A 55,676-nucleotide genomic window follows, 5' to 3' on the forward strand; every position below is an offset into this window, starting at 1 on the left:
AAAAACACCGCAGCAGTTAAACGATATTTGTCCTCGAATTACTTGACATATACAACTGCGAGGAGCGGGAGCGACGCGGCAGTCTGAGTTTTTTGCCTTTTCATAAATCATCCCCTGCCCTCCTTTGTCAAAGAAGAGTGTTTTGCACTCAGCTGCAACAGCTTCCCCCTTTTATAAAGGGGGACCGGAGGGGGATTTAATACGCCCTGAGTCAAGCCCCGCCGCAAGCTAAAACTTCACAACCTTCGGCGCATTTTTAGCAAACTGCGGCATTGTCATGCCGATTGTAGCGTTAATATATGTCGGGTCGGTTACTGTGTAGCGTTTGCCCTCAAAGGAAACATAGTCCCCTTTCACATTGGATTTAAATGCCACTGCCGCCGCGATATGTCCCGGATAGTCCAGAAAAACCGTATCAAGCTTAAGAAGCTGTCTCACAAGGTACGTGAACAGTATGCTCCTGTCCTCGCAGTCGGAGTACGGGTAATAGATTGTCTCCATGGCAAAAAGGAACTTCTCCCGCCCGAACTGCTGGTCGTCTGTGGCGTATTTGAAGGCTGTCTGCACAAATTTCAGGATGATGTTCACCGCCTCCTCATCGCTCTTGCCTTTGATAATCGGCGTAAGCTGAGCCAGAAGCGGCTTGCCGGCCCAGTCGGGAAGCCCGGCCTCTCCGTAAAGGCTCACATCTGTCTGCGGGTGGTATTTCAGGTAAACTATATCATTCATGTTATAAGGAACTTTAATGTTGAAAGTCTGCCCGCCGTAGGTGAAGCTCAGGCTGCGCTCTGAAACTTTCCTGCCGAGGTCGGGGTAGTCGGTCATACGGAAATCCATAGCCCTGTCTGCCTTCGGGTAGCTTTTTTCATAGGTGTATACACTGCCCAGATTATTTATAAATCCGTCTGCGGAGACAGCGTAATATCTTTTGTCGTTAAGCGTGAAGAACGAAACTCCGTAAAGTCTGGTATTTGCCGGAACAAGAAGGTAAACGTTCTCCTTGTCATAGGCGGTTCTTGTTTCATATCCGGCTTTGCTGAGTATGAACCATGTGAGCAGAACCTTGCCGTTTCTGTCGGCTGCTATTTTACCGGAGGCCTCACTGACAAGGAGAATGAAACCCCAGTCGGTCATTTTGAGATCTTTTCTGTATTTAAGCAGGTTATTCATCAGGGGTTCATAGTCAGCCAGAGCTGCCTTTTCCCAGAATTCGCCCAGTTTGCTGCCGCTGAGGGGAGCTTCCGCGCCAAGCTGGAGCTTGGTATCATAGCCGACTTTTATGGGGCTGCCGAAGAAGACAAACTCAAGAGCCCTCCCCTTGATCGCAGGGGGAGCAACAACCACAGGCGCAGGAACAGGAACCGGAACAGGCTGAGGGATTACAGCCACATCAGGCTGAGGTTTCGCAACCGGTGCAGGTTCAGGCTTTGCCACTGGAGCAGGTTCAGGCTTCGGTTCAGGTTTCACGATCGGTACAGGCACAGGTTCGGGCTTCGGTTCAGGCTTCACGATCGGTACAGGCACAGGTTCGGGCTTCGGTTCAGGCTTCGCCACAGGAGCCGGAGGGGCGGGAGGAACGGGTTTTGCAGGTTCAGGAACCTCAACAGGTCTGGGAGGTGTGGGTTTCACCACCGGAATGGGAGCTTTTTCCACATGCGGCGGCGCAACGGGTATTTTGATCGGCTTAGGTTCGTCAATCTGCTTGACGGGCTCCTCGGTCTCGACCCTGATCCACATCTCTTTCAGAAATGCAGTAAATTCCTTGTCCCTTTCATCCTTAAACTGCTGGAACTCGTCCATCTGCGATTTCATATATTCTTCAAAAGTCTCAGCTTTTATAACTGAAAAAGTGGAAAACACCGTAAGAACTATTAAGGCTGTCCTGCCGAAATGCATAGTTTCCTCCTGACTGGTTAAGAAACCTGAATATAAAATATATTATACAGCTAAAATAACCCGCGGGTGATAGAAAAGTACAGGTAAAAGGAACAAAAAACGCTCCCGGAAAACGGGAGCGCCTGATGCTGAGAATTTATTTGAAGGATATTTCTATAATTTCGTATTCGATTTCGCCGCCGGGAGCCTGAACAATAGTCTCATCGCCGACTTTTTTATTCACAAGCGCTCTGGAGAGCGGAGAGAGGATAGAAATTGTTCCGCTGCTGATGTCCGCCTCGTCCGGCCCGACTATCTTGTAGGTTTTTCTTTCTTCTGTATCAACATTTTCCACTGTTACAGTAGCGCCGAAAATAACCTTATCGGAGGAGAGCGAAGATATATCTATAACGTCGAACCTGCCGATCTTGCCTTCCAGCTCGGCTATACGCGCTTCTATCATACCCTGCCTTTCCTTGGCGGCATCATACTCGGCGTTTTCGCTTAAGTCACCGTGGCTTCTCGCCTCGGCTATAGCTTCAACAGCTTCCTTTCTTTCAGTCGTTTTGAGCCTTTCCAGCTCTTTTTTGATCTTTTGAAACCCTTCTTTTGTTATCGGGATTCTTTCCATTGCCATCCTCCGAAAGTTTCCTGCCGGTGACGAAGGTGTTAATATAGCCGTCATTGAATCTAATTTCAAGTTCATCTTCGAGATGGACGTCTTTTGCCTTCCTGACCAACCTGTTGTTTATGCTTACCAGCGCATAGCCTCTTTCCAGAGCCTTTTCGGGGCTGACCCCGCCGAGCCTCGCGCTGAGGAGCTCAAGTTTCTGTTTATTTTCCTTTAATGCGTCCAGCGAGAGAGTTTTAAGCATCCTCAAAGCGCTGTCCGTTCTGTTTTTCATTCTTTCCAGCCGTATGCCCGGATGGTGTTTTCTTATCACCCCGGCGCAGGTGTCCAGCTTTCTGGAAACGCCGAAAAGCCTTTCCTTCATCTTCGAGGCTATTTTCTGCTCACGCGCACCCAGCATATTCTTAAGAGAGGCTATCTTAGCCGCAGGGGAAGAAGCTCCCAGCCTGCGCCCCAGAAAGTCCATCCGCTGGTTTAAGCGGTTGAGCCTGTTCTCCATGAATGAGCCGAGCCTGCCCTGATAAACCGCAATCTCTTTTTCTCTGACAGCGTAGCCCTCAGAAAGTTTGACCGCAGCCGCAGTGGGTGTGGCGACCCTCAGATCCGCCGTGAAGTCGCATATGGAGAAATCTCTCTCATGCCCGACAGCGGAAATACACGGAACCTTCGTCGCCGCAACCGCTCTGGCTACGTTCTCCTCGCTGAAAACAGCCAGGTCCTCAAGCGAGCCGCCGCCGCGCATAAGCACAACTGCATCATACACCTGCGTAAGGCTTCCCGCCGTGTTCAGCGCCTTTATAATAGGCAGCGCCGCTTCCTTGCCCTGAACAGGCACAGGCCATATATCAATCACAAACCTGCCGCCGGTCTTTTTTGCGGTGGTTATAAAATCCGTAACAGCCGCACCCGTGGGTGAGGTTATAAGAGCTATGCGCTCCGGCAGTTCGGGAATATTCTTTTTGCGGGCTTCGTCAAAAAGCCCTTCGGCCTCAAGCCTGCGCTTGGTTTCCTCAAACTTCTGCCAGAAGAGCCCCACGGAGTCGTACTCAATCTTCCGGGCGATGATCTGGTATGCCCCGTCAGATTCGTAGAGCTTAAGCTCCCCGGTCACCTCAACGGAATCTCCGTTTTTGGGCGTGTATGAGCGGGCGGACACGGCGGCGTTTTTGAACATAGCCACCCTGATCTTCGCCTTGTCGTCTTTCAGTGAGAAATACAGATGCCCTCTGGGTGAAACAGAAAAACCTGTTATCTCCCCGCTGATGGTGACTGTGTCCCTGAAAGTGCCCTCAAGCAGATTTTTAATTGCTTCGGTTATCTCCGTTACTGTGAACCGCTTCATTGCCTATAATATAAATGTCCTCATCCGGTGAGCGCATATTAAGCTCTTTTCTGATGAGAAGCTCCAGATATTCCTTATCTTTTTTTATTGCTTCAAGCTCTTTCTGAAGGCTCCTGATCTTGGAATCCATCTCCATAATCTGAGCTTCATAAGTGTTTTTGAGCCCTACCAGCTCCCTGTATTTCAGCACGCCGTTGTGGCCGAAAAAAAGGTAAAGCACAAGTCCCGCTATCAGTGCAAAGTAAATTAAGCCTGCTTTCATGGTTTTTTCGCCTTCTGCTCCACAATTCTCGCCGCAGCCTGTCTCAGTGTGGCGGGCACTTCCTTTGAACGGGAAATATACTCGACATCCTGAAACATAAGCCTGCCCACCAGCCCCATTGTTATATCCAGAGGGGTTTTGGGGTTTCTGACTATGGCGCTGATGATAGTATAACTTTTCATCCATTCCTTGTTCAAGGCAACTTCGCGGAAAATATGCTCCGACGTGCTTTTGTTCTTCACAAGGAACTCAACCTCATCCTCGGTCATTCTGGGATTGCGCATAACGGCAGATGAAATCTGCTTGTTAGGACTGCGAACCAGCAGCCCGCGCGCCTGTTTGTTCCCTTTGGAGGCAAGTTTTATCTTCTGGGCAATGCTCATTTTCTGAATCTGCCCGTAGAGGTTTTCCTCAAGCTCTTTTTTGGTCTCAAAATCCGGCTGCCAGCCGGATATGCCCGTAACTCTCGCCGCTGTATGATCGCTGAGAAACGGGTTTTTCAAAAGAAGCACCGCCAGAGACGGTTCATCCACCAGAATATCAGCATCCGCCAGATTTTCCAGAATCTCTTCCTCCGCGGACTGGGCAAATGCAGTGAAAATATCCGTCCGCAGACCCTTATTCGCCGCAGCAGCCGCAAAAAACTCCGGCGAATTTTTCATCATCCGGCAAAGGAAAATGAACAGATCACCGCTGAGTGAAGGCTCCGTGCAGAGCGCTCCGTAGAGATCCGCTCTGTCCTTAAGCCATTCAAACATGGGCTTTGCAAGGGTTCGCCGCTTCTCCAGAACGCACTTCACCCACAGAGGCTCGTCCCCTGCGGGTACTCGGTTTTCCGCAAAAATTATTGATGCAGTGCCGTCATCCGTTTCTGAAGTGAGAAACGAAGAAGTGGAAATCTCCATCATGCCCTCTGCCGCAATATATCTATTCAGATGAACCAGCCGCTGCAGTCTCTGCGATCAGGTGGTTTCGCATTTTCTCAAAAAACTCCAGCGCCTGCGGAAATGTGTAGTCCTGAAAGGTCCACGGCAGAGGCTGATAGGCGTTTTTTCTTCTCTGAAGCTGAAGGTCGGCATAAATTCTGCCGCCTATGTATATTCTGTGGGTAAAATTCTTTGTGCTGGCAGCGACAACTTTTTCAAGCGCCACATAACCGGGATCTACGTTTATAAATCTTTTTCCGTCCCTCATAAGGCTGTTTTCAAGCTCCACAGCCTTAATCTTGAACTCCGCCAGTCTCTCCGGCGAATCTATAACCTCATACCCTGCGAAATATTTCGACTGTGGTCTGCCCATTTCCGGGGTGTAGTATTCCGTATGGCTGAAATCAAACTCAGGAGACTTAAATAAGGGCTTCCCGAAGATACTGACGATGGCGGCATCAGGCTCAGGGAAATATTCCCTGTTGTACAGAACCGCGTTAAAATAAATAACCCTTAAAGGTTCTCTGAAACCGCCGCCGAAAACCATCAGGCCATTTCTATTTCGTCGATTTCCTCGGAAGGCTCGATAGTTGACACTGCGTGTTTGTAGATCATTTTCTGGGAATCATCCTTCAAAATGATCACAAAGTTGTCGAACCCCTTTATAAGTCCTTCTATCTTGACTCCGTTAACCAAATAAATAGTCACAGCGATGCGTCTTTTCCTGATATGGTTAAGAAAAACATCCTGAATGTTGACTTTTTTGCTCATAATACCCCCAGGAGTAATAATAACGTTAATTCACAAGTATAAGTCAGGGTTAATTTTTTTTCAAGTCCAATAATCGCGTATGAATGCGGAAAGCTGGTCTGAGTTTTTGTCATCCCCTGCGCGGAGTTTAGTCAGTCCGTCCATATGCCCGAACCATGTAACCTGCCGCTTGGCGAAGTTGCGGGTCTTCTGCTGAACAGATGCCAGAACCGAAGGAAAATCAGCCTCCCCCTTCACAAGTGCCGCAGTTTCGCGATAGCCTATCGCCTTAAAGGACTGCATGTTCTCGTTATAACCGCAGCCCAGCAGGTTTTTCACCTCATCCGCCCAGCCCGCATCAAACATCTTCACAACACGTTCGTTTATGCGGGCATACATCCGCTCACGTTCATCCGTTATAATAAAGACGGAATATTTATGCTTCGGGTTAACATGAAAAACTCTCTGCGCCTCACGAACATTCATTTTGCACAGAGCATTTATCTCAAGCCCACGGATTATCCTTGTTTTATCGGACGGAGGGACGGATGCGGCAAATTCAGGGTCAACAGACTTAAGCCTTTCATGCAGAAGGGCAAAGCCGTGCTTTCCTCCCTCTTCCTCCAACGCGGCTCTGAAATTTTCATCCCGCTCCGGTGCACTGAAAATCCCTTTTATGAGAGTTTCCGCATAGAGCCCTGTTCCGCCTGCGATGACAGGCAGCCTGCCACGTGAGATTATATCATCAATCAGCTTTTCCGCATGCTCAAAAAAATCACCTGCGGAGTAGGTCTGGTCAGGGTCAAGAATATCTATGAGGTGATGGGGAACCGCCGCAAGCTCCTCACCGGAGGGCTTGGCAGTGCCTATGTCCATGCCTCTGTAAACCTGATAAGCATCAGCGCTTATTATCTCTGCATTATGTCGGAGCGCAAGCTCTATGGCCAGTGCGGTTTTGCCCGTGCCTGTTGCCCCTGTTATTATAGGAATAATCATCTGTTGAATTTCCTGAACAGGGTTTCCTTGTCCAGTGAGTAGGTTATAGGCCTTCCGTGCGGGCATGTATGCGGGTTGGAGGTTTTCAGCAGGTCAGCCATTATCCTGTCCATTTCGGGAAATGTGAGCTTCTCCCCCGCCTTGACCGCGCATTTGCAGGACATGGTGAGGATTCTGGAATCCTCCTGTCTGCCCTTGGCGCACTCTGCCATTTCGGAGAGCATCTCCCTTATTTCCTTCTCTATGTTGCGTTTGAGAATATCCGCCGGAACACGGACTATTTTCAGGCTGTCAGTACCGAAAACTTCAAGCCCGAAGCCGAAAGCAGCCAGATCCTCCGCATTCTCCTCAGCGGCTCTGAGCTCTTCCGCATCCGCCTCCATAACCATAGGTTCAAACAGAACTATGGAAGGTATGTTCACATTTTTTTCGTTGAGGAACTTCTCATAAAGCACACGCTCATGCGCCACATGCTGATCAACGAAGAACACGCTGCCGTTCATCTCGCATATTATCAGCGAGTCAAACGCCTGACCGATTATGCGGTAGGGGCGTTCTTCGTATACTGGCTTCTGAGCCTGAGGATGTTCCCTGTATGTATTTGAATAACTTGGCTTTTCCTGAACTGTCTCCATAACGGAGGTTATGTCGAAGGTGGGTCTGGCTTCCGCCACAAAATATTCCTTCTGCTCTGATGGTTCCGCACCGAACCAGTCGGGCATGACATTCACGGCGGTATCTTCCTGTCCGGCGGGTGCATTTTTCTTATTATCGAGAGTTTCCTTAACGCAGTCATGAACCATGCCGAAAATATCCCGCGAGTTCAGCATTTTAACAACAGCTTTGGCAGGATGCACGTTCACGTCCACATCCTCCGGACGCACCTTTATCTCCACTGCGCAGGCAGGGTATCTGTTTTCGGGAATGAGCCTGTGGTAAGCCTGAACAACCGCCTGAACAACTGCGGCATCCTTCACCACACGCCCGTTAACGGCGACTATCATCGCGTCTCTTCTGTATCTCTGCACTGTGGGGAGGCTGGCTGCCATGCGCACGAAAACGCCGCTGTACTCCTTCTCTCCGTAAATAAGTTCATCCACACCCAGAGCGGTTTTTGCCTTAAGGAGAAAGCTTTCATCCCGCCCTGCGGAAAACACTTCCTTTGAATTGCTTTTAACACGAACGGACACACCGTCGGTAAAAACAGCAAACTGTTTAACAAACCTGATTATTTCACGTTCAAGCCCCTGCGGGCTGCCGAAAAATTTCAGCCTTGCGGGAACATTGCGGAAAAGTTCCTTCACTGCCACGCATGTGCCCTGAACGGACGGAGCGGGACGCAAAGGTTCCGCAGCGCCGAACTTCACGCGGAGCTCGTTCCCCTCGCCTTCTCTGGCACTCATTATGGAAAAATCGCTTACGGATGATATGGCGGCAAGGGCTTCGCCCCTGAAACCGTAGGAATGTATGTTCCAGATGTCGTCGATGTCTCTTATTTTGCTGGTGGCGAACCTTTCAACGGCGGCGGGCAGATCCTCCTTAAGGATTCCCCGCCCGTTGTCGGTTATACGGATGAGGGACAGCCCCCCCTCCTCTATTTCAACGGAAATGCTGTCTGCGCCTGCGTCAACTGAGTTTTCCATCAGTTCCTTCACGGCATTCAGCGGCTTTTCCACCACCTCGCCCGCCGCAACCTTATTCGAAACGCTTTCGGGGAGGCGGATGATCTCTTTCATCATTACTCCGCGAAAACACCCATGTTGCGGAATTTTTCGTATCTCTGCTCAAAAACCTGTTTAGGTGAGAGAGACTTAATCTCTTTAAGATGGCGGGCTATCACACCTTTGAGGGTATGAGCCGTCTGGTGATGATTTCTGTGGGCCCCGCCGAGGGGTTCGTTTACTATTTCATCAATCACTTCAAGCTCTTTGAGATCCTGAGCGGTGAGTTTCAGAGCCTCAGCCGCACGCCCGGCGTAGGAGGCATCCTTCCAGAGGATAGACGCGCAGCCTTCGGGGCTGATGACTGAATATGTGGAATGCTCAAGCATGAGAACACGGTTGCCCATAGCTATCGCCAGCGCCCCGCCTGAGCCGCCTTCACCCGTGATTACGGTAATCATGGGTACTGTAAGCTCAGCCATAACCATAAGGCTTTTGGCTATCGCCTCAGCCTGTCCTCTTTCTTCCGCCTCTATTCCGGGATAAGCTCCGGGTGTATCAACAAATGTTATTACCGGTCTGCCGAATCTCTCAGCCATATCAAACATCCTCTGCGCCTTGCGGTAGCCTTCGGGACTTGCCATACCGAAGTTCCTGCGGATGTTCTCCTTTGTGTTGCGCCCCTTCTGGTGGCCTATTACCATCACAGGAGCATCATTAAAATTCGCCATGCCGCACACTATAGCCTGATCATCCCTGAACAGCCTGTCGCCGTGAAGCTCCAGAAAGTCGGTAAACATAAGCTTGATGAAGTCAAGGGTATAGGGGCGTTCGGGGTGGCGCGCCACCATAAGCTTCTGTGACGGCGTAAGACGCTGGTATATATTTGCTTTTACTCTCTCAAGCCTTTTCTGGAGAGAGTCCATCTCCTTCTGCATTTCAGAGTCGGAGAGGGAGGACATATTCTTTATTTCGGCTATCTTATTTTCTATCTCAATAATCGGGGCTTCAAAATCCAAGGGCGCTGCCATTACTACACCTTCCTTAAAATATTGCGGACTGTGCCTGTCCGTATTTGAATTTTTGTATATTTCTTTGCTATGCTGAACCTTTATAACTGCATAACAGTTCAGCATAAAAAAGATAACTTAAATACAAATCAGTTTTGCCTATCCGCAGTATCGACTGTTTATATAAGCGTTAAACCTGACAACTGCAAGACAAATTTATCGGGTCATAATTCGCCCCGCAACAAGGAAATCCTGCGGAAGTGCTTCTCCCGCAGGATTTTATATTCAAGGCCTTCTCTATTTGAATGTTTCGATGGCAAGGTCAAACATTGGGGGTTTAAATCCGCCTATAAGCTTGCCGTTGAAGTAAAGCGCAGGTGTTCCGCTGACGCCCATAGCCTGTGCGGCCTGCATCTGCTCAGCGATTTTTCCGACTGTTGCATTGTCATTTACAAGTGCTTTAAAAGCAGCAGCATCAGCAGTTTTAGCAGCAAAGAAATCTATAATTTCCGCATCTGTTTTCGCATCGAAATCAGGGGTTGTGCTGTAGAGATCATCATAGAAATTGGCGTTCTGAGCCATTCCCGCTTCAAACACTCTCGCGTAAAGCTCTGCTTTCGGGTGGAAAGCGAGGGGGAAGTGCATAAAGTATATTGCGACATCCTTTCCTGCGAGTTTTTCTTTCAGGTACTCATGTGTCCTTCTGCAGTAGGGGCACTGAAAGTCGCTTACTTCTACAATGTAGTTTTTAGCGTCTTTATTGCCGTATGCGAGGGTCAGCTTGCTGAGGTCAATGTTTGCGGGGGGAGTGTTCTTGAAAACAAGCTTATCTTTAATCCCTGTGCCTGTAGCAACTTCTGTAATGTCGGGAATGATGTATTTTCCATCGGTAAATACATACTGCTCCTGGCTTCTTTCAGCATCTTTGAACGTAAGCTTAACAAATTTGAGCGCCTCAACACCTTCCACAGGTTCGATAACTTCAACTTCGTAGGTAACATCGTTCATGTTTTTGGAAGTGAAAAACTTGCCGAGATTTTCCTTCATAACTGCGGAAACGTCCGCCTCAGGCTTCGCGGTTTCCTTCTGTGCGCCGCATGCTGCGAGTGAAACAAGCAGAAGAACGGCCAAAATGCACTTTTTCATAATTCAAAGCTCCTTTTAATATAGATTAGTAAAACTAATCCTAAAGACAGCAAAAGTTACCACAGGTTCCGAAAAAAGTCTAATTAATAACAAAAATCCCGCGTCCTGCGGGATTTTTGTACACGCTCGCGGTTTGCAAAGCAAACCTTCGCTACGCACGGCGCATTTCCATCCTTGGAGTTGCCAGAGTCTTTTTTTTTCAGCCACAGGTCACTCTGAGCAAAGCGAAGAGTCTCAGCATAATCAAATAAGAGATTCTCCACTGCGTTCAGAATGACAGAAGCAAAGCCATCAAAGGAGGGCGGGGGAGGATTTCCCATACACCGCACGGCGGGCTTTATCCTGCGTCACATCCCCTTTATTATTTCCTCAATCTTCCGTGCCGATTTCTCCCAGCCGAAGCGCCGGATATTTTCATACCCTTTATTTATCAATCCGGTGCGCAGTTCCGCGGAATTACGCACACTCAGAACCTTTTCCGCTATATCCGCCGGATTCAGCGGATCGCAGTAAACAACGCTCTCCGCGCAGACCTCCCTCAGGCTTGCAGCAGGGGATGAAACAACAGGACATCCGCTTGCCTGCGCCTCAAGGGGCGGAATGCCGAAACCTTCATAAAGAGAGGGAAAGACAAATACCGACGCGGCGGCATACACAGAAGGGATGTCCGCATCATCTATATAGCCGGTGAAAAACACCCGGCTTTTCAGTTTTTCAGATCCGTTCACCATAGCAGCAACTGCGGAATCACCCGTTATGAACCCGTCCTTTTTACCCGCTATGACCAGATTCACACCCTCCATCAGATCCATAGCCCTCAGCAGAGTGATCAGATTCTTGTTCGGCTTCACATTGCCGACAAAGAGAATGTAGTCATCCGGCAGGGAATACTTTTTTATGACATCAGTGTTCCTGGCTCCGCTGAAAAGTTTTTCGTCCACTGCGTTGTAAACAACCTTTATCTTTGCCGCATCCGCCGGGCAGTATTTCAGAATCTCTGTTTTGGAAAATTCCGAAACAGTGAGCACAATATCAGACAATGTGACGGCGCGGCGCATGACAAACTTCGCATATGCTCTCTGCACTGCGGAGAATATGCCGCTTTCCGCCGCCAGATGATAAGCATCATGAACCGTCACAAGCCTTTTCCCAGCCCGCAGGGGCAGAAGCGGAACATTGTAGTGCGGCGACCAGAATACATCACAGCGCGGAACCTTCCTGAAAAGCTCAGCCTGCTCCCTGACAGAATATATCCCGGATGATGTTTCTATAAGCTTCACTCTGTCTGCCCAAGTGAACGTCCTTATCTCCTCCGGATTGCCGAGAAGGGTTATATCAAATGAATCAATAAGGAAAGGCACAATATTTCTTATGTATGTCCCTATGCCGGATGCTCTGCACATACGGAAATCAACTGCGAGAACGGTTTTCATATAATTTAAAAACTCCGTGAGCTTTCTGAGGGGGCATTATCACACATTTCTTCCAATCTTTATACCCGTTTGTGTTTTATTCGCCATAATAAAACAGCCGTCTGACAGCGTCAAAACACCATCCCTCTCTTGATTAATGCTCTTTTTAGTGATATGTATTTTCTCCCCCAATAAATCATAAAGGAGTGCTGTCGCGATGGATTACAAAAGCACGCTGAATCTCCCGGAAACCGGATTTCCCATGAAAGCCAACCTCTCCGTGAGAGAGCCGGAACGCATAAAAAAATGGGACGAAGAGAACGCATATTCCAAAATAATGAAAAAAAGGGAAAACTGCGAAAAATACATTCTCCATGACGGCCCTCCATATGCAAACGGCCATATCCACATCGGACACGCACTGAACAAAATTCTTAAAGATTTCGTGGTGAAGGTAAAATCATTTGAAGGCCGTCAGGCGCCCTACATCCCCGGATGGGACTGCCACGGTCTGCCCATTGAACATCAGGTGGATAAAAAGCTCGGCAGCAAGAAGCATGAGCTCTCAAAATCTCAGATAAGAAAGCTCTGCCGTGAATACGCAACAGAGTTCATAAACATACAGAGGGAAGAGTTCAAGCGTCTCGGCGGTTTCGGCGACTGGGACAACCCGTACATAACCATGGATCATGTTTACGAAGCCAAAACCCTTGAGGAGCTTTACAGATTCTTCAACAACGGCGGAGTTTACAAAGGTTCAAAGCCCGTTTACTGGTGCACAAGCTGCGTTACCGCCCTCGCCGAGGCGGAGGTGGAGTACGATAACCACACATCACACTCCATATATGTCAAATTCCCCGTCCGTGACGCTGACAAGGCAAAGCTCGGACTTGCGGCATCAGATAAGGTGTCATCCGTAATCTGGACAACCACGCCATGGACACTCCCTGCGAACCTTGCCGTCTGCGTTCATCCCGATTTTGTTTACGCTCTCGTAAAAGTCACCGAGGCGGATAACAAAAATCTCGGCGGCGAATACATAGTCGTTGCGGAAGAGCTTCTTGAAAAGCTTCTCGGCGAGTTTAAGATAACCGCTTACGAAAAAACGGCAACCTTCAAAGGGGCGGATCTCGAAGGTATAAAAAACAAGCACCCCTTCTATGACAGGGATTCAGCAATAATCCTCGGCGATCACGTAACCCTTGAAGCGGGCACGGGACTTGTCCACACAGCCCCCGGCCACGGTCAGGAGGACTATGTTGTCGGTCTCAGATACGGCCTTGAGGTGCTTAACCCTGTGGACGATTACGGTGTGTTTAAAAAGGACACTGAAATATTCGCAGGAGAGCACATAAACAAAGCCAACCCCAAGATAGTCGAACTCCTTGATGAAAGCGGCGTTCTTCTCTCCCACGGTAAAATAGAGCACTCCTACCCCCACTGCTGGCGCTGCAAAAACCCCGTAATATTCCGCGCCACCCCACAGTGGTTTATATCCATGGAAACCAATGACCTGCGCAAAAAGGCGCTGGACGAGATAAAGAGGGTTCAGTGGGTTCCCGCATGGGGACAGAACAGAATCAACGCTATGATAGAGCACAGGCCGGACTGGTGCATCAGCCGCCAGAGGACATGGGGCGTACCCATAGCCGTTTTCACCTGCCAGGACTGCGATGAGGTATATATACCGAAGGATGTTCAGGAAAAAGTTCTCGCCTCTTTCCGTGAGCACGGCGCAGACGCATGGTTCGACATGGAAGCGGAGGAGTTTATCGGCAAGGATGCCAAATGCCCGAAATGCGGCGGCGCAAGGCTGAAAAAAGAGACGGACATCCTTGATGTATGGTTCGATTCCGGCGTTTCTCACTCCGCCGTGTGCGAGGAGAGAAAAGAGCTCGGCTGGCCTGTGAACATGTACCTTGAAGGGAGCGACCAGCACAGGGGCTGGTTCCACAGCACACTCCTTGAGTCAGTCGGCACAAGGGGCAGAGCGCCGTATGACGAGATACTCACCCACGGATTTGTTGTGGACGGCAAAGGGCGCAAAATGTCCAAGTCCTCCGGCAATGTTGTGGCTCCTGATGAAATAATAAAGAAATACGGCGCAGAGGTTCTCCGCCTCTGGGTTTCTGCGGAAGACTACTCGGAAGACATAAGAATCTCCGATGACATAATAAGCCGCCTTGTGGAATCCTACAGGAAGATCCGCAACACGGCCAGATACCTCCTCGGCGTAATATCCGACTTCAACCCCGATACAGACATGGTTGAATACGATAAGCTGCTTGATCTGGACAAATATGCCCTGATCCGCTGGCAGGCTGTGAAGGAGCGCATCTACAACGCATATGACAGATACCAGTTCCACGTGTTTTACCACACGTTCCTGAACTTCTGCATAAACGACCTCAGTTCCTTCTATCTTGATATAATAAAGGACAGGGTTTACGCATACAGAAAGGATTCGCACCAGCGCAGATCAGCGCAGACAGCGCTTTTCACCATAACAAGAGAGATGAGCATAGTAATGGCTCCCATTCTCTCCTTCACTGCGGACGAGATATGGGAGTTCATCCCCGGCTGGAGCGGCAAAAGCGAACTTGTTTTCGAGGAACTTTTCCCCAAGGTTCTCCCTCTGAAAGATGAAAAACTTGAAGCGAAATGGAACAGAATCATAGAGATAAGAAGAGAAGTCAACAAAGCCCTTGAACTTGCCAGAACAGAAAAAGTTATAGGGCATTCTCTCGGTGCGAAGGTTATCGTCGGACTCTCAGAAGCCGACAGAGAAATCATGTCAGCAGATGAGGGGATAGAGAAAATCTTCATAGTCTCAGAACTTGAGCTTACGGACATAAACACCCTTGAAGGTGCTTACACGTCTGAGGACAAAACTGTGAAGGTAATAGCAAGCGCATCCGCAAATCAGAAGTGCGAGAGATGCTGGTGTCAGGTTCCCACAGTGGGGGCTGACCCCGCTCACCCGACAATCTGCTCAAGATGCGCCGAGGCGATAAGCTGATATGAAAAAAGTCCTTATCCCTCTTTTCGCCGTCCTGCTCATTGTTGATCAGGCTACGAAGATCATAGTCAAAAACACGTTCATGCTCCATGAAACCCGTGAGGTCATACCCGGATTCTTCAACCTGACCTACATACTGAATCCGGGCGCAGCTTTCGGTTTTCTGGCTAAAATGAACGAAAGCTACCGTCAGCTTTTCTTTGTTCTGGTTACTCTTATAGCGATAGCCGCTGTGGGTTATCTGCTTTACAAAGAACACGAGATGAAGCTGAGGGCGTTCTCTTACACGCTTATTATTGCCGGAGCGGTCGGCAATTTTATAGATAGGGTTTACATCGGAAAAGTGGTGGATTTTCTGGATTTTTATGTATCAGATTACCACTGGCCTGCCTTCAACGTGGCGGACAGTGCTATATCCGTAGGGGTCTGCTTGCTTATGCTTGACCTTTTTCTTCATAAAAGGAGTGAGAAGAAATGATAGTAAAACCTGAAAGAGCGCTGATCAGCGTTTCCAAGAAAGAAGGCGTAGCCGAATTCGCAAAAGAGCTTGCCGCAAGAGGGGTTGAAATAATCTCCACAGGCGGGACAGCCAAACTTCTGAAAGAAAGCGGAATCAGAATCACAGAAATAGGTGAGTTCACCGGATTTCCCGAAATGCTGGACGGCAGGGTAAAAACCCTTCACCCCAGAGTGCACGGCGGCATCCTTAACGTCCGTGACGATGCGGAACACCAGAAAACCATGAAGGAGCACGGCCTCAAAAACATTGATATTGTTGCCGTCAACCTTTACCCCTTTGAGGAAACTGTCTGTAAAGCTGGCGTAAGTCTTGACGAAATAATCGAAAACATAGACATAGGCGGCCCGTCCATGGTGAGAAGCGCCGCTAAAAACCACAAGTTCGTAACTATCATAGTGGACGGAGCGGATTACAAACGCGTTATAACCGAAATGGACGCACAGGGCGGAACCACCCTTGAAACCAGACGCGATCTGGCAAGAAAGGCATACGGACACACTGCGCTGTATGACAGCATCATCGCAGGCTTCTTCAACAACCTTCTGGGTGTTAAGTTCCCCGATGAATACACCCTCCCCGCGCGCAAGAAACAGGGTATGCGCTACGGCGAAAACCCTCATCAGGACTCAGCTTTTTACGTTCAGCCCCTTATTAAGGAGCCGGGCGTTTCCACCGGGGTTCAGCTCCACGGAAAAGAGCTTTCCTTCAATAACATAGTAGACATCAACGCCGCTGCTGAGATCATAAAGGACTTCTGCGGAGAACCGGCGATCACAATCATAAAACACACCAACCCCTGCGGCACAGCCACAGGCTCAACCCTCCTTGAGGCTTACGAGCGCGCCCTTGAGTGCGACCCCGTGAGCGCATTCGGCGGCATAGTCGGCGCTAACAGGGAGGTGGACAAGGCCACTGCGGAAAAACTCGCCGAGCTTTTCCTTGAGGTCATAGTCGCACCCTCATTCAGCAAAGAGGCAAAAGAGATCCTTGAACAGAAAAAGAACCTCCGTCTCATAGAGATAGGTGATCTCTCCGGAGCGAGGGACAATGAGCTTGACGTTAAAAAGGTCACAGGCGGCGTTCTGCTTCAGGACAGAGACCTTCACTCCTTTGACGACATAGCCGCCCTCCCTTCACCCTCCAAACGCAAACCCACCGAAGGCGAGCTTAAGGCCATGGCTTTTGCATGGAAAGTTGCGAAACATGTTAAATCAAACGCGATAATATACGCCAACGAATATCAGTCCATAGGTGTGGGCGCAGGGCAGATGAGCCGTGTTGACTCCGCCAGAATAGCCGCTTTCAAGGCGAAAAAACCCCTTCAGGGATGCGTAATGGCAAGCGATGCGTTCTTCCCCTTCCGCGACAGCGTGGATCAGGCGGCTGAACAGGGCATAACTGCCATAATCTCCCCCGGCGGCTCAATCAGGGATGAGGAAGTCATTCAGGCTGCGGATGAGCACGGCATAGCCATGATCTTCACCGGCATCCGTCACTTTAAACATTAAAATTGGCGGCAAGCAGAAAAACAAACTTAAGTTCACCTACAAAATCCCCCTCTATCCCCCTTTAAAAAAGGGGGAAGCTGATAAGAACACCCCTCTTTCATAAAGAGGGGCAGGGGGAGATTTTAATGAATAAATCACACATTGCCTGACCACGAATGCGTGAGCAGCAGGACAGGATGTACCTGTCTGCGAACTATCATCAAAATAGCATTACAATTCCATGGATGGAATTGCGCCGTGCGAAGTGAAGCCGTGTTACCACGGCGCGAATGTGTGAGCAGCAGGACAGGATGTACCTGTCTGCGAACTATCATCAAATAAGGATTAGCAATGAAAATACTTGTTGTAGGCAGCGGGGGCAGGGAACACGCCCTCGCATGGAAACTGGCTCAGAATCCCAAGGTTGAGGAAATCTTCGTTGCTCCCGGCAACGGCGGAACCGCTCTGGAAAACAAAGTAACCAACATCCGCATAAAAGCCACCGACCTTAAGGAGCTTGCGGATTTTGCAAAAACAAACGGCGTGGCGCTCACCGTTGTCGGCCCGGAAGATCCCCTCGCCGCAGGCATAGTGGACTACTTTCAGGAACGCGGGCTGCGCGTCTTCGGTCCTTGCAGAGCGGCAGCGCAGATTGAGGCAAGCAAAGCCTTCGCAAAGGAGATGATGGTTGCTGCGGGAATACCCACGGCATTTTACAGGGAGTTCACCGATTTTGAAGCGGCGAACGCCTATGTACATGAAAAAGGCGCACCCATCGTTATCAAAGCGGACGGACTGGCGGCAGGCAAAGGTGTTACCGTTGCCTTCACTGTGAAGGAAGCGGAAGCCGCACTGAAAGAGATCTTCATAGACAATATCTTCGGCGAGGCCGGAAACAGAGTGGTGGTTGAGGAATTCCTCAACGGAGAGGAAGCCTCTTACCTTGCCTTTTCCGACGGGGAAACCGTTCTGCCGATGGTTTCGAGTCAGGATCATAAGGCTGTTTACGACGATGACAAAGGCCCCAATACAGGCGGAATGGGCGCCTACTCCCCCGCACCCGTGGTTACGGATGAAATATTCGATTTCGCAACGCAGAAAATAGCCTATCCCCTGATAAACGAGTTTAAAAAGCGCGGCATAAAATATGTCGGTATAATTTACGCAGGGCTGATGATCACAGCAGACGGCGTGAAGGTGCTTGAGTTCAACGCCCGCTTCGGCGACCCGGAGACTCAGCCGGTGCTGACAAGGCTCAATTCCGATCTGCTTGAAATTTTCGAGGCATGCATAGACGGCAGGCTTAAGGAAATCAGCGCGGACTGGAGTACAGAACCCGCTGTGTGCGTTGTCATGGCCTCAGGCGGCTACCCCAAGGACTATGAAAAAGGCTATGAGATAAACGGCATAGCAGATGCAGATAAAATAAAAGGCGTAAAGGTATTCCACGCGGGAACCGCAACTGTGGATAAAACAACCGTAAACACCGGAGGACGCGTTCTGGGAGTTACCGCAAGGGGTAAAGACCTTGAGGAAACCATAGAGCGTGCCTACGAAGCGGTGAAAAAAATATACTGGACAAACGCCCACTTCCGTAAAGACATCGGAGCTAAGGCGCTCAGGAGGCTTAAGAAATGAGTAAAGTCGGCATCATAATGGGCAGCAAGTCAGACCTCGGTATAGCCGAAGCTGCCATTAAGGTTCTTAAAGACTTCAATGTGCCCTGCGAAGTTATTGTTTCAAGCGCACACAGAACCCCCGAACGCACAGGAGAATGGGCAAGAAATGCCGAGAACAACGGCTTCTCCGTGATAATAGCTCTGGCGGGCGCAGCAGCACACCTTGCCGGTGTCGTAGCCAGCGAGACCAACCTCCCCGTTGTGGCTGTCCCTGTTTCCGCTACAACCTTAGGCGGTCTTGATGCCCTGCTCTCTATGGTGCAGATGCCCGGCGGCATACCTGTTGCCACAATGGCAATCGGCAGCGCAGGAGCAAAAAACGCAGCTCTTTTCGCATGTCAGATAATAGCCAGATCAGATGCTGCGCTTAACGCAAAACTGAAAACCTACCGAGAGAACATGAAGCAGGAAGTCTACAAGGCTAACGAAGAAGTACAGGCAATGCTGAACGGCGCACAATAAAATGCTTATAATGAAGGCGGATTCGTCCGCATTCAAAAAAATATTCTCTCAGGCGGGCTCACTAAACGAGCCCGTCATCTTTCCTACAGATACAATCTACGGCATAGGCGCGTCCGTGCGGGACATAACCGCCAATGAGAAAATTTACGAAATCAAAGGCAGGGAAGTGAACAAACCCTTTCCTGTGCTTGTCGGATCAATAAAACAGGTTGAGGAGATAGCAGAACCATCCCCTGCGGCTCTGAATCTGCTGAAAAACTGTCCGTTTCCGTGCACACTGGTTCTTAAGGCAAAGGAAAATCTGCATCCATTAATGACGCTGAACGGAAATGTTGCGGTCCGCCTGCCGAAGACCGAGCCTCTGGCGGGCTTTTTACGTGAATACGGCGCAGTTACCGCCACAAGCGCCAACCTGTCCGGCATTCCATATGAAGGCGGGATAGAGAATATGGTCAAAACTTTTTGCACAAAGGTAAATTTCTATTTATACCAAAATAATACGGACACTTCACCGTCCGCCATTGTGGATTTTACCTTTTCTTTACCGCAAATTATACGTAAATCAGACATAATCAGCCTTGACATTATAATGTCATATGCTAATTTATGCTGATAGATTTCATAAAGGAGAAGATTATGAAAAAACTCATAGTTGCAATGGTTGTCGTCTGTTTTGCAGTTGCTGCGGCAATCGCGGCTGGTCCCGCAAAAATCGACCTTAAAACATGGGTAGCAGGCGAACCTTCCAAAGCTGCTGTTCAGTTCCCCCACGATGTACACCAGGCTAAAAACGAATGTACTGACTGCCACGTTAAAGCAGACGGCGGTCCGCTTAAAAACCTTAAAGCAGGCGGAGAAGTTAACTTCAAAGGTGCTATCAAAGTTAAAGCGACTAAAAACGATGCTCACGACAACTTCTGCTGGGAATGCCATGTAGCGAAAAAAGTTCCTCAGGGCAAATCCTGCAACAAATGCCACGCGAAATAACAGCAGCATAGCTTAAAAAAACAACAGCCCCGGACAGCCGTTCGGGGCTTTCTTATTTCTATAAGGCAGTAAGAGCTACTTCACCACAGTTTCGTTGCTTACCACAAGGTTCCTGCCCATATTTTTTGCCTGATACAGCCTTTCGTCAGCCAGATTAACCAGCTTCTCGCTGCATCTGGTTTCTGAAATGCATGCAACGCCGAAGCTGCCTGTAATGCGGGCGCTGATCCCTTTGAAAACTGTTGATTCAATGGTTTTACGCAGCTTTTCAGCCAGAGTGTATGCTCCGCCGCAGTCGGTTTCCGGGAGGAGGATGATAAACTCCTCACCGCCGTAGCGGGCAACGCTGTCCGAATCTCTCGTGAGTGAGCGGGCAATAGAGGCTATCTCTCTGATCACTTCATCACCAAGTATGTGCCCGAACCTGTCGTTGATTCTTTTGAAATGGTCAATATCGAACAGTATCACTGAATACGGTTCTTTTGTGCGGCGGAATCTGCTGTCTTCCTTGCTGAGTGTTTCATAAAAGTAGCGTCTGTTGTATATACCGGTGAGTCCGTCCGTAATGGCCTGAAGCTGGAGAAGTTTGTTTGTCTTTTCCATGTCGTCCAGCAGAATTTTATTGAGAAGATGTGCCCTCAGACGCAGATAGAACTCCTCCACATCAAAAGGCTTATGAAAAAAGTCATTAACTCCCGTATAAAACAGGCTGTTGCGGACTTCCCTGTCATCAGAGACGGTCATGGCTATAATGGGGATATTCTTGAAGTTATAGTCTTTTTTAAGAAAGTTGACAAACTCGCCGCTGGTTTTACCCGAACCGAAGAAGTAATCGATCAGAACAATATCCGGCACATAACTCCCGCTTTTCAGCAGATCCATTGCGCTGTCAATATTTTCCATACATATGGGACTCACGCCGGATTTTTTCAGAAGACCGCTGATAAAGTTCCGCTGGAGCTTGCTGTCCTCAACGAGAAGAGCTTTCATTCCGCCGAAACAGCAGGTTCCCACGAAGTCTTTGACATTCTGCAGAAAGACACCTAGACCTTCCCTTACAGAGTTTTTCAGAAAATAGCCGAACGCTCCGTTCTGAAAACACTGTATGCGCACCGAATCATCAATAAGGGAGGTAATGATGATCACAGTTGTCTGTTCAAATCTCTGTTCATACTTCATTTCCCTGCACAGATCCAACCCTTTACCGTCCGGCAAAACCATGTCCAGCGTAACTACATCGTAATCATTTTCTGCCAGTTTTTTTCTTGCCTCAGCGAGATCAGCCGCTTCATCAACTTTGTAGCTGAATTTTTCCAGCTCGGTTCTGATGCTTTTGCGGATGAGCCTGCTGTCATCAACAACTAATGCTTTTTCCATACCAAACCTATATCGATTCAACCAGTGAATAATAATTATATAATAATTACCGGAACGAATAATACCACCTGATTTAAATATTTCACAGTGAAAAAATGCAGATTTATTCAGAAGAGCGGTTAGTGAGGTTTAACTGATTCGGAATGAACAGATAAAAAAATTAACTATTTTGCTTTCGGATGGGTTTGATCGTACACTCTCAGGAGATCACTGAGGTTCAGGTGAGTATATTTCTGCGTTGTGGAGAGGGATTCATGCCCCAGAAGCTCCTGAATGGTGCGGAGATCAGCCCCGCCCTCAAGAAGATGTGTGGCGAAGGAATGCCTGAACGAGTGCGGAGAGAAATCCGGCGGAAGCCCCGCCTCTTTCAGATACTTCTCCACAATGCGCCCGACAGAGCGTTCGGTCAGTCTTGTGCCGTATTTGTTGAGGAACACAGCATCATCCTTCGGGTAATGCCCCTCAGCAGGCACATCGGCACGCACACGCATATATTCCGCTATAAGTTCCCCCAGTATATCACCAAGGGGGATTATGCGCTCCTTCTTCCCCTTTCCGCGAACGCGCATGCGCATGCCGCGGAGGTCAACATCGGAAATATTCAGCCCTGTGAGCTCAGAAACACGCACACCCGTTCCGTACATAAGCTCCAGTATAAGCGCATCACGCATTCCGGCGGCTTCTGTTTTGTCAGGAAGTTCAAGGAGGTTCAGGAGGTCGTCTATATTAAAGACATTAAAGGCTTTTTTCTCTTTTTTCGGAAATTTAAGCATACGGGCGTGGTTGTCATCGGTGATCCCTTTTTTATGCAGAAATTTAAAGAATGATTTCAGGCAGGCTATCTTTCGTTCCGCTGTGGATTTTGAAATGTCCCTGTCAAAAAGTGAGGCGGCAAACCCACGCAGAATAAAGAAATCCACAGATTTCACATCGTTTATTTTTTCAGTTTCCAGATATTCAGCAAGTTCGGTCAGATCACCGGAATACGCCTTTATTGTATGCTCTGAGGCGTTTTTTTCGTTTTTCAGGTACAAAATGAAATCGGCGATCGCACGGTCTTTATTCATAATCTTAATCCAAACATCCTGTCGGATTAAGATACACGCTCGCGCCGTGAAAAACACGTCTTCTCTGCGCACGGCGCAGTCCCGTCCGTGGGACTGTATTCATAACCTTAATCCGCTTTTATACTGAGTGATCCTTCACTGATTCAGGATCACGCTATCCTGCTTCTATATTTCAGTTTTATCCAGAAAAGCCTTCAAAGCGCTGACAGCCTTTTCCGCCATCATGCTTTTTTTCAGTTTTTTGTCCTTTATCCGCTCTTCCGGAGCGGGCAGCATACCGAAGTGAAAATTGCTCGGCACGTATTTTTTCCGTGTCGCCTCGTATTTATCGGTAACAAACAGACCCAGCGAGCCGAGGGCGGTTTCCCTCGGAAATGCTCTGCTTTCGCCTCCGGTGAGCCTCAGTGCGAGGTCATGCCCGGCGATGAGTCCGGATGCTATGGATTCCAGATAGCCTTCCACGCCTGTTATCTGTCCTGCGAAGTATAATCCGTCCTCATACCTGAATCTGTCGTCCAGTTTAGAGGGGGAATTGATATATGTGTTGCGGTGAACAGAACCGTAACGGAGAAATTCTGCGTTTTCAAGCCCCGGAATCATCCGGAACACCCTTTTCTGCTCGCCGGTCTTCATCTTGGTCTGACAGCCCACAAGATTGTAAGCCGTGCCCTCCTCATTCTCCTTACGGAGCTGAAGAACGGCGTAGTACCTCTTATCTGTTTCAGGATGCTCAAGCCCGACAGGTTTCAAAGGGCCGAATGCAAGGGTTTTGCGGCCTCTGGCAGCCATTTCCTCAATGGGCATGCACCCTTCAAACATGTTCATTTTCTCGAAGTCCTCAAAGGCAACCTTTTCAGAATCCATGAGCGCATCATAAAAGGCATCGTACTCACCCTTTGTCATAGGACAGTTGAGATAATCAGGGTCACCTTTGCCGTAGCGGCTTTTGAAATAGCACTTGGTCATATCCACTGAGTCGAAATCTATAATGGGCGATATGGCATCAAAGAAATACAGTCCGCCGCCCATCAGGTTCTTTATTTTATCAGCCAGAATATCCGATGTCAGAGGACCGCTTGCGATAATCAGCGGTCTGTCAGCGGGAATCTCCCTGACCTCACCGCGCATTATGCGCACGTTCTCCATTGCGGAAAGCGTTTCGGTGACTCTGGCGGAGAACATCTCCCTGTCCACGGCAAGTGAGCCGCCCGCAGGAACCCTGCACTCTTTCGCAATGCGGATAAGGAGACTGTCCATAAGCTCCAGTTCCGCCTTGAGGAGACCCGAACCCGTATCTGTCGCCTCCGCCTTGAGGGAGTTGGAGCATACAAGCTCTGCAAAACCGCCGCCGGAGTGGGCGGGGGTCATTACGTCAGGGCGCATCTCATAAATAATCACAGGGATATTGCGTTTGGCAAGCTGATAAGCGGCCTCGCTCCCTGCGAGACCGCCGCCTATTATATGAACGGGATTCATTAAAAGACTATTCCTTAACGGTTATTGTACCGTCTTCCAGAGTCTGAATCGGTTTGGCGTTTTTGCATTTGGGATATGCTGTGCAGGCGAAGAAGCGGCCTCTGGGCCCTTTCTTGAGCGCCATCGGGCTGCCGCATTTCTCGCATTTGACATTTTCGTCAACCTTGAGAATCTCAGGGGAAATATTCCCCTTGGCATCCGTGGTAATATTAGCGGTAAAGCTGCATTCCGGGTAGCCTGAGCAGGCTATGAAGTTGCCCCTTCTGCCTTTCTTAACGGCAAGCTTGCCGCCGCATTTCGGGCAGGGGGTGCTGATCTCCGCCGTCATCTCCTCCACAAGCTTCACCTTGCCTTCCTCATCACGCACATACTGCTTGATGTTCTTGCATTCCGGATAGCCGGAGCAGGCAAGCATTTCACCGAAGCGGGACTTTTTGATAACCATCTCTTTCCCGCATTTGTCGCACTCTATGCCTGTGGATTCGTTTTTGGGCTTCTCTATAAGCTTTATACTTCCGTCCTCCTGCCTTTCGTAATCGGAGGAGAAATCACACTCAGGATATTTTGAGCAGGCTGCGAATGAGCCGTTTTTTCCGTATTTTATAACCAGTCCGCCGCCGCATTTCGGGCATTCGGAATCAAGGGTCAAATTAACGCTGAACTGCTTTTCCGCAACATCAAGAACAGGCTTGAAGCTTCTGAAAAATTCATCCAGAACCTCATCCCACTTAACTGCGCCTTCTGCAACCTTATCCAGATCGGTTTCAAGACCTGCGGTGAATTTTATTTCAAAGATGCTGGGAAAATTGCTGACAAGAAGCCTGTTCACAATGCGGCCAAGCTCTGTGGGGCGGAGTTTTTTCTCCGCTGTTTCAACATATTCCCTTTCCTGTATGGTTGAGATGATGGAAGCGTATGTACTTGGGCGGCCGATTCCTTCCTGTTCAAGGGTTTTGATTATGCTCGCCTCAGTGTACCTTGCGGGGGGCTGAGTAAAGTTCTGTTTGGGGTCAAAGCTTTCCGCTTTTGCGGGAGTGTTCTCTTTTATATCGAAGAGGATAGCCTCGGCATCCTTCTGCGCCTCTTCGTCCCCTTCTATGTAAAGCTTTCTGAAACCGGGAAATTTAAGGATTTTGCCCTGAGTTTTGAACTCATAGGCTCCGCCTGTGATTGTTATCGTGCTCTGGTCATATTCGGCATCGGCCATCTGGCTCGCCACAAAACGTTCCCAGATCAGCTTGTACAGCTTATACTGCTCTGCTGTAAGAAACTTTTCCACTGATTCAGGAGTACGCTCAACAGATGTGGGGCGTATGGCCTCGTGAGCGTCCTGAGTTTTCACTTTTGTTTCTTTTGCCTTTCTTACGCCTTTTGTGAGGAAGTCTGAGCCGAATTCCTTTTTGATGTAGTCCGCCGCTTCCTTAGCTGCCTCATCGGATATTCTCACCGAGTCGGTACGCATATAGGTGATAAGACCCGCAGGTCCCTGAGCGCCGAGATCCATACCCTCATAAAGCTTCTGTGCATTGACCATTGTCCGCTTTGCGGAGTAACCCAGCTTGCGGCTGGCCTCCTGCTGAAGCATTGAGGTGGAGAAAGGCAGGGGCGCCTTCTGCATTACGGTTTTTCTCGCGACATCAGTCACGGAGAATGAGGCTTTCCTGAGGTCGGAGAGAACCTTGTCCGCCTCTTCCTTCTTACCGACTTTTATCTTTTTGCCGTCCTTTTTTTCAAGTCTGGCTTTGAGTTTTCTGTTTTCGTCATTATCCAGAAGGAACATGCCGTCTATTGTCCAGTATTCCTCCGGCTTAAACTTCTCTATCTCCTCCTCGCGCTCACAGATGAGGCGGAGAGCCACGGACTGCACCCTTCCGGCGGATAAGCCGAACTTAAGCGGCTTCCACAGAAGCGGGCTGACCAGATAGCCCACAAGCCTGTCCAGCACGCGGCGGGACTGCTGAGCCATTGCCATGTCCATGTTTATATCAACAGGGTTCTCTATCCCCTCGTGAATACCTTTCTTGGTAATCTCGTTGAAATAGACCCTTTTCACTTTTTCCATGTTCTTTTTGCCGAGTTCGCCGGCTATATGCCATGCGATGGCCTCCCCTTCACGGTCGGGGTCGGGAGCGAGGAAGATTTTTTCCGCAGTCTGAGCCTCTTTTTTGAGGTCATCCAGCACCTTTTTCTTTCCTCTGATTGTGATGTACTCAGGCTGAAAGCCGTTTTCTATATCGACCCCCAGCTTGTTTGAGGGAAGATCTTTAACATGTCCCACACTTGCAAGAACTTTATAACTTCTGCCCAGATATTTTTCTATGGTTTTGGCTTTCGCCGGAGACTCAACAATAACAAGGTTTTTAGCCATACACCCGCACCTGCTTAGTGATCGTATTCCTCGTAATCCCCTGCGCTTTCAGCAAAAAGGGACTTTTTCTCCATGAGGTTAAAGAGAACATGGTTTTTCACCTGCTCAACCCCTATGCGGTAGTTATCCGTATCAAGGAGCGACTCTATAACAGTTTCCAGCGACACCATGTCCATAACCCCTGTGATGTTGAGCTTCTGGAGATAGTTCATCGCCTCGTCGGTGAAAATATTTTTCTCTTTTCTGGAGAAGTATCTGTAGCCCGCAAAAGGGGCAAAGCTGTTCATGTCAAGAACGGCAAGCACCTGTCTTATCTCGTTGTCCTCAAACCCTGTGGACTGGAGATAGTCGGCAAGGTCCTTTTCGCTGACCTTGTCAGAGGAGTCGATGTAATCGATTACCAGGTTAAGTGCAATCACAAACTTTTCCACCTGCGCCTCCGTTTATTCTGTATTTGCCGTCAATGTCGCAAATTATAACGCCTTCAAGCTCAAGCTCGCTGAGGATTACCATCATATCACCGACTTTCATTGCTGCCGTGATGCAAAGTTCGTCTCTGTTCAGGGGGCCTTTTGCAAGGAGGTTATAGATTTTGTGCTTTTCAGGACTGTCAAAGACTATATTACTCTCTTCTTGTTTGTCAATGAATTTTCCCCTCGGCAGAAGGCGGCTGAACTCCTCCACAACGTCGTAGTAGCTCTCTATGAGCCGTGCCCCGTTCCTGATCAGGTCGTTGGTCGCCCGGTTTCTGCTGTCCGGCGAGGCGGGTACTGCGAACACCTCCCTGCCCTGCTCATTTGCGTATCTGGCGGTGATGAGTGAGCCGCTTTTTGTGGAGGCCTCCACAACGACAACACCGTGGGAAACTCCGCTTATTATTCTGTTTCGTATGGGAAAATTGCGTGCGTGAGGCGGCTCGTCCAGGGGAAATTCGCTTAAAAAACAGCCGGATTCACAGACCTTGTCCGCGTACCTGACATTGGCTTCCGGGTAAAGGCTCATCAGCCCGTTGCCGAGAACCGCTGTTGTATACCCCTTCTTAAGTGCTCCCCTGTGGGCGTGAATGTCTATTCCGGCGGCAAAGCCGCTTACCACATTGAACCCGACCTCAGCCAGATCCTCTGACAGTTTTTCGGTGTAGGCCATTGATGTACGGGAGGCATTTCTGGAACCCACAACAGCTATGCAGGGCATGCGCAGGGGCTCAAGCCTCCCCCTGCTGAAAAGCACGGCGGGCGGGGAATGAATCTCCCTGAGCATGGGCGGATAGCCGCCCTCCTCTATTGTTGTTATGTCTATATTATGTTTCCGTGCGAGGTTTATCTGGTCTTCTACAAATTTCCTGTCCACATTGCGGCTTATCACTGCCTGCGCCTGACGCTGATTGAATCCGGCCTCGGCAAGCTCCGTCACTCCGAGGTCAAACACGCCGTCCAGTGTGCCCAGCCTCCCCAGAACTTTTGAAACTGTCTCATCGCTTATCCCTTTAACAGATTTCAGCGCGAGGTAAGTATAAGCCAGACGGAAATTCAATATACCTTTCCTTTATTCGAAATACTTGTGTATGCCGTAAGCAAGGCTGATCCACATATCAGCCGAAGCTGTGACAGTGGGCATAGGCACGTAGAAGTCCCCGCTGTGCAGCGGCGGATGGTTCCCCTTCTCATTTGCCCCGGTCCAGAGGAAAACCCCTTTCACAAGCCTCACGTACTCGGAAAAGTCCTCCCCGCCGAGGGTGAGCTTATCATAGGGTATGCGGGGAAGGTTTTCAGCGTCGGCAAGTTCGCATATAAACGCAGCAAGGGAAGGATCATTTATCACTGGGTGCGTGCCGTCCTTTATATCAAGCTCAATCTTAACTCCGTAAAGCTCTTCAATGCTCAGTGCGAGGGATTTCAGCCCCTTTTCGATAACCGCCTTCACTTCCGTATGGAAATAGCGGAAAGTGCCTTTCAGCTCGACCTTATCAGGGATAATGTTGTCTGCGCTTCCTCCGTGTATGCTCCCGAAGGATATGAGACCGGGGAGTGTCGGGTCTTTCAGACGGCTGACAATCATCTGTGCCTTTGTCACATAGTCCGCGGCGGCGGTGATTGTGTCATTGCCGAGGTGAGGCATGGCGGCGTGGGTGGCTCTGCCTGTGAAGGTGAGCGCTATATGGTGGGAACCGGCCATGCAGGGGCCTGATTTAACAGCGGATTTCCCCATGGGGATCTCGTTTTCGGCGTGGGCGGCGAAGATACAGTCCACAGCGTCAAGGCAGCCCTGCTCTATCATAAACTTAGCGCCGCTGACTATCTCTTCCGCGGGCTGAAAGATATAGCGTATGTTTACCTTCGGTTTGGTTTTGCTCCTCTGCACAGCTTCCAGAAGCAGGAGAAGGGCAGTCATATTATGGTGATGTCCGCAGAGGTGTTTATATTCGGTTTTTTCGGGATTGGCAGGCAGCGCGTCAATATCCGCCCTGAAGGCGACTGTTTTTTCAGCACCGAAATCCAGAGTGCCGTAGCAGCCTGTATCAAAAATATGGGAAGGAGTTATCCCGTTTTTCTCCAGAAATGACACTATGTATTTTGTTGTCTGATACTCTTTGAATGACGGTTCCGCAAGAACAGCCAGATCGTCCATTAGCCTTACGGCGAGCCCCTGATCGGGCTGAATTCGGTCTGCCGGCATGAGCATATCCTCCTCACCTTCTGCTAATTTACTTACTGAAAAACATTAAGGTCAAGGGAAAAAACAAAAAAAGCTGCGTACGCTGACTGATGACAAATACAAAAAGCCCTCCTTTCACAAAGGAGGGCCGGGAAGGATTTATGTTATTCAGTCAGAAATGTGCGGCTTAATTATATTCGAAGACTTCGGTTCCGGGAGGAACTGTCGGTTCAAATACCTTTTTATCTATGTCTGCGTTAAGCTGGATGTTGGTGAAGGTCACTTCGGTTTTGTTGCCTGTGGGATCCTCGCTGATCACTTTTGTTATCCTGCTGCCGTCTGTCTCAACTTTTATATATCTCACGCCTATGTCGCTCAGGGGCACAAGGTTAAGCACATTGTTCCCGCCCAGCGTCACATGGAAATTTTTGCGGATGTTGCCTATGTCAAGCATAAGCCTTGTTATAGCATTCTGGTTGCCTTCGGCATTTTTCTGGCGGACAAGCTGGCGTATCTCGCTGTCGTAGTAGTCCACCCTGTCGGATGTGAAAAGATAATACTGTCTGTAAGGGTAGCTGTAGTCCCACAGGGCACGGTATTTGTTGATAACGTAAATCCTGCCCACATATTCGTCCTTGCCGAAGTTCTCTATCTCGGTAATCTGCCTGAAATCAGCTCTGTAGCTTTGCAGGTTGCTGAACGAACCGAGTATTTCGTCTATTGTTGCGCCGAAAGCGCCGGTACTTATACAAAGCACCGTTAAAAGCATTATGATCTTCTTCTTCATTCAAACCTCCGCCTGAATCAGCCGTATCATATTCTGACATTTCTAAGTGTCAAAGGTTTTATTGAACATTAAGGAAAAAGCCGAAAAGGCATCTTTTGCAAAATAAATTTTATCAATTGACTTTATCAAGCATATACAACAACTAACAGTTATCAAATAATATACCCGTGTTTAATTATTGACTGTACCTATAAATATTCAGCCCATACCTTAAAAAATAACAAAAACACCCCCTATGTTCCATTTTTTATTATCCATGCCTATTTATACACCGTTTCAATATTAATATAGCAACCAAATACTCCGTATACCCTTATATTTTAGGGCTTGACATCAATAATACATTATTTTATTATCGAATACTTTCAAGATACAGAGGATAAGTTATGCGAATTAAGAAGCTTATGTCCGCAAACAGGGGCGAAATCGCCATCAGAACCTTCCGTGCCTGTACAGAGCTTGGAATACGCACAGTTGCTGTGTACTCCACAGAAGACCGCTACTCACTCCACAGATATAAAGCGGACGAGGCTTATCACATAGGACGCGGGCTTGACCCGGTGGCTGCTTACCTCAATATTGACGAAATTGTCGAACTCGCCGTGCGCGAAAATATAGATGCCATACACCCCGGCTACGGCTTCCTTGCCGAAAACGCAGACTTTGCCGCTGCCTGTGAGGACAAGGGAATTATTTTTGTCGGCCCATCCCCTGAAACAATAAAAATTTTCGGTGACAAGAAAAGCGCCAAGGATCTCGCCGTTTCCTGCGGTGTACCAGTCATCAGAGGCTCAAAAGGCGTGGTGCAGGATCTTGCAGAAGCGAAAAAAGCAGCGGCTGACATCGGCTTTCCTGTACTGCTCAAAGCCATTGCAGGCGGTGGAGGAAGAGGAATCCGCATCGCAAGGGACGACAGGGAGCTCGCAGACAACTTTGACTCCGCCAAAAGCGAAGCCCTCAAAGCCTTCGGCAACGGCGATATTATTATTGAGAAATATATAGAAAAACCCAAACATATAGAGGTTCAGCTTCTGGGTGACAGGGGCGGGAACGTAATCCACCTTTTCGAGCGTGACTGTTCGGTTCAGCGCAGGCATCAGAAACTCATAGAAATAGCCCCTTCCATCAACGTTCCACAGACAACCCTTGATAAAATGTACGAGGCCTCCATAGCCATAGGCAGGGCATCCGGACTGAAAAACGCCGCCACTGTCGAATTTCTTGTGGATAAAAATAACGACTTCTACTTTCTGGAGGTCAACCCCCGCATTCAGGTTGAGCACACCGTCACAGAGCTCATAACCGGGATAGACATAGTGCAGAGCCAGATATTCATCAGCGCAGGCGATCTCATGTCCGGCGAAAACATTGATATAAAATCACAGGAAGCCGTAACAAAATCAGGCTACGCCATCCAGTGCCGCGTCACAACGGAAGACCCGCGGAACAACTTCATGCCGGATACGGGCGAAATCGAAGCTTACAGGATAGCCACAGGCTTCGGTGTGCGTCTGGATGCGGGCAACGGCTTTACAAACGCAAAAATCACTCCCCACTACGACTCACTGCTGGTGAAAGTTTCCACTCACTCGCTCCAGTTTCACCGCGCAGCAAGCAAAATGCTCCGCTCCCTGAGCGAATTCAGAATAAGAGGGGTGAAAACCAATATCCCCTTCCTTGAAAAAGTCATAAACCACAAGGATTTCCTTGAGGGCAACATATGCACAACCTTCGTGGACAACACCCCGGAGCTTTTTCAGTTTCCCGCACCGAAGGACAGAGCAACCAAGGCGCTTATGTTCCTTGCCAATAACATTGTGAACAACCCGTCCGGAGTTAAGCTCACCCCTGAGCGCATACTGCCCAAGACCGATGCGCCGCTGATCCCCTACGGAGAAAAAATCCCCTCCGGCACCAGGGATATACTCATGCGCAGCGGTGTACAGGGAGTGATGGATCACATCCGCAACTCAAAAGAGGTTCTTTTTACAGATACAACATTCAGGGATGCCCACCAGTCGCTCCTTGCTACCAGAGTGCGCACAAATGACATGCTGAAAATCTCCGATGCATACGCAAGACACCTCAGCCAGCTTTTTTCACTGGAGATGTGGGGAGGCGCAACATTCGACGTGGCATACAGATTCCTCAAGGAATCGCCGTGGGACAGGCTCCGTCTGCTCCGTGAGCGCATACCGAATGTACTTTTCCAGATGCTTCTGCGCGCCTCAAACGCAGTGGGTTACACCAATTATCCCGATAACGTGGTGAAGGCTTTCATCAAACAGGCCTCCGAATCCGGCATTGACGTATTCAGAATATTCGACTGCTTCAACTGGACCGATCAGATGATTCCCGCCATTGAGGAAGTTAAGAAGAACGGCCGCATAGCAGAGGCGGCAATCTGTTATACCGGGGACATAGAAAACCCCGCAAAAAGCAAATACTCCCTCAAATACTACACCGGACTGGCGAAAGAACTGGCTGACGCCGGTACGGATATAATAGGCATTAAGGATATGGCAGGGCTGCTTAAACCTTACGCCGCGAAAACCCTTGTGAAGGCTATCAAGGAGGAGACGGGGCTTCCCGTTCACTTCCACACCCACGACACAAGCGGAAACGGCGAGGCCGCAGTGCTCATGGCAATAGAGGGCGGAGCAGACATAGTTGACGCAGCCATAAGCTCCATGAGCGGGCTTACCAGCCAGCCGAACCTGAACTCCGTACTCGCAGCCACAGCATTCACCAGAAAAGCGTCCTCGGTAGATGCGGAGTGGAGCCAGAAAGTTTCCGACTATTTTGAGCGTGTGCGCCGGTACTACTTCCCGTTTGAAAGCGGGCTCAAATCCGCAACCGCTGAGGTCTACAAGCATGAGATCCCCGGCGGACAGTACTCAAACCTCATTGTGCAGGTGGAGGCCATGGGGCTTATCGACCGCTGGGAAGAGGTGCGCAATATGTACGCCCATGTAAATGCCGAACTGGGCGATATAATCAAGGTTACCCCATCATCCAAGGTGGTCGGAGATTTTGCACTATTTCTCGTTAGAAACAATCTTTCAGTTGACGATATATACGATAAGAGTGATACACTGTCATATCCGGACTCAGTTGTGTCATTTTTCAAAGGGATGCTCGGCCAGCCTTACGGCGGCTTCCCTTACAGACTTCAAAAAGCTGTTCTGAAAGATGAAAAACCCATAACCGAACGTCCGGGGGATGCTCTGGCTCCCTATGACTTCGAGGCGGCACATGCTGAGCTCAAAAACACCTTCGGGCGTGATTTTAACAATGAAGAAGTTTTAGCATATGCTCTCTATCCGGCAGTATTTAAGGATTTCGTAAAATTCACAGCCGAATACGGAGATCCGTCAGTGTTTGATACCAAATCCTTCTTCTACCCCCTCCGTAAGGAAGAAGAGATAGAGGTGAGGATAGAACAGGGTAAGACACTGATAATCAAATACCTCGGCGAGAGCATGCCCGATGAGAAAGGCTTCCGCAAAGTTTACTTTGAGTTAAATGGAACCCCGCGTACAGTTAAAATTAAAGATAACACATTGACAGACATTATAAAGTCAAATATTAAAGGTGAACTGGGCAATCCGCAGGATATATGCGCCACAATGCCCGGAGCAATCACCAAAATAAACGTGAAAAAAGGTGATAAGGTCAGCAAGGGCGATCTTCTTGCAGTGACCGAAGCCATGAAAATCGAGACCAAGATTTCCGCCGCATCCGGCGGTGAAGTTGCAGAAGTCCTCTTAAACCAAGGGGATAAGATTGAGGCGGGCGACCTCATAATAAAACTGAGCTGACAAGGGCTTTTTACGGAAGTCCCCCTTCACTGACGAAAAGCCCGTCAGCTCACGGCGTAGTCTGAATTGGGCGATTCAGGCTAAGTTCCTTCCAGCTTGAGGGTTAAGGCGGCTCCGGTTTTCCGGGGTCGCCTCCCCTCTTTACTATTAATGCCAAATTCCCTTCCATGGGAATTTGACATACACGCTCGCGGTCTGCAAAGCAGACCTTCGCTTCGCACGACGCAGTTCCATCCATGGAACTGTGACAATTAGCCGAACTCAGGTTCCGCTGAAATCTCCGCAATAAATTGCTTCGATTCGCTCCACGGACACGTCCCTGTGTCTCGTTTTTCCCGCTCCAAAAACTACATCCTGTGTTTTTTACGCACACGCTCGCGCCGTGATAAACACGGCTTCGCTTCGCACGGCGCATGTCCTGTATTGATAATCCAAAATTCACCATCCCTGGGAATTTTGGATACACGCTCGCGCCGTGGTAAACACGGCTTCGCTTCGCACGGCGCAGTTCCATCCTTGGAACTGTCTGAGACTCTGTGCCGGCGCCCGGAGTGAAGTTCAGACAGTTCTGAGATACTCCGCCACACGCAGGCAGACATCAAGGGGAATACCCGTTTCGATGTTGATCTCCTCCGCTGTGATCCCTTTGCGGGCATATATATCAGGCATGGTTTCAAGGAGTTTTCTCAGGCGTTTTTCTCCCAGCCCTTCAATCCCCAGCATCGGCGATTTGGTGAGGTTTTTCAGCGCAAGGCTGCGGGAATAAGTGATTGCGAACCTGTGCGCCTCGTCCCTCATCCTCTGAACAGACATCAGAAGCGGATCATTTTTCTTAAGATTAACAGGATTCTTACGCCCGTAAAGGTGTATGGACTCTATGGATTCCGCACCTTCGTGCTTCATGAATTTAATACTGCGCCCTTTGGAGATGGAAATGAACAGCGAGTCAGACCCCGCCTCTTCCGCCGCCCGCACAGCGGAATTAAGCTGCCCAATGCCGCCGTCTATTATATACAAGTCCGCCGCAGTTTCAGAGCCTTCGGCTATGTTCTCCATCTTTCTGGTAAAAAGTTCGTAGATAGATGTAAAATCGTCATTTTCAGCGGATTTTATCTTATATTTCCTGTATTCGCCCTTTGCGAAGTGTCCGTCTATGCTTGTAACCGCAACGCCGACAGTATGGTTTCCGCCGAGGTGGGAAATATCTATGCACTCTATGCGGCGGATGTCCCTGTCTGTTTTCAGCAGGCTTTTCAGCCTCTCCCCGACATCCTTCCTTCTGCCGAGCTGGCGGATGTGTGTTTCCGTCTGGATTCGGGCATTCTCCAGCGCTGTTTCATGCAGTTTTTTAAACCCTCTGGTGATGACGGTTTTCTTTTTTCCCGCCATTTTGCTCAGTGCATCAGCCAGCCGTGAGTTATCATCCAGACCGAAGGGAACCACAACATCGGGAAACTGGCGCACCTGTCCGTAAAACTGCATAATGTATGATTCCAGAATGTTTTCAGCGTCTTCATCCTCAAAGAATACCGTCTCGCTCCCTATGAGCTTGCCGTTTCTGATGAACTGCATGGTGATTCCGGGAAGATTTTCAAAGGTGTGAGGAATGAACACATCCACCGCGCGATGTTTATCGGTGAAAACCACCGTCTGGCGGTAAAACAGCTTTTCCATTGAGCGCAGCCTGTCCCTGATGAAGGCGGCCTTCTCATACTCCATCCGTTCGGAATAGACCGCCATATCCGCCTTAAGGCGTTCTTTAACACCATCAGTATCACCTTTGAAGAAGGTGCGGATCTGCTCCACCATCTTCATGTACTCTTCCTCGGTTATGGTTCCTTCGCAGGGGCCGAGGCATTTTTTTATCTGAAATTTCAGGCAGTGCTTTTTCTCTGAAAATTTGCGGTCATTGCATGAGCGCAGGGGGAAAACACGCAGAATCTCCGCCAGAATGCCGCGCAGTTCGCTGGCGTTCACAAAAGGACCGAAGTATGAGGAGTTTTCATCCGATGTGTTTCTGGTTACGGCCAGCTTGGGGAAACGTTCGCCAGTGATCTTTATGTACGGATAGCTTTTGGAATCCTTAAGCCTGATATTGTATCTGGGCTGTTCCGTTTTGATAAAATTAGCTTCCAGCAGAAGGGCTTCCGCCTCATTATCAGTCACAACAAACCGCAGGGAGACCGCCGCCTGAACCATACGGAGCACTTTGACAGGCTTATCGGTATCGGCAAAATATGATGACACGCGGGAGCGAAGGTTCTTGGCCTTGCCCACATATAAAATTTCGCCTTTTTTGCCTGTAAAAAGGTAAACGCCGGGATATTCGGGTATTTCGTGAAGCGGGTATTTGTCCATCAGGGTTATTATAATAAATAAATCATTTTTGTGGAGAAGATAATTTAATCAGACCGGGAGTGTGAACTCAAATACAAAAGAGATTGTTTCACTTCGTTCGCAATGACAGTTATTTACGTCACAACGGAGAGCAATATGACGCGGCAGTAAAAGGGGGCATTGCCCCCTCCTGCTTTTCGCATATTCAAAAAGTCTTAAGTCCTGAACCTGCCCACAAGCTCCTCCAGACCTTCGGCCTGTTTGCTGAGTTCGCTGACTGTGGTGGCTATCTCATCAATCGACATGGAACTGCGCTCAATATTGCCGGAGATAACCTGTGTGTTCTGGTTTATGTTCTGGATAGCCGTTACCTGCTCCTCCACACTGGCCGCGATAATTCCGCTGGTGGTGTCTATCAGCTTGACTGATTCCACTATGCGGTCAAAGAAGCTCTGTGTTTCCTCAATAATCTCAACTCCGCCTTCGACTTTGCCCTTAGCTTTTGACATGCTTTCGGAAGCCACGTCAGCCTCATTCTGGAGCGCGGTTATTATGCTGTCGATCTCTTTGATAGCGCTCTGGGAGCGTTCCGCAAGCTTACGGACTTCATCAGCCACAACAGCGAATCCGCGCCCGTGTTCTCCCGCCCTTGCTGCCTCTATTGCGGCATTAAGCGCCAGAAGGTTGGTTTGATCAGCTATATCATTAATAACATTAAGTATATTACCGATACGGCGGGATGACTGTGAAAGGTTGTCAACCGTAGCACCCAGATTATCCACATTGCTTTTTATATCGGTTATCTCTTTAACAGCGGAAAGAAGCTTCGCTCTGCCTGCTGTTATGTTTTTATCCGCGGTTTCGGTTTTGTCCTTCATCTCATCCAGCGAGCGCAGAACCTCTTCTGAGGAAACGCTTATCTCTTCCGTGGCGGAAGCGGTTGCAACTATCTGCGAGGACTGGTCGCCGAAGCTCACCGCAAGCTGCTCAGATGTTGCGGAAAGCTGTGTGCTTCCTGCCGCCACCTGCCGCGCTGAATCCTTGACTGTATTTATAATCTCATTGAGTTTTTTAACAAACCTGTTGAAATGCCCTGCCATTTCCCCTATTTCATCATTGCCTTTCACAGGGAGGGAAACAGTAAGGTCGCCCTCACCTTCTGAGATCTGCCTGAGAACATCATTAGCACTCTTTATACCGCTGAGGAGTGCCCGTGCGATAATAACAGAAACCACAAAGCCGAAAAGCAGCCCGACAACAACGAAGGCAATGAGTTCATATCCTGCGCGCTTTTCAACCGCATTTGATCTTGTTTCAAGCTCTTCTATTAATTTGTCATTCACTTCCGTGAGCGCATCTATCTGGTCTCTCATTGCCTGAAACGCAGCAGCACCCTCATTGAGCGTGAGCATAAGAGCAGTCGCCCTGCCTTCACTGGTATCTGCTTTTCGGGCTTCCACAATTTTTAATGAAACTGTCTCCCACTCCCTTCTCTGGCGATCATACTCCGCCAGAAGAGCTTTTTCATCAGGAGTGGTTGCCGTTTCTCTGTATTTGTTCATTCTGTCGCGGGACTGCTGGGCATTGTCATTGTAATCTTTCAGCAGTTTCTGGAAATTATCGCTTTCCGCATTGGAAAAAATCATAGTTCTCTCAGCAATAAGAAGCTGGTGGAGATCCCTGTCAGCCTCAAGGAGAAGCTGTACGGCAGGCATCCGGATTCTGAGAGCCTCAGAGAGAAGATCGTCAATGCTCTGAGTGCTTTTATGCCCCACAAAACCGCTGACGGCAAGGAGAACAAGCAGGATTCCGAAGCTGATAAAAAGTTTGGTTTTTATCCTGATATTATTTAACAACGACATAGAAAGCCTCTCAAAACAAGAATTTGGTTCTTTCGCAGCTACATAAACAATTATACGATCGAGTGACTAATTATCAAGCTAAAGTGATTTGAAATAAACTTTGACTCCCCGCCGGAATGCCCGGCGGGGTTAAATTTGACTAAAGAAGAGACTTTACAAATTCTGAATATTCCGCAGAATTTTTCTGGAGCTTAACAGCCGCAGTGCCCACCACAAAGCCGTCCGCAACCTTAAGCGCCTTGTCCGCGTCAGTTTTGTCCTTTATGCCGAAGCCCATCACTATTTTTTTATCGGTAAACGCTTTTATCTGCTGTATGCGTTCAGATATTTCAGGGGAGGACAAGTCCACACTGCCCCCGGTTATACCCCTTATACCTATGAAGTATATGAAATCGCCCTGCATCACAGCGGCTTTCTTTATATCCTCCTCGCGGGATTCGGGAGTAACGAACGGAATCAGAGGAATCTCAAACCCCTGATCATAAAAATAGCTGTGGAGCATGTTCGGCACATCAGGGATAATGAGCCCTGAGAGCACATCCTTGAAATCGTCCGAGAATTTCTTTATTCCGTAGTTATATATAATATTTGCATATGTCATTACGTACAGTTTCGCTTTCCCTTTGCTGAGGGTTTTAAGCCCTGCGAGAACATCCCCTGCCTTCACACCTGAGCCCAGAGCCTCCTGCACGGCAGAGGCTATCACGGGGCCGTCCGCCACGGGTTCGCTGAACGGAACGCCGATCTCCACAAATTCGTATCCGGCGCTTATTACAGCATCAAAACATTTAACGAAGCTCTCCCTGTCAGGATAGTTGCCTACAATGTATATACCTCTCATATATCCCTCTCTGAATCCTTGTCTCCCCTGCCGGAGAGGTTGATAAGCACCTTTCTGCCTTTGAACTTATCCTTATTTTTCAGCACATAGGCTATGGCGTGGCTCGATTCCACAGCGGGAACTATCCCTTCCCTGCGGGCAAGCTCACGGAAGGCGAAAACAGCGTCCTCATCCCTGACCTTGTCATATGTCACCCTGCCTGTTCCGTGCAGGTATGAGTGTTCAGGCCCTATGCCCGGATAATCCAGCCCCGCGGCGATTGAGTGCACATCTGCAACCTGCCCGTCCGCAGTCTGCACAAGGTAGGTCACACATCCGTGGAGAATCCCCGCCCTGCCCTTTCCTATGGCCATGGCGTGATCCCCTTCGTTATCTGAGAGACCGCCAGCCTCTATGCCGTAAAGCTCGCAGGAGGTGTCAAGAAAGCCTTTGAATATGCCTATGGCGTTGCTGCCGCCGCCCACACAGGCCACCACAGCATCAGGGAGAAAGCCCATCTCCTTGAAGCTTGCCCTTGCCTCCCTGCCGATTACGCTCTGGAAGTGCGCAACCATCTCCGGAAACGGGTGAGGCCCTATGACGGAGCCGATTATGTAATGAGTGTCCTCAACATTTTTAACCCAGTCACGCATAGCTGCGTTTGTGGCATCTTTCAGGGTTTTTGAGCCGTCATGGACAAGCTCAAGCTTAGCTCCCAGAAGCTTCATTCTGTCCACATTGGGCTTCTGTCTCGCAGCATCCACCGCACCCATGTACACTGTGCAGTCCAGCCCGAAGAGTGCTGCAACCGTGGCAGTAGCCACACCATGCTGTCCGGCTCCTGTCTCGGCGATTATCCTTTTTTTACCCATGTAGCGGGTAAGGAGTGCCTGAGCTATAGTATTATTTATCTTATGGGAGCCTGTGTGGTTAAGGTCTTCCCTTTTAAGGTAAATCTCGACTCCGTATTCCTCGGACATCCTTGAGGCATAGTAAACCGGGGAGGGTCTGCCTATGTAGGTTGTACTGTATCTGGCGAGATCCTTCTTAAACTCAGGGTCGTCCTTAAGCATGTTAAACTCTCTTTCAAGCTGTTCCAGTGCCGGAACAAGGGTTTCGGGAACGAACATTCCGCCGAAATCACCGAAAAATCCTTTCATATATCCGCTCCTCTTACTGCATCTATAAATTTTTTCATAAGTTCATAATCCTTTACGCCGTCTTTCTCCACTCCGGAGGAGACATCAGCCCCGAACGGGCGCACAGCTTTCACAGCATCCGCAACGTTTCCGGGGTTCAGCCCGCCGGAGATAAGCAGCTTATCCCTGTAGGCGCTTAGCCATTCGGGAAAGCCTTTGTATATGCCTGAGCCTCTGCTTGCGTCATAAACGAAAAGGGCGCATTCAGTGTCCCGCTCGTCTCTGTCTGATGCGTAGGCGAGATTAGGCAGGTTCACCGCCTCGGACACCTGAACATAGTCCGCCAGATGCGCCGCCTCCTTCACCTCATCAAAGCTTACGCCCACAATGAACGTCTTTATCCTTCCCTGAGCGTATGTTATCAGCTTGGCCGCATCTTCGGCGTTCACGTATCTTCTGCTGGGTTTATGCATCACGAAGCCCGCGGCATCGTACCCCAGTTCAACCGCCTTATCTATCTGCTCAAATGTTTTTAAACCGCAGACTTTTACAAACATGCAGCCGCCATCATCTCAGCGAAAAGCTCCTCTATTCTGTCGGAAGCCATAAGCCCTGAGCCTATAAGGAACGCATCCGCCCCTGCTCCGCGCATCATGGCCACATCCATCGGCTTTTTCATGCCGCTTTCCGCCACCTTCATATAGTCGCCGTTCAGAATATCCAGCATGTGCGCACCGTAACCCATGTTTATCTCAAGTGTTTTGAGGTTGCGGTTGTTCACCCCCAGAAGCTTGGGTTCACAGGCCAGAACTGTCTCTATCTCCTCAAGGGCGTGTACCTCAAAAAGTACCTCCAGCCCCAGAATCCGTGCCTTTTTAGCGAGATAAAGCATCTCATCCTTATTCAGCACCGAGGCCATGAGCAGAACACAGTCCGCCCCTGCGGAGTAGGCGTTTGTTATCTGCTTTTCATCAATGATAAAATCCTTGCAGAGAACGGGAATCTTAATCTCCGCCGCAACCGCCGCCAGATCGTTTATGCTCCCCTTGAAGTATTTTTCATCACAGAGAACACTCACCGCACCTGCGCCGAGGCGTTCGTAGGTTTTTGCCTGAACAACCGGATCTGCCGCCGTGTTTATATCACCCAGAGAAGGGGAAGCCTTCTTGACCTCCGCTATTATCGGCTTTGTCCTGAGCGATTCCCTGAAATTCAGTACAGGCTTTGTCCGCCTGCCCGGAAAGGTTTTCAGGGTTTCCATCTCTCTGCGTTTATTGGCTATTATTTCATCCAGCATTTTATCCTCTGAGGCTTTCGAGTTTTTCAACCACTTTTCCGCTTTTTATCACGGATTTCGCCTTTTCAAAACCATCTTTCATATCAGCGCAGATTCCGCTCACATAAAAAGCCAGAGCCGTGTTCAGGGCTATGAGATCCGTGAGCTGTTCGTCCTCACCGGCTATGGCTCTGAGAAATTTGGACTTTGCGTCCTCTCCGTCAGTGACCACAGGCATTTCAAAGGGTGTGAAGAAATCAGCCGGGTTAACGCTGAATTTCTCGACTCCGCCGGATGTTATCCTGTAGCAGAGTGTGGGGGCGCTGCTTGAAACCTCGTCATATCCGTCTTCGGAACTGTAGAGGATTACCCCTGTTCTGCCCAGTTTTTCCATGGCTTTTGCCAGTTTTTCAAGCTTGTCTATGTTGCTGATCCCTATGAGCTGGTAATCAGGGTCGCAGGGGTTTGAGAGAGGGCCGAGAAAATTGAACACCGTGGGAACCTTGATAGCTCTTCTCACCGGGCCTGCGTACTTCATTGCGGGGTGGAACTTCGGTGCGAAGAGGAAAACATAGCCGTGCTTCTCGAAATACTCGCTGTCCTTTCCTTCGTCAAACTCTATGGGAACGCCGAGATGACGCAGAATATCTGCGGAGCCTACCTTGCCGCTCTGTGCGACATTTCCGTGTTTGACTATGTTTACGCCCGCCGCCGCCAGCACAAGGGAGACCGCAGTGGAGACATTGATTGTGGATTTGCCGTCACCGCCTGTTCCGCAGGTGTCGATGACTATCCTGTCGCCCTTATCCAGACGTATCTTCTTCTTGTTCATGGCGTTTGCCGCACCGGCTATCTCGTCCGGAGTTTCACCCCGAAGGCGCATAGCCACCAGAACGGCCGCTATCTCCGCCTCGGTGAGTTCCCCCGCCATTATCGCATCAAAAAGTTCGCTTGCCTCTTCAAAGCTCAGCTCATGCCCCATAGCGGTTTTCTGTACCAGCGTCATTTTATCCCCCTTGCGAAATTTATGAAATTAGTGACCATTTTCGCACCCTCTTCACTGCGCACCGATTCCGGGTGAAACTGAACACCGAAGAGCATTTTTTCCTTATCTTCCATAGCCATAACCTCGCCGTCGCTTTTTGCTCTGGCTGTCACGAGATGATCCGCACCTTTGACGGCAAGGGAGTGGTAGCGCACTGCGTCAAACTCATTTATCCCTTCAAAAATAACGCTTTTCTCCGCCTTCACCCTGTCTATCTTTCCGTGCATAACCGACTTTGCCCTGCCCACCTCATAACCCAGATGATAGCCTATCGCCTGCATTCCGAGGCAGACACCGAATATGGGCTTTCTGCCTGCGTATTCTTTCAGGTAGTGCAGGCTTGTGCCTGAGTTTGCAGGGTGCGAAGGGCCGGGGGATATTATAATCCCTTCGTATTTATCGGCATTAACCGTTTCGTTATTCTTTATCAGCTCAACCTCCGCGCCGTTCAGCCTGAACAGGGCATACAGGTTGTATGTGAATGAATCGTAGTTATCAACGAGCAAAAACATTGCTGTCCTCCAGATTTTTCAGTCTTTCGCAAGCGGCGAACATTGCGTTGAGCTTGTTATTTACCTCTTTGAATTCGTTTTCCGGCTTACTGTCGTAAACTATACCCGCTCCGGCGCGGAGTATCATTTTATCCGGCTTAACAAGCGCACTTCTGATAGTTATGCATGTGTCGAGGTTGCCGCTGTAGCCGAAGTAGCCTACGCACCCTGCGTAAAAGCCTCTGGTTGTGGTTTCGTATTTGCTGATAAGCTCCATAGCCCGCACCTTCGGCGCACCGCTTACTGTGCCCGCTGGGAAGGTTTTCATAAATGCGTTCAGGGGCGAAAAGCCTTCCTTCAGCTTTCCGGAGACAGATGAAACAATGTGAACCACATGGGAATAAACCTCCGCCTGAAAGCATTCGTCAACATTCACGCTCTCAGGTTCGCATCCGGCGTAAAGGTCGTTTCGGGCAAGGTCAAGGAGCATAAGGTGCTCTGAAATCTCTTTCGGGTCATTAAGGAGAGCGTTCTTTATTCCTTCTATGTCATCGCCTATGGGGTAAGTTCCCGCTATGGGCTTGAGTACCGCCTTTTTGCCAACCACTTTCAGGTGGATTTCGGGGGATGAACCGCAGAGAACATCTTTTCCGAACTTGAGATAAAACATATAAGGAGAAGGGTTTACATTTCGCAGCGCCCTGTAGAAGCTCACAGGGTTTACCTTAGCCTTAATCTCGAACCTGTTGGAGAGAACAACCTGAATAGCCTCGCCTTCGATTATCTCTCCCCTGAGCTTCTCCACAAGCTCCATATATTCAGGCTGCTCAAACTCCTTAACAGGGTCAGCCATACCGGAATCGTGGGAGTCAAAGTTAAGTCCGTGAAGCTCGCCCGCCATAGCCTCAGTGCGTTTTACCGCCTTGGCGTATGCCTCTTCCGCATCCCCTTTAAGCGGAACGGAGCATGCGGCGTAAATTCTTCCCATGCGGTTGTCAAACACATAGAACTCATCCACTTCGAAAAAGCCTATGAGGTTCTCATCTGAAGGTTCAGGGAGAAGCTCGCGGAGTGTGCCCATATAGTTTGCTGATTCGTAGCCGAAATAGCCCACAAAACCGCCCGCGAAATCGCCGAAGCGTCCGTCGTTATAGCCTTTGCTTTTGAAAAACTCCTGACCCAGATAGTCCATGGGGTTCATCATAAAGGTGTTCTTCTTGCCCCCTTTCTCTTCTGTGATGGTTCCGCCCTTAAAGGTTATCACCCTCTTGGGCTTGCGGCCGAAGAAAGAGAACCTTGAAAAAGTCTTATCAAGATTCGCACTCTCCAGAAGAAAAACATGCTTCTCATTTGAAAAATTGCGGAGAAGGGCAATGGGCGTGAGCGTGTCCCCGGCTATCTCCCTGTAAACCGTAGCCCGGTCATACTTCGCTCCGTCTGCTATCTCCTTGAAAACACTCAGTTCGGGATAGATCATGCTGTTAACTCCTATCTTAATTAATTTTTATTTATTCATTCTTCAGTTATTTCTATAAACCCTTGTAGGTTTTCATTCGTTTAAGCATTTTCAAAAAACTACATCCTGTGTTTTTTGAAAAGACGCTCGCGGCGGGGTAACCCCGCCTTCGCTTCGCACGGCGCATTCCCGTCCGTGGGAATGTGTGACTACCCTCATCACCAACTCCGAATAGTCAAAGCGTGTGTCCTGACTGCACAGGATGTCGGCAGTCGGACTATAAACGGCTCCGCGGATGGAGCCGCGCCGTGCGAAGCGAAGACGCATTCACTGCGGCGCGAGCGTGTGTCCTGACTGCACAGGATGTGGCAGTCAGGACTATAAAAACAGAAAGGGGGTCGCTGTTTTCACAACGACCCCCTCTTAAATTCGGTTAAACCAAAAAGAGCCGCGCGGCATGTACCACGCGGCTCTGTATTATCACAGTATCAGCGGACAGCCTCCTATTCCGAAAGCGTCCACCACCAAAAATTAGCTGTAAAGTTGAAACCTTTAAATGCCATTTCCATAATCAGCGATTATAAGTATCTGTATAAAGAAGTCAAGCGGAAATTTTCCGCCTTTCCTGCATGAACCACGCAGCGGCGATGGAAACAGAAACCACAGAACCGATCAGAAGCAGAAAAGCATTCCACCCGAACCTGCTGTAAACAAACCCCGGAAGGAATGAACCGAAGGTTCCGCCGCCGTAATAGAAGGAAACATACAGTCCGTTGGTTATCCCTTTTTTATCCTCCGCTATCTTGTTGACATAGCCGGATGCCACTGAGTGCGCCAGAAACATGCCGCAGCAGAAAAGGAACATGCCGAAAAACATAACGTAAAGGCTCGGATAGGTAAACAGAAACAGTGTGCAGGCATAAAACACGAGAGCCGTGAAAACCGTGTTCATCTCTCCGCCGAAAATCTTGATTATCCGCAGCGCATTCAGCGACATGACTATACCCATGATATAGCCCATGTACATGATGCCTATGGTGAAGGAGGACGAACCCGCGCTTATCTCCCTCACCCTGAAAGGTATGAAGTTCAGAATTGCGGCAAAGGTAAAGAAAGTGGCGAAAATAAGCAGATAGATTGTGGCGAACTGCCTTTTTTTAAGCACATCCAGAACAGAACGGACGCTGAATTTTGAAATCTGTATCTCCGCTTCGTGGAGGCTGCGGATAAGCACAAATGCAAGCGAAAGGCTGAAAGCGAGTATGAGAAATGTCCAGCGCCAGCCGAAGTATGAGGCGATAAGCCCTGAAAAAAATCTGCCCGCAAAACCGCCGAGGATAGTGGACGAGATGTAGTATGCCATCTGCTTCTGCACTGTTTCCCTTTTGGTGACGGTGGATATGTAGGTCATTATGGAAGTGAGCACCGCAGGAATAGCCATGCCGACAAAAAAACGTATGACTATCAGCAGGTGGAAATTATCCGTAAAAAAGAACGCAAGCTGGAGAAGAGCCAATGCGCCTATACCTATTGAAAAAAGCTTTTTTGAGGAAAACGATTCCAGCATATAGCCGTAAACAATCGGCGCAATGCCAAGGGGAATCATGGTGACAGTGGTGAGAAGAGCCGCCTGCTCCTTGCTTACGCCGAATTCGCTCATCAATATGGGCTGTAAGGGCTGGGGGGCATACAGGGCGGAAAATGTCATGACCGTGGCATACACCATGATCAGTGTATGGTAAGTTCGCACTTCTAGTTTATCCCTCTGTTCAGGCTGAAAAGCACACCTGCTATAAACATAAGTGCAGTATAAAAAACAAATGCTAATATGACAAGCATTAAGGCTATATAACCGAAAATATCCGGAGCATGCATCAGAACGGTCATCAGGGATTCTTCATAATAAAAAAACCACTGGTGCTCCTTAAAAACCACTTCATGAAGGAAGTAGAAAACCTCTTTTACACCGAAAGCATAAATCAATAACCCGCTCAGGCAGAGAACACCCAGAGTCACCGGAACGGCAATAATCGGTCTCGCAGGACGGATCTTCTGGTTCGCCATGGCGATAATGCAGAAAAGGGAAGCCACAATGAAAAAGTATGAGCTTATCTTAAACCAGAAAACAACATCCGAAACATCCATAAGATGCTGAATTTCAGGTGTTGTGAGGAGTTTGTATGACTGCTCAGTCATCATTGGCCTGAACTCGATATTCTCAAGCCCTTCACCCGCGCTGTTGATTGCCCTGCTTATTTCACCGAAGAGCCTTTCATGCTCCTCCCTATCGGTGAGGACGAACAGTTTTTTCTCGCTGTCGGCGTTTTTCGGGGCGTATTTCCGCACCATGCCGTCAATATCAAGCATTTTGTACATGGAGGAATAGCCGAAGTCAAATTTTGACATAGCTGTCCAGGAAAAGAAGGCGGAAGTGTAAAAAAGGCATACGCCGAAGAGTATGTTAAGCAGAATACCTGCCGTTTTTTTGTTCATAATTTCAAAGCCCCTCGTCGGGCGTGTCCTTGTAGGTATCTCTTACGGTGATAAATTTATCAAGATTATCAAAAAATACTTTAACCAGAGCAGGGTCAAAATGCTCTCCGCTCTCTTCCCTGAGAAGGTTCAGAATCCGTTCCATTTCCCATGCTTTTTTATACACCCTGTCGCTTCCGAGGGCATCAAAAACGTCTGCAATGGCGGTTATGCGGCCGAAAATATGTATATCCCCGCCGGAAAGGCCGTAAGGGTAGCCCTTTCCGTTCCATTTCTCATGATGGGTGAGTGCCACCGTTGCCGCAGCTTTCAGTATTTTCCTTTCGGAATGCCTGAGTATGTTGTAGCCCATAACAGCGTGGCTGCGCATAACTTCCCATTCCTCATCATTAAGCTTGCCGGGTTTCAGAAGTATGGCATCGGGAATGGCAACCTTCCCTATGTCATGCATGGGCGAGGCCATTTTCAGGAGTTCGGCCTCCTTTTCGTTCATGCCGCTGCCGATAGCCAGAATGTAGGAGTATTCGGCAACCCTTTTCACATGGTAGCCCGTCTCCTTTGAGCGCATCTCCCCGGCTTCCGCCATGGTAAAGATAATCTCCTTCTGCGTGTGTTCTATCTCCTGCTGCATAAGCACTGTGGAAAGCTCCTTCCCTGTGTAGGTAGCGGCCAGCATCAGCCTGCGCACATCCTCCTCGGTGAATTTTCCTTCCTCAGTCATTTTATTTATAGCCTGAAAAACCCCTATGACGTTTCCTTCCGGGTCGTGGTAGGGGATTGCGATCATGTTTCTTGTGCGGTAGCCTGTCTGCATGTCCACGGTTTTGTCAAAACGAGGATCGCTGTAGGCATCGTTTATGATAATCACCTCATCATTCTCCGCGGCTTTCCCCGCAATGCCGCTTCCCAGAGGAATGCTTATCCTGTCCAGCCCGTGGGCAACCTTTGTCCAGAGGATGTCCCAGCGTCTGTCTATCAGCCAGACCGTACACCTGTCCGCCACGACAAGATCACGCCCCATATCAGCCAGAATCACAAGCATCTGATCCAGACGGTGTTCGTTTGCAATCAGGCCTATGTAGCTGAAAATAGATGCTACAAGCTCTTCTGCCGTGGGCTCCGGTCTGGAGATGTACAGCTTCTCAGACATATCATTTCTTCCTTGATTCTAAAAACATATGCACAAACACAATTACTACCATAACAGCAGCAGTTGCAAGCAAAATCATTTTCCCGTCAGTCATGGCCGACTGGAAATGCTTCTGGGCTGAGGCCACCCTTTCAGGCAGCTGGCTGTGATAAATAAGGTTCATCGCTACTCCCTGAATATTTTCAATACTTCTCCTATATAGATTCGGTGATAATCCTTAGCCGGATAAAATTTTTCTGCACCTTCATCCAGAAAATTACGGCTGTCCATATCCTGAAAATATATCTTTTTGCAGAGAAGCACCAGTCTTGCCTGCTCAAATGCCGTTGAACCGCCTACGGGAATAGCCGTGAGCCCGGTTTCCAGCGCCTTATCGTAATCCCTGCCTGACTTTGAGCCGCAGAAATTAAGCGCCGGGCGGAACTCCTCACTGAAAAAAGAGAGGGTAAATTCATCATTCTTTTCCATAAAGCCGTAAGTGTATCTGGTGGGGCGCACATAAACAGTTGCGGCGGGCTTATTCCAGAGAATACCGAGGCCGCCCCAGCTTGCGGTCATGGTGTTGTAAGAATCGGGTGTGCCCGCCGTGATCAGCGTCCAGTCTTTGCCGATCAGCCTGAAAGGGTTGTCGCTGAGTTCTTCAGGCTTAATGATATCAAAATGCTTCATTTATTCTCCTTTGATGCGAGAAATTCCGCCACTGCTGAGGCTTCGCTCCCGGTTATTTTAAGCCCGAAGCCCTTCATTCTGTCAATGGTGGAAGCCCACTTCTTCTGATCATACTGTTTTTTCAAAGCAAGCTCAAGGCTGTGGCATCCGGCGCATTTAGAAGTAAAAACCTTTTCACCGTCAGCCGCTTTTGCGTTTACGGTTATCAGTATACAGACAGAAATTACAACGATTAGAAAGATAATAAAAGATTTTAAAGATTTCATGACTTGCCTCCTTGATCTGATAATAAAAATCCGCACATCCTGTCGGATTTTTATACACGCTCGCGCCGTGGTAAACACGGCTTCGCTGCGCACGGCGTCGGCACTTCCTGTGCCTCATTCATCTGAGACCTGATAATAAAAATCCGTACATCCTGTCGGATTTTTATACACGCTCGCGCCGTGATGAACACGGCTTCGCTGCGCACGCCAAATTAGCGAGACCGCCGCGCCGCTGAAGCTCCACGCAGTGACACCCTTCATTGCGAACGAAGTGAAGCAATCTCACTTAAACAGCAGCATCGTCCCTTCTCAGTGTCATTCTGAACGCAGTGAAGAATCCCAATGCGCCGTTTTCCTTCACACACAGGGTTCAGGAGCATCACAGAAGCGGCTGTCGCTCATACCTAATTTTATCACAGCTATGACAGGATCAAAGTCAGATAATCATAAATCGGAGTGATAAAAATAGCAGGAAGCATGTTTGCCGTGCGGAATCTGGCTATGCCGGCCATCCCTATTCCGATGCTGAGAATAATTACTCCGCCCGTGACAGAAATAGCGCTGACGTACATAGGCTCGCTGAGAAGAAATCTTAAATTAAACGCCAGAAGGCTCAATATTCCCTGATAAATAAAAACACTGACAGCGGAAAAAATTACGCCTATTCCCAGTGTCGAGGCGAGGATAACCGATATTATGCCGTCAAGAAGGCTTTTCACATACAAAAGGCTAGGATCATTCATAAGCCCGTCCTTTATACTGCCCAGTATGGCGAAGGAGCCCACGCAGTAGATAACCGATGCAGTCACAAACCCGTTTACAAAGTTCTCCGACTTGCTCTTGATCGCTTTCCTCAGGGTTTCCCCAAGCTGCTCCAGCCTGCCCTCTATGTTCAGAAGCTCGCCTATTACCGTTCCGATAACAAGGGAGACTATAACAGGGAAAAAGTCATGATCCTCAAAAGCCATTTTAATGCCGAGAACCGCCACGGCAAGCCCCACAACCTTCACCACCGAGTCCTTAACCGATTCGCCCAGCCTCTTGCCGAAGACAAGCCCGGCCACGCTTCCGGCCACTATGGCCGCGCTGTTTACCACTGTTCCGATGATCACCTGAAAAACCTCTCCACATATTCAGTGGCTTCCGCCGCCAGAGATTCCGACTCAAGGCGCATGGTCACTTCATCATTATAATTAAACGCGCTGTAGGTATAGTTATGACTGCCGGAATAGACTATCCGCCCGTCAATAACTGTCATTTTTGTATGAAGGCGCTTTTTCGGGCTGTCATAAAGAACAACCGCACCGGCCCCAGCCAGTGCTGCGCCTGTTTCCCTGTTCGCCTTGGTGAGGAAGGATTTTTCATCCTCCTCAACATCAAACACTACCCTGACCTTCACGCCTCTTTTGGCGGCATTTTCAAGGGAAAGGAGCAAAAGCTCCGTATCGGCGGGCTTGTCCCTGTCCGCTTTGAACATATAAATTGTCATGTCTATTGAGCGTTCCGCGGAAGTAATATCGTCAATCAGCGGCACGATGAGCCTTTTTCCGTCCAGAAAGGCAACCTCCGCCGTGTGCGTGTGCAGACGCGCGGAAAGGTTGGAATATACGAAAAAGACTATAAAAACAAATGCGATTAATAGTTTAAAGACCCGCGACCGAGCGGAGCGCTTCCCAGACATTATCTTTACCGTGTCCCGTAAGAGACGAGTAAAGAAAGAAATGTTCCTTATCAATTCCCACTTCCTCTGCAATAAGGCGAACCTGTTTTGCAATCTGATTGTTTGAAAGTTTATCTGTTTTTGTGAGTATCACCAAAGTGTGGGTTTCCGTCTCGGAAAGCCAGCTCAGCATGTCCATATCCTCTTCGGACGGGAGGCGGCGTATGTCCAGAATCAGCACACATGCTTTCAGGTTGTCCCTCTTGGTGAGATAAGTCTCTATGCACTTTGCCCACGATGCCCTTTCCGACTTGGAGACGGCGGCAAAGCCGTATCCGGGCAGATCCACAAACATTATTTCATTATCAATATTGAAAAAATTAAGCGTTCTGGTCTTGCCGGGTTTGGCGCTGACCTTAACCAGCTTTTTACGTCCGAGAAGCGAGTTTATCATGGACGACTTGCCCACGTTGCTTCGCCCCACAAAGGCTATTTCCGGCAGCGCGCTTTCGGGGTAGTCCTTCTCGAATACTGCCGATTTCACAAATTCCGCATTCACTCAAAAACCCCCATGTCACGGAGCAGACACTTCATGCCGAAGCCGAAATCCACACTGAATCCTGCTGCGTTTTTGTGTCCTCCGCCGCCGTTTCTCACTGCGATTTCAGCCACATCAACCTCCGGGATTGAGCGCAGCGAGACTTTCTTCTTCTGAGCATTGACTATCACCACGTAATCCACGCCGAGTTCATTTGTGATGTAGTTGCCCACTTCGGAGTTGTACTCCTCGCAGAAAACGGCATATGCACTGCGCCCCTGCGTATCCGTAAACTGAAAGCCGGACTTGGCGGAGTTGCGGATATATCTGTCGCGCCTGTCTTCTTCTATTTCGATAATGAGCGTTTCGCTCTCGCCGAATTCGGCGGAGGGCACGGCGAGAAACCTTGCCTCGAACCTGTCTATACCCAGCTTCATAAAGAGGATGTTCATCTGGAGACTGTCAGTGCGTTTCATGTGCCACATGTCAAAGTCGTTCACGCAGTCCACAAAGTCCGCATATGGGGAAACATCGTACCCCTGCGCCTCAAGCCATTCGTAGGTGAGCTTTGTGGCTGATTTCGTGGTGTCATGCACCACGCCGTGGTTCCCCTTGAGCCATGAGGAGGTGGGGTGATGGTCGATGAAGGTTATTTCCGTTTCGCCCAGCACACTCTCATAAGCCCTTTTGGATGGGGAAACATCCGTGATAATCACGCCGTCGTAGCCGCCGCTCTCTTCCTCAAGCGCCTGATCAACATCATTATAGTTGAGGTACAGCGTGTTCACGTTTTTCAGGTATTTCTTGATCAGTATGCCGCAGCCTACTCCGTCAAGATCGTTGTGTGATATATGAAGATGCAAAATACACTCCTTGTTTTAATTATAATAACCGGCATCGCAGACCGGACTTTCAGGCACTACTCGCCGATTATTTTCACAAGCACACGCTTACGCCGTCTGCCGTCAAACTCACCGTAGAATATCTGCTCCCATGTGCCGAAGTCAAGCCGCCCTTCGGTAACGGCGACAACGACCTCCCTGCCCATTATCTGGCGTTTGTGGTGTGCATCCCCGTTGTCCTCCCCTGTGAGGTTGTGTCTGTAGCGGGTGAGGGGCTCATGGGGCGCAAGCTCCTCCAGCCATTTTGCGTAATCGGTGAGAAGCCCGTCCTCATCGTCATTTATAAAAACAGAGGCTGTTATGTGCATGGCATTAACCAGACACAGCCCCTCCTGTATGCCGCTTTCAGCCAGAGCCCTCTCCACATCACGGGTGATGTTGATGAACTCCATGCGCTTTGTGGTGTTAAAGAAAAGCTCTCTGCGGAATGATTTCATATATTTACCTTATAAGCTCGTTAAAAAACCCGTTCATTCAGGTATCCTTGACATCTATGCCCTTTTGTACCATAATACAAGTGGAGACTCGGCTCACAGACTGCTTTCGGGTGGTTTGTGAAGCATTGTCTCCTTTCTTTTTATCTGCTTCTGCTTGTGTAGGGATCCGGCACATATGTTATCCCGTACATATATATACTGCTTCCATTTTTTTCCGCCTCACCCTTAAACTGCAAATCATACAGCCAGCCAGAAAAATCTTTCAGATCCTGCCTCACAGGAGCATCCATCCCTGCGCTTGGAATACGAAAGCACTGATTTATAAGATATATACATACATCTGCTGCCTGTACCGGGTATGACAAACTGGAAGAAACAAAAAGTGGCACAGGAACAATGATGCCGCTTCGTTGCTTTCCGACAGATGTTTTAAGGAAATAGTTATGCAGTCTGTTAATGAATCTTCTGTCTTCCGACTCCTCAACTTCATCCATGACAATGATTCCGTGCTCTTTTCTTTCCTTAAGAAAAAAGTAAAACCGTTCAAAAAGAAAAACGTGATCTTTGCGGAGATAATCCTCGTATTCGAAGTTTTCAGGTTTGCGAACATTTTTCGGAATAGCAGAGGCAAAAAGATAACATTCATGTTCTCTTAAGAGCTCCATTATCGAACCGGCCATTCCTACCGATGCCTGACCATAAGCCAGAAATTCCTTTTTGGCAGGATTAGTCTTCTCCAAGCCTTTCGTCAGAAATTTTCTGCATAAACTCCTTCGTTCATCATCCTCAAGCGGCAAATCCATACTTGCCCACTTCAGTCTGTCTTTATCAAGAAGCTTAGATCCCTTGAGTTCTTTATTAAACTGTTTCAGATGTGTGCCAAAATAATTCAGTTCAAGATTAAGCCAATCCTTAACAAAAGCCCATAGTTTTCCGGAGTGAATCGCAAACCCGCCCCTTACCTCATAGGGCATGGTTCTGTGGTCATGTCCGCTCTCATCCATAAACAGAAGCCAGCTCATTTTATCTCCTGAAAAAAATATTCAGAATAACAGTGAGGACAATGCTCACTATGATGGAGGTAACTATAGGGAAATGAAAGGAGAAGTTCTTCCCTTTAAAGGCTATGTCACCGGGCAGGCGGCCGAGGCCGAACTTCCCGCCCACAGTGAATATCACCCCGGCTACAACAAGGACAATGCCCGTAACAATCAGAATTTTGCCAATTCCGCCCATCTAAAGCCCCTCTTTCAGTCCGGCGAATTTCTTAGCCAGCCGCCCTTTGAAGGCATCCTCCTCACTGTATATGCAGCCGCAGTATTTCTGGCGGTACATCTCAAGCCGCTTTGATTCGTCTATGCCGTGCTGCCAGCCTTCACGCCAGTCTTCGTAGTGAAACGGCACACAGTATTTCTTCGCCGCCGCCTCGCACATTTCGATAATAAGTTCATGCTTCTGGTATCTGCTGTAAAGCAGTGTGGTGGAGAAGCAGTCAAACCCCTTCTCCGCCGCAGTCTGCGCCGCTTTCTCCATACGTGATGAATAGCAGTATGCGCAACGCATATTCTCACGGTAGGCGGCGTTTCTTGCGAAATCCGTCAGGCCGTAAGTATCATCCGCAATCATTTCAATCCCCTGTGCCCTGTTGAACAGGACAGCCTGCTCAAAGCGGGCGTAAAGCTCCATGAGCGGGTGTATGTTCGGGTTGAAAAAATATGCGCATATATCGTGCCCGCCCTCTTTCAGTTCCCTTACGGGATAAACTGAACAGGGGGCGCAGCACTGATGAAGGAGTATTCTCATTTCACTTCCGGAAGATGTTTCAGGGATTCTGCAATCGCCGCTTCGGGGTATGCGTAGTCCTCAAGCTTGCCGTCGGTGAACGCCTCATATGACATCATGTCGAAATGTCCGTGTCCGCTGAGGCAGAAAAGCAGGGTTTTGGCCTCTCCGCTCTCTTTGCATTTCAGGGCTTCCTTGATTGTGGCGGCTATGGCGTGTGAGGATTCCGGAGCAGGAACCACACCCTCTTCCTTCGCGAACATAAGCGCGCTGTTGAAAACCTCAAGCTGGGGAACGCTCTGCGCTGTGATAAGCCCCTGATTGTAAAGCGCGCTCACCAGAGGAGACTCCCCGTGATAACGCAGACCGCCGGAGTGGATCGCGGGCGGCTCAAAGTCATGTCCGAGGGTGTACATCTGCATAATGGGCGTAAGCTTCGCCACATCGCCGTAATCGTAGGTGTAGATGCCTTTGGTCAGCGTGGGACAGCTTGCGGGCTCCACGGCAACGGCCGTGACGTTTTTGCCGTTCATTTTATCCAGAACAAAGGGGAAGGCTATTCCCGCAAAGTTCGAGCCGCCGCCGCATGATGCGAATATCATATCAGGATAAGCGCCGATCTTGGCAAACTGCTTCTGCGCCTCAAGACCGATTACGGTCTGATGAAGGCAGACATGGTTGAGCACGGAGCCGAGGGCATAGTTAGTGTCCTTGCGCCCTGCCGCCTCCTCCACAGCCTCGCTTATGGCAAGACCCAGACTGCCCGGCATGTCGGGATTGCGTTTCAGGGCTTCACGCCCTGCGTTTGTGAGTTCAGACGGACTGGGGAAAATCTCCGCGCCGAACATTTTCATAAAGGCTTTTCTGTAAGGTTTCTGGAAGTAGCTGACCTTAACCATGTAAACCCTGCACTCCATGCCGAACTGCGCGCAGGAGAAGCTGAGCGCACTGCCCCACTGCCCTGCTCCTGTTTCGGTGGTGAGCCTTTTTATTCCGGCTTCTTTGTTGTAATAGGCCTGCGCCACGGCAGTATTTGTCTTGTGACTGCCTGCGGGGGAAAGCCCCTCGTATTTATAGTATATTTTTGCGGGCGTACCGAGGGCTTTTTCCAGCCTTCTTGCCCTTATAAGGGGCGACGGCCGCCACAGGGATATTATTTCGCGAACCTCATCGGGGATGTCGATCCATCTTTTATCTGTCATTTCCTGCTCAAGCAGAGCAGGGGGAAAAATCGCAAGAAGCTCTTCGGGCGCAACAGGCTTGCCCGTTGCGGGGCTTATAGGGGGTGCGGGAAGCTTGGGCATATCCGCCATAATGTTGTACCACTGCTTGGGAACTTCGCTTTTATCCAGATACACTCTGTCTTTATCCATGATTGTTACGCCCTCCGTAAAAACTGATATACCCGCTCATTTTAGGTGAACTTAAGCGAGTTTTCAATATATTATAGGTAAAATGGTAAAGGCGGCATAAAATGGTATCGGGAATCCTGCCGTACAGAGAGAACCGCTGCTCCGCAAGGTGCGAGCTATGAGAAAAAATAATTGTCATTCTGAGGCAAAGCCGAAGAATCCCTGACTTTTGAGACTGCTTCGTCATTTTACTCCTCGCAGTTGTATATGTTATTTAATTCGAGG

At 49.1% G+C, this 55,676-nt stretch carries 51 protein-coding genes; 8 read left to right on the forward strand and 43 right to left on the reverse strand.

What is annotated here, in order from left to right; genetic code table 11:
- Positions 1 to 228: 228 nt before the first annotated feature.
- From OSQ85_RS12665 to OSQ85_RS12720, 12 genes are all read right to left on the reverse strand, one after another.
- Positions 229 to 1,896 (reverse strand): hypothetical protein, encoded by a 1,668-nt coding sequence (locus tag OSQ85_RS12665; RefSeq protein ID WP_265823585.1) that lies wholly within the window; start codon positions 1,894 to 1,896, stop codon positions 229 to 231.
- A 136-nt stretch (positions 1,897 to 2,032) separates the two neighbouring features.
- The gene (gene greA, locus OSQ85_RS12670; protein ID WP_265823587.1) at positions 2,033 to 2,506 is read right to left on the reverse strand and encodes a transcription elongation factor GreA; all 474 of its coding nucleotides are present in this window, start codon (positions 2,504 to 2,506) and stop codon (positions 2,033 to 2,035) included.
- The gene (xseA, locus tag OSQ85_RS12675; RefSeq protein WP_265823589.1) at positions 2,433 to 3,848 is read right to left on the reverse strand and encodes an exodeoxyribonuclease VII large subunit; all 1,416 of its coding nucleotides are present in this window, start codon (positions 3,846 to 3,848) and stop codon (positions 2,433 to 2,435) included. The genes greA and xseA overlap by 74 nt, the downstream gene beginning before the upstream one ends.
- A complete protein-coding gene (locus tag OSQ85_RS12680; RefSeq protein ID WP_265823590.1) occupies positions 3,808 to 4,110 on the reverse strand; it encodes an FtsB family cell division protein in 303 nt (100 codons plus the stop codon). The genes xseA and OSQ85_RS12680 overlap by 41 nt, the downstream gene beginning before the upstream one ends.
- The gene (locus OSQ85_RS12685; RefSeq protein ID WP_265823591.1) at positions 4,107 to 5,018 is read right to left on the reverse strand and encodes a hypothetical protein; all 912 of its coding nucleotides are present in this window, start codon (positions 5,016 to 5,018) and stop codon (positions 4,107 to 4,109) included. The genes OSQ85_RS12680 and OSQ85_RS12685 overlap by 4 nt, the downstream gene beginning before the upstream one ends.
- Positions 5,019 to 5,037: 19 nt before the next feature.
- Complete coding sequence (locus OSQ85_RS12690) at positions 5,038 to 5,583, reverse strand: DUF4416 family protein (RefSeq protein ID WP_265823593.1); 546 nt, start codon at positions 5,581 to 5,583, stop codon at positions 5,038 to 5,040.
- Positions 5,583 to 5,810 carry an RNA chaperone Hfq gene (gene hfq / locus OSQ85_RS12695; RefSeq protein WP_164885405.1) on the reverse strand — a complete coding sequence of 76 codons (228 nt, stop codon included), beginning with the start codon at positions 5,808 to 5,810 and terminating at the stop codon, positions 5,583 to 5,585. Before hfq ends, OSQ85_RS12690 begins: the two co-directional genes overlap by 1 nt.
- Before the next feature lie 57 nt (positions 5,811 to 5,867).
- Positions 5,868 to 6,782: a tRNA (adenosine(37)-N6)-dimethylallyltransferase MiaA gene (gene miaA / locus OSQ85_RS12700; protein WP_265823594.1), complete on the reverse strand. Its 915-nt coding sequence runs from the start codon at positions 6,780 to 6,782 to the stop codon at positions 5,868 to 5,870.
- Positions 6,779 to 8,521 (reverse strand): DNA mismatch repair endonuclease MutL, encoded by a 1,743-nt coding sequence (gene mutL / locus OSQ85_RS12705; protein WP_265823595.1) that lies wholly within the window; start codon positions 8,519 to 8,521, stop codon positions 6,779 to 6,781. Before mutL ends, miaA begins: the two co-directional genes overlap by 4 nt.
- Entirely contained in the window at positions 8,521 to 9,474 is a 954-nt protein-coding gene (locus OSQ85_RS12710) for an acetyl-CoA carboxylase carboxyltransferase subunit alpha (RefSeq protein ID WP_265823597.1), read from the reverse strand. The genes mutL and OSQ85_RS12710 overlap by 1 nt, the downstream gene beginning before the upstream one ends.
- Positions 9,475 to 9,750: 276 nt before the next feature.
- Positions 9,751 to 10,599 carry a DsbA family protein gene (locus OSQ85_RS12715; protein ID WP_265823598.1) on the reverse strand — a complete coding sequence of 283 codons (849 nt, stop codon included), beginning with the start codon at positions 10,597 to 10,599 and terminating at the stop codon, positions 9,751 to 9,753.
- Positions 10,600 to 10,946: 347 nt separating this feature from the next.
- Positions 10,947 to 12,032: a glycosyltransferase family 4 protein gene (locus OSQ85_RS12720; RefSeq protein ID WP_265823599.1), complete on the reverse strand. Its 1,086-nt coding sequence runs from the start codon at positions 12,030 to 12,032 to the stop codon at positions 10,947 to 10,949.
- A 196-nt stretch (positions 12,033 to 12,228) separates the two neighbouring features.
- Between OSQ85_RS12720 and ileS the strand changes: the two genes are divergently transcribed.
- The 7 genes from ileS (at position 12,229) to OSQ85_RS12755 (ending at position 20,165) form a co-directional block, all read left to right on the forward strand.
- Positions 12,229 to 15,030 carry an isoleucine--tRNA ligase gene (gene ileS, locus OSQ85_RS12725; RefSeq protein WP_265823600.1) on the forward strand — a complete coding sequence of 934 codons (2,802 nt, stop codon included), beginning with the start codon at positions 12,229 to 12,231 and terminating at the stop codon, positions 15,028 to 15,030.
- A gap of 1 nt (position 15,031) precedes the next feature.
- Positions 15,032 to 15,508, forward strand: coding sequence for a signal peptidase II (gene lspA / locus OSQ85_RS12730; protein WP_265823602.1), 477 nt, complete (start codon positions 15,032 to 15,034; stop codon positions 15,506 to 15,508).
- The gene (gene purH / locus OSQ85_RS12735) at positions 15,505 to 17,058 is read left to right on the forward strand and encodes a bifunctional phosphoribosylaminoimidazolecarboxamide formyltransferase/IMP cyclohydrolase (protein WP_265823603.1); all 1,554 of its coding nucleotides are present in this window, start codon (positions 15,505 to 15,507) and stop codon (positions 17,056 to 17,058) included. Before lspA ends, purH begins: the two co-directional genes overlap by 4 nt.
- Before the next feature lie 330 nt (positions 17,059 to 17,388).
- The gene (gene purD, locus OSQ85_RS12740) at positions 17,389 to 18,675 is read left to right on the forward strand and encodes a phosphoribosylamine--glycine ligase (protein WP_265823605.1); all 1,287 of its coding nucleotides are present in this window, start codon (positions 17,389 to 17,391) and stop codon (positions 18,673 to 18,675) included.
- The gene (gene purE / locus OSQ85_RS12745; protein ID WP_265823606.1) at positions 18,672 to 19,178 is read left to right on the forward strand and encodes a 5-(carboxyamino)imidazole ribonucleotide mutase; all 507 of its coding nucleotides are present in this window, start codon (positions 18,672 to 18,674) and stop codon (positions 19,176 to 19,178) included. The genes purD and purE overlap by 4 nt, the downstream gene beginning before the upstream one ends.
- 1 nt (position 19,179) lies before the next feature.
- Positions 19,180 to 19,791 carry an L-threonylcarbamoyladenylate synthase gene (locus tag OSQ85_RS12750; RefSeq protein ID WP_265823607.1) on the forward strand — a complete coding sequence of 204 codons (612 nt, stop codon included), beginning with the start codon at positions 19,180 to 19,182 and terminating at the stop codon, positions 19,789 to 19,791.
- Between the two features lie 23 nt (positions 19,792 to 19,814).
- Positions 19,815 to 20,165: a cytochrome c3 family protein gene (locus OSQ85_RS12755; protein WP_265823608.1), complete on the forward strand. Its 351-nt coding sequence runs from the start codon at positions 19,815 to 19,817 to the stop codon at positions 20,163 to 20,165.
- Positions 20,166 to 20,240: 75 nt separating this feature from the next.
- Here OSQ85_RS12755 and OSQ85_RS12760 read toward each other — a convergent pair whose 3' ends face one another.
- The 8 genes from OSQ85_RS12760 to OSQ85_RS12795 form a co-directional block, all read right to left on the reverse strand.
- A complete protein-coding gene (locus tag OSQ85_RS12760) occupies positions 20,241 to 21,542 on the reverse strand; it encodes a GGDEF domain-containing response regulator (protein ID WP_265823609.1) in 1,302 nt (433 codons plus the stop codon).
- A gap of 164 nt (positions 21,543 to 21,706) precedes the next feature.
- A complete protein-coding gene (gene xerA, locus OSQ85_RS12765; RefSeq protein WP_265823610.1) occupies positions 21,707 to 22,609 on the reverse strand; it encodes a site-specific tyrosine recombinase/integron integrase in 903 nt (300 codons plus the stop codon).
- A 165-nt stretch (positions 22,610 to 22,774) separates the two neighbouring features.
- Positions 22,775 to 24,085 carry a methylenetetrahydrofolate--tRNA-(uracil(54)-C(5))-methyltransferase (FADH(2)-oxidizing) TrmFO gene (gene trmFO, locus OSQ85_RS12770; protein WP_265823612.1) on the reverse strand — a complete coding sequence of 437 codons (1,311 nt, stop codon included), beginning with the start codon at positions 24,083 to 24,085 and terminating at the stop codon, positions 22,775 to 22,777.
- Between the two features lie 7 nt (positions 24,086 to 24,092).
- Positions 24,093 to 26,453: a type I DNA topoisomerase gene (gene topA, locus OSQ85_RS12775; protein ID WP_265823613.1), complete on the reverse strand. Its 2,361-nt coding sequence runs from the start codon at positions 26,451 to 26,453 to the stop codon at positions 24,093 to 24,095.
- A 14-nt stretch (positions 26,454 to 26,467) separates the two neighbouring features.
- A complete protein-coding gene (locus OSQ85_RS12780; protein ID WP_265823614.1) occupies positions 26,468 to 26,884 on the reverse strand; it encodes a DUF494 family protein in 417 nt (138 codons plus the stop codon).
- Positions 26,859 to 27,986, reverse strand: a complete 1,128-nt coding sequence (gene dprA, locus OSQ85_RS12785) for a DNA-processing protein DprA (protein ID WP_265823615.1) — start codon at positions 27,984 to 27,986, stop codon at positions 26,859 to 26,861. Before dprA ends, OSQ85_RS12780 begins: the two co-directional genes overlap by 26 nt.
- A gap of 12 nt (positions 27,987 to 27,998) precedes the next feature.
- A complete protein-coding gene (locus tag OSQ85_RS12790; RefSeq protein ID WP_265823616.1) occupies positions 27,999 to 29,129 on the reverse strand; it encodes a M20 metallopeptidase family protein in 1,131 nt (376 codons plus the stop codon).
- Positions 29,130 to 29,295: 166 nt separating this feature from the next.
- Positions 29,296 to 29,895, reverse strand: a complete 600-nt coding sequence (locus tag OSQ85_RS12795; RefSeq protein WP_265823617.1) for a LolA family protein — start codon at positions 29,893 to 29,895, stop codon at positions 29,296 to 29,298.
- A gap of 386 nt (positions 29,896 to 30,281) precedes the next feature.
- On the opposite strand from OSQ85_RS12795, the gene OSQ85_RS12800 reads away from it, so the two are divergent.
- A complete protein-coding gene (locus tag OSQ85_RS12800; protein WP_265823618.1) occupies positions 30,282 to 33,716 on the forward strand; it encodes a pyruvate carboxylase in 3,435 nt (1,144 codons plus the stop codon).
- Between the two features lie 558 nt (positions 33,717 to 34,274).
- Here OSQ85_RS12800 and uvrC read toward each other — a convergent pair.
- From uvrC to OSQ85_RS12915, 23 genes are all read right to left on the reverse strand, one after another.
- On the reverse strand, positions 34,275 to 36,074 hold the full coding sequence (uvrC, locus tag OSQ85_RS12805; RefSeq protein WP_265823619.1) for an excinuclease ABC subunit UvrC: 1,800 nt from the start codon (positions 36,072 to 36,074) through the stop codon (positions 34,275 to 34,277).
- Between the two features lie 194 nt (positions 36,075 to 36,268).
- Positions 36,269 to 37,915, reverse strand: a complete 1,647-nt coding sequence (locus OSQ85_RS12810) for a methyl-accepting chemotaxis protein (protein ID WP_265823621.1) — start codon at positions 37,913 to 37,915, stop codon at positions 36,269 to 36,271.
- 139 nt (positions 37,916 to 38,054) lie between these two features.
- The gene (trpA, locus tag OSQ85_RS12815) at positions 38,055 to 38,756 is read right to left on the reverse strand and encodes a tryptophan synthase subunit alpha (RefSeq protein WP_265823622.1); all 702 of its coding nucleotides are present in this window, start codon (positions 38,754 to 38,756) and stop codon (positions 38,055 to 38,057) included.
- Positions 38,753 to 39,895 carry a tryptophan synthase subunit beta gene (gene trpB, locus OSQ85_RS12820; RefSeq protein ID WP_265823623.1) on the reverse strand — a complete coding sequence of 381 codons (1,143 nt, stop codon included), beginning with the start codon at positions 39,893 to 39,895 and terminating at the stop codon, positions 38,753 to 38,755. Before trpB ends, trpA begins: the two co-directional genes overlap by 4 nt.
- A complete protein-coding gene (locus OSQ85_RS12825) occupies positions 39,892 to 40,431 on the reverse strand; it encodes a phosphoribosylanthranilate isomerase (protein ID WP_265823625.1) in 540 nt (179 codons plus the stop codon). The genes trpB and OSQ85_RS12825 overlap by 4 nt, the downstream gene beginning before the upstream one ends.
- Complete coding sequence (locus OSQ85_RS12830; RefSeq protein WP_265823627.1) at positions 40,422 to 41,201, reverse strand: indole-3-glycerol phosphate synthase TrpC; 780 nt, start codon at positions 41,199 to 41,201, stop codon at positions 40,422 to 40,424. Before OSQ85_RS12830 ends, OSQ85_RS12825 begins: the two co-directional genes overlap by 10 nt.
- Positions 41,173 to 42,156, reverse strand: a complete 984-nt coding sequence (gene trpD / locus OSQ85_RS12835) for an anthranilate phosphoribosyltransferase (RefSeq protein WP_265823628.1) — start codon at positions 42,154 to 42,156, stop codon at positions 41,173 to 41,175. Before trpD ends, OSQ85_RS12830 begins: the two co-directional genes overlap by 29 nt.
- Entirely contained in the window at positions 42,153 to 42,707 is a 555-nt protein-coding gene (locus OSQ85_RS12840; RefSeq protein ID WP_265823629.1) for an anthranilate synthase component II, read from the reverse strand. Before OSQ85_RS12840 ends, trpD begins: the two co-directional genes overlap by 4 nt.
- Positions 42,691 to 44,163 (reverse strand): anthranilate synthase component I family protein, encoded by a 1,473-nt coding sequence (locus OSQ85_RS12845; protein WP_265823630.1) that lies wholly within the window; start codon positions 44,161 to 44,163, stop codon positions 42,691 to 42,693. Before OSQ85_RS12845 ends, OSQ85_RS12840 begins: the two co-directional genes overlap by 17 nt.
- 580 nt (positions 44,164 to 44,743) lie before the next feature.
- Entirely contained in the window at positions 44,744 to 45,892 is a 1,149-nt protein-coding gene (locus tag OSQ85_RS12850; RefSeq protein WP_265823631.1) for an MFS transporter, read from the reverse strand.
- Positions 45,893 to 45,894: 2 nt separating this feature from the next.
- Positions 45,895 to 46,635, reverse strand: coding sequence for a lipoprotein intramolecular transacylase Lit (locus OSQ85_RS12855; protein ID WP_265823633.1), 741 nt, complete (start codon positions 46,633 to 46,635; stop codon positions 45,895 to 45,897).
- Between the two features lie 4 nt (positions 46,636 to 46,639).
- Entirely contained in the window at positions 46,640 to 47,785 is a 1,146-nt protein-coding gene (locus OSQ85_RS12860) for an HD-GYP domain-containing protein (RefSeq protein WP_265823635.1), read from the reverse strand.
- Positions 47,786 to 47,950: 165 nt separating this feature from the next.
- Positions 47,951 to 48,454, reverse strand: a complete 504-nt coding sequence (locus OSQ85_RS12865; RefSeq protein WP_265823637.1) for a flavin reductase family protein — start codon at positions 48,452 to 48,454, stop codon at positions 47,951 to 47,953.
- Positions 48,451 to 48,720 carry a cytochrome c family protein gene (locus tag OSQ85_RS12870; protein ID WP_265823639.1) on the reverse strand — a complete coding sequence of 90 codons (270 nt, stop codon included), beginning with the start codon at positions 48,718 to 48,720 and terminating at the stop codon, positions 48,451 to 48,453. Before OSQ85_RS12870 ends, OSQ85_RS12865 begins: the two co-directional genes overlap by 4 nt.
- A gap of 419 nt (positions 48,721 to 49,139) precedes the next feature.
- Positions 49,140 to 49,832 carry a DUF554 domain-containing protein gene (locus OSQ85_RS12875; RefSeq protein WP_265823640.1) on the reverse strand — a complete coding sequence of 231 codons (693 nt, stop codon included), beginning with the start codon at positions 49,830 to 49,832 and terminating at the stop codon, positions 49,140 to 49,142.
- Positions 49,829 to 50,401: a phospholipase D-like domain-containing protein gene (locus tag OSQ85_RS12880; protein WP_265823641.1), complete on the reverse strand. Its 573-nt coding sequence runs from the start codon at positions 50,399 to 50,401 to the stop codon at positions 49,829 to 49,831. The genes OSQ85_RS12875 and OSQ85_RS12880 overlap by 4 nt, the downstream gene beginning before the upstream one ends.
- Positions 50,364 to 50,924 (reverse strand): ribosome biogenesis GTP-binding protein YihA/YsxC, encoded by a 561-nt coding sequence (yihA, locus tag OSQ85_RS12885; RefSeq protein WP_265823643.1) that lies wholly within the window; start codon positions 50,922 to 50,924, stop codon positions 50,364 to 50,366. Before yihA ends, OSQ85_RS12880 begins: the two co-directional genes overlap by 38 nt.
- Before the next feature lie 11 nt (positions 50,925 to 50,935).
- Complete coding sequence (locus OSQ85_RS12890) at positions 50,936 to 51,781, reverse strand: DHH family phosphoesterase (RefSeq protein ID WP_265823644.1); 846 nt, start codon at positions 51,779 to 51,781, stop codon at positions 50,936 to 50,938.
- Between the two features lie 56 nt (positions 51,782 to 51,837).
- Positions 51,838 to 52,257 carry a secondary thiamine-phosphate synthase enzyme YjbQ gene (locus OSQ85_RS12895; RefSeq protein ID WP_265823645.1) on the reverse strand — a complete coding sequence of 140 codons (420 nt, stop codon included), beginning with the start codon at positions 52,255 to 52,257 and terminating at the stop codon, positions 51,838 to 51,840.
- A gap of 140 nt (positions 52,258 to 52,397) precedes the next feature.
- On the reverse strand, positions 52,398 to 53,279 hold the full coding sequence (locus OSQ85_RS12900) for a DUF3800 domain-containing protein (protein WP_265823646.1): 882 nt from the start codon (positions 53,277 to 53,279) through the stop codon (positions 52,398 to 52,400).
- Position 53,280: 1 nt separating this feature from the next.
- Entirely contained in the window at positions 53,281 to 53,493 is a 213-nt protein-coding gene (locus OSQ85_RS12905; RefSeq protein ID WP_265823647.1) for a DUF2905 domain-containing protein, read from the reverse strand.
- Positions 53,494 to 54,060, reverse strand: a complete 567-nt coding sequence (locus OSQ85_RS12910) for an epoxyqueuosine reductase QueH (RefSeq protein WP_265823648.1) — start codon at positions 54,058 to 54,060, stop codon at positions 53,494 to 53,496.
- On the reverse strand, positions 54,057 to 55,412 hold the full coding sequence (locus tag OSQ85_RS12915; RefSeq protein WP_265823649.1) for a TrpB-like pyridoxal phosphate-dependent enzyme: 1,356 nt from the start codon (positions 55,410 to 55,412) through the stop codon (positions 54,057 to 54,059). The genes OSQ85_RS12910 and OSQ85_RS12915 overlap by 4 nt, the downstream gene beginning before the upstream one ends.
- Between the last annotated feature and the right edge of the window lie 264 nt (positions 55,413 to 55,676).

It is taken from the genome of Geovibrio ferrireducens (genome assembly GCF_026226615.1).
GTDB classification, from domain to species: Bacteria; Chrysiogenota; Deferribacteres; order Deferribacterales; family Geovibrionaceae; genus Geovibrio; species Geovibrio ferrireducens.

Bases quoted from the DNA above. Each gene is read 5' to 3' on its own strand.
- uvrC (WP_265823619.1), bottom strand. From the start codon at position 36,074: ATGGACAAATACCCGCTTCACGAAATACCCGAATATCCCGGCGTTTAC.
- OSQ85_RS12880 (WP_265823641.1), bottom strand. From the start codon at position 50,401: ATGTCTGGGAAGCGCTCCGCTCGGTCGCGGGTCTTTAAACTATTAATC.
- OSQ85_RS12750 (WP_265823607.1), top strand. From the start codon at position 19,180: ATGCTTATAATGAAGGCGGATTCGTCCGCATTCAAAAAAATATTCTCT.
- OSQ85_RS12900 (WP_265823646.1), bottom strand. From the start codon at position 53,279: ATGAGCTGGCTTCTGTTTATGGATGAGAGCGGACATGACCACAGAACC.
- greA (WP_265823587.1), bottom strand. From the start codon at position 2,506: ATGGAAAGAATCCCGATAACAAAAGAAGGGTTTCAAAAGATCAAAAAA.
- OSQ85_RS12690 (WP_265823593.1), bottom strand. From the start codon at position 5,583: ATGGTTTTCGGCGGCGGTTTCAGAGAACCTTTAAGGGTTATTTATTTT.
- OSQ85_RS12915 (WP_265823649.1), bottom strand. From the start codon at position 55,412: ATGGATAAAGACAGAGTGTATCTGGATAAAAGCGAAGTTCCCAAGCAG.
- OSQ85_RS12755 (WP_265823608.1), top strand. From the start codon at position 19,815: ATGAAAAAACTCATAGTTGCAATGGTTGTCGTCTGTTTTGCAGTTGCT.
- miaA (WP_265823594.1), bottom strand. From the start codon at position 6,782: ATGATTATTCCTATAATAACAGGGGCAACAGGCACGGGCAAAACCGCA.
- trmFO (WP_265823612.1), bottom strand. From the start codon at position 24,085: ATGAATCCCGTTCATATAATAGGCGGCGGTCTCGCAGGGAGCGAGGCC.
- mutL (WP_265823595.1), bottom strand. From the start codon at position 8,521: ATGATGAAAGAGATCATCCGCCTCCCCGAAAGCGTTTCGAATAAGGTT.
- OSQ85_RS12810 (WP_265823621.1), bottom strand. From the start codon at position 37,915: ATGTCGTTGTTAAATAATATCAGGATAAAAACCAAACTTTTTATCAGC.
- OSQ85_RS12685 (WP_265823591.1), bottom strand. From the start codon at position 5,018: ATGATGGAGATTTCCACTTCTTCGTTTCTCACTTCAGAAACGGATGAC.
- purH (WP_265823603.1), top strand. From the start codon at position 15,505: ATGATAGTAAAACCTGAAAGAGCGCTGATCAGCGTTTCCAAGAAAGAA.
- OSQ85_RS12910 (WP_265823648.1), bottom strand. From the start codon at position 54,060: ATGAGAATACTCCTTCATCAGTGCTGCGCCCCCTGTTCAGTTTATCCC.
- OSQ85_RS12865 (WP_265823637.1), bottom strand. From the start codon at position 48,454: ATGAAGCATTTTGATATCATTAAGCCTGAAGAACTCAGCGACAACCCT.
- OSQ85_RS12800 (WP_265823618.1), top strand. From the start codon at position 30,282: ATGCGAATTAAGAAGCTTATGTCCGCAAACAGGGGCGAAATCGCCATC.
- trpB (WP_265823623.1), bottom strand. From the start codon at position 39,895: ATGAAAGGATTTTTCGGTGATTTCGGCGGAATGTTCGTTCCCGAAACC.
- OSQ85_RS12790 (WP_265823616.1), bottom strand. From the start codon at position 29,129: ATGCCGGCAGACCGAATTCAGCCCGATCAGGGGCTCGCCGTAAGGCTA.
- xerA (WP_265823610.1), bottom strand. From the start codon at position 22,609: ATGAATAAAGACCGTGCGATCGCCGATTTCATTTTGTACCTGAAAAAC.
- xseA (WP_265823589.1), bottom strand. From the start codon at position 3,848: ATGAAGCGGTTCACAGTAACGGAGATAACCGAAGCAATTAAAAATCTG.
- OSQ85_RS12760 (WP_265823609.1), bottom strand. From the start codon at position 21,542: ATGGAAAAAGCATTAGTTGTTGATGACAGCAGGCTCATCCGCAAAAGC.
- OSQ85_RS12895 (WP_265823645.1), bottom strand. From the start codon at position 52,257: ATGAAATCATTCCGCAGAGAGCTTTTCTTTAACACCACAAAGCGCATG.
- OSQ85_RS12860 (WP_265823635.1), bottom strand. From the start codon at position 47,785: ATGTCTGAGAAGCTGTACATCTCCAGACCGGAGCCCACGGCAGAAGAG.
- trpA (WP_265823622.1), bottom strand. From the start codon at position 38,756: ATGAGAGGTATATACATTGTAGGCAACTATCCTGACAGGGAGAGCTTC.
- topA (WP_265823613.1), bottom strand. From the start codon at position 26,453: ATGGCTAAAAACCTTGTTATTGTTGAGTCTCCGGCGAAAGCCAAAACC.
- purE (WP_265823606.1), top strand. From the start codon at position 18,672: ATGAGTAAAGTCGGCATCATAATGGGCAGCAAGTCAGACCTCGGTATA.
- OSQ85_RS12840 (WP_265823629.1), bottom strand. From the start codon at position 42,707: ATGTTTTTGCTCGTTGATAACTACGATTCATTCACATACAACCTGTAT.
- OSQ85_RS12715 (WP_265823598.1), bottom strand. From the start codon at position 10,599: ATGAAAAAGTGCATTTTGGCCGTTCTTCTGCTTGTTTCACTCGCAGCA.
- lspA (WP_265823602.1), top strand. From the start codon at position 15,032: ATGAAAAAAGTCCTTATCCCTCTTTTCGCCGTCCTGCTCATTGTTGAT.
- OSQ85_RS12665 (WP_265823585.1), bottom strand. From the start codon at position 1,896: ATGCATTTCGGCAGGACAGCCTTAATAGTTCTTACGGTGTTTTCCACT.
- purD (WP_265823605.1), top strand. From the start codon at position 17,389: ATGAAAATACTTGTTGTAGGCAGCGGGGGCAGGGAACACGCCCTCGCA.
- OSQ85_RS12855 (WP_265823633.1), bottom strand. From the start codon at position 46,635: ATGAACAAAAAAACGGCAGGTATTCTGCTTAACATACTCTTCGGCGTA.
- OSQ85_RS12845 (WP_265823630.1), bottom strand. From the start codon at position 44,163: ATGATCTATCCCGAACTGAGTGTTTTCAAGGAGATAGCAGACGGAGCG.
- OSQ85_RS12720 (WP_265823599.1), bottom strand. From the start codon at position 12,032: ATGAAAACCGTTCTCGCAGTTGATTTCCGTATGTGCAGAGCATCCGGC.
- OSQ85_RS12795 (WP_265823617.1), bottom strand. From the start codon at position 29,895: ATGAAGAAGAAGATCATAATGCTTTTAACGGTGCTTTGTATAAGTACC.
- ileS (WP_265823600.1), top strand. From the start codon at position 12,229: ATGGATTACAAAAGCACGCTGAATCTCCCGGAAACCGGATTTCCCATG.
- trpD (WP_265823628.1), bottom strand. From the start codon at position 42,156: ATGACGCTGGTACAGAAAACCGCTATGGGGCATGAGCTGAGCTTTGAA.
- OSQ85_RS12680 (WP_265823590.1), bottom strand. From the start codon at position 4,110: ATGAAAGCAGGCTTAATTTACTTTGCACTGATAGCGGGACTTGTGCTT.
- OSQ85_RS12825 (WP_265823625.1), bottom strand. From the start codon at position 40,431: ATGTTTGTAAAAGTCTGCGGTTTAAAAACATTTGAGCAGATAGATAAG.
- OSQ85_RS12870 (WP_265823639.1), bottom strand. From the start codon at position 48,720: ATGAAATCTTTAAAATCTTTTATTATCTTTCTAATCGTTGTAATTTCT.
- OSQ85_RS12710 (WP_265823597.1), bottom strand. From the start codon at position 9,474: ATGGCAGCGCCCTTGGATTTTGAAGCCCCGATTATTGAGATAGAAAAT.
- OSQ85_RS12905 (WP_265823647.1), bottom strand. From the start codon at position 53,493: ATGGGCGGAATTGGCAAAATTCTGATTGTTACGGGCATTGTCCTTGTT.